Here is a 57,671-nt window from a genome sequence, read left to right on the forward strand (position 1 = left end):
GGTTATATTCAACAATACACCTTTAGCACCTTCTATAGTGGTCTCCAAAAGCGGGCTCTGTATAGCCTGGCGCGCAGCCTCCACGGCGCGATTCTCACCTGTACCGCGGCCTATGCCCATATGGGCCAGCCCCTTCTCTCGCATTATGGTCTTGACATCGGCAAAGTCCAGGTTGACCAAACCAGGCACCGCTATAAGGTCGGATATGCCTTGTACGCCTTGACGCAATATATCATCAGCTATCTTGAACGCATCCAGCATGGACGTTTTCTTTTCGGCTACCTGCAGTAATCGGTCGTTCGGTATAACTACGAGCGTATCGACATAGCCCTTGAGTTCTGCCAGGCCTTTTTCAGCATTTATCATACGCTGGCGACCTTCAAAGGCAAACGGCTTGGTAACAACGCCTACCGTCAATATTCCCATCTCTTTGGTTACCTGAGCCACTACCGGTGCGGCACCTGTGCCGGTACCGCCGCCCATACCGGCCGTTACGAATACCATATCGGCTCCTTTAACCGATTGGGCTATCTCATCTCGGCTCTCCTCGGCAGCTTTCTGGCCTATATCTGGATTAGCGCCAGCCCCAAGCCCTTTGGTAATTTTTTCGCCTATCTGAATCTTCTGATTGGCCTGAGACATATACAATGCCTGTTTGTCTGTATTGATAGATATAAATTCAACGCCTTTGACGCCGAATTCTATCATCCTGTTAACGGCATTATTCCCTCCGCCGCCTACGCCTATAACCTTTATCTGAGCCCCATGTTCTTCTTCAATATCGAATTCAAACATATCATATGTTCCCCCTAGTCATTTTTTATCTTCAAAAGAAATCGCTGAAAAACGTTTTTACTTTACCCCATACAGAGGATACATCAAAATGTTGCTCATGCTTGCGCACGGTGGAACCCGCCGTCTTAGAAGCATATTTCTTATTATTAGATGCATATTTTATTAAGCCTACACCCACTGAAAATGTCGGGCTGGATACACCTATAAAATCCGGTGCGCCGATCCTTATCGGCATGTCCAATATTTGGCGGCCTAATTCCTTTGCGCCTTTAAGCAACGATAATCCTCCTCCGGTCAAGACTATGCCCGCAGGTATCTTATCAATATAACCTGAGCGTTCTAATTCATTTTTGATCAGATTAAACATTTCCTGCACCCTAGCTTCCACTATGTACGCTATTTCCTTTTGACTTATATTGGCGGGCACCCCGTCGCCCATCTTATTTATCGTAATAGCACTGTCTTCTTCAATCCACGATACCATCGCCTGACCATATTTCTTTTTTATATTTTCAGCTTCAGAAAATGGCAATCTAAAGCCTATGGAGAGATCATTGGTTATATGCGCCCCTCCAACAGGTATCATAGCGGTGTAAGCGAGATTATCGTCTATAAATATAGAAATATCGGTTACCCCGGCGCCTACATCTATCAACGCTACTCCAAGTTCTTTCTCATCATCGGACAATACCACCGATGCTGACGCCAATGGTTCCAGAATCACCGCCGAAATATTCAATCCAGCTCTTTCTATACATTTTATCAGATTTTGAATCGATGTGGTAGTACCCAATGCAATATTAGCTTCTACCTCCAATCTTACGCCTACCATTCCGACGGGATCTTTTATCATATCGTATCCATCAACGACATATTGCATAGGCAGTATATCCATTATTTCCTTACCGGGCGGCACCGCCATAACCTTAGTGGCTTGAAGCACCCTCTCCACATCAGCCTGCCTTATCTCACGGTCGGCGTTGGAAACAGCTATAATGCCCTTATTTTTTATAAGCGAAACATGTCCGCCCGGTATCGCTGCGAATACCGAATTTATATTTATATCGGCCATATTCTCAGCTTGGTTTATAGCCGATATTATCGATCGAGCCGTATCGTCTATATCCACCACCACGCCTTTTTTTAAGCCGCTGCACGGGCTTTCGCCTACCCCTATTATCTCCAGATTCTTGTCTTTTACGTTTATTTCTCCTATTATTGCTGCTACCTTAGACGAGCCTATGTCTAAAGCAGCTATAACCTCTCCCATTTATAGCTAACCCCCTCAATCCTCTATTTTGTCTTTACCACTGATGCTCTTAAGTATATAACGCCTTATGATTGCGAAATTCTGGAATAATCTGGTTCCAAACGCAAATATAGCAGCCAGATAAATAGGTATATCCAACCTATCTCCTATATATGCCAGCACCGCAGCCAATATAGCATTGCCGAAGAAACCAGAAACAAAAACCTCTATATCGAACTTTTTCTCCAGCCATGCCCTGACCCCACCGAACACCGAGTCTAAAGCGGCTAATACTGCTATAGACACATAAGGCGCATAAGCCGTAGGAATATTAACGGGCAATATATAGCCTAACGCTAATCCCAATATAAGCCCTAATATAGGCAGCCACATAATCTATCACCCTCTTTCACCGTTCAACCGGTTTTGCATATCTAAAGTTTACCGGACCGTAATAACCCGGCACGGTTATCTTATCCATCTTCTTCACGTTTATCTGTATACCCCAATATTTCAGTATATCATATATGCCTCCAGGTTGTATAAGTATAGCCTCCAATGTCGCCGGATCCCCTATCGCGTCTATAATAAACGGCGGTACGAAACGCTCAGTAGCGGTTATTATAGTAGGCCCTCCACATTTTATCTGCGTATTGGCTAAAAGCCTCTGTCCGTTCAGTGCCACAGCCTCTGCTCCAGCAGCCTTAAGATCATTGACTATATCAAGCAGATCCTGTTCATGCACAAGATAAGCGTTTACATTGCTGCCTTCTATCATCTCTCTGTCACTGTCATTTAATACAACCTGTACACCCGGGCCCTCCAACTCGGTAAGCCCTGCTAATATACGCGCGTCATTCAATTGCTGTGTCAAATGCTTTACATAGGCACTATCCTCACCACCCTGTTTTTCCAGCTCGGCCATACGCGCCTGGTAACCCTTTAATTCTTCCACCAATTCTTGTTTTCGCTGTTCCAATTGGGTTACCTGCTGTTGCAAATTCGCTATCCTCTCCAGCGATGATGAAATAGACGAATTGTTTACGTCGCTCGCAGATTTAAACTGCAGCATAGCCAGAAACGCCGCTATAGCCAGAAAAAATGCCATGAGCAGTTGTTGCATCGTTTTTTGCATACCTACATCACCATTATTCCTTAGGTGGTACAGGCTTAGCATATTTGAATTTTATAGCACCGGCATACTTAGGTACCATGACCTTATCGGTTTTCTGTATTCTTACAGTTATATTATAGGTACTCAGCATATCTACAACACCGCCGCGCAATGTAAGAGCCTTTTCAAGATTTTCCGCATCGCCTATAACCTTAAACACATACGGAGGGGAGTAAGGCGTGGTATTTATATTTATATGATTGCCCGCATTACGTATCTCAGTGGTAGCTATGATTCTTTCCTCATTTATAGCTATCGCTTCAGCTCCCGCAGCATTTAATTCGTTCACTATTGTAAGCAAATTATCGTATTGTATAGCCATTGGAATATCCTCATCTACGGTTATGATAAGACCAGGTCCTTCCACATCGGTCAAACCGGCTAGCATACGCGTCTGCTGCAATTCATTTTCCACCGTCTGAGCCAATTGGCCGGTATTCTGAGCCGATTGCTCATATTCTCGTATGCGTTGCTGAAATTGCCGTATTTGTTCCTGTAAGTCCTCATTTTCCTGAGTCAGCTTCTGCACGCGCGCGGTCAATTCTTCCGCTCGCTGTATCGATGTACTGCCGCCTACCCTCTGCACATTTTTAAACTGCGCTGCCAGCATTATGCCTAATATCATACTTACAAACATTATCGCCAACTGGCCGCTTTTTCTATTCAATAGTCCTTCACCTTTCATACAGTTTATTTATAGTAAGGCGTATATATAGCCTGACTGGCATATGCCACATCCAGAACACCTTCCGGTTTGGTTTGGCCTTTATCCGCCAGGTCCTTTAACGCCGCTTGTATCCATGCCATTTTAGTATCCAGATCTTGGCTGTCACCCATCCTTATCTGCATACCCCAATCGGTCATAACTATTATATCATATTCGCTCTGGATATCTATATGGGTAATATTGGATAACATGCCCCATTCTTTTAAGGCAGCATATAGTTTAACCAGCGCTTTACCCTTATTGGAGCCACTGCTTATATTATCTCCTATATCGAATACCATATCACCCATACCGATAACTATAGGAAGCATCCACTGTCCCTTTCTCTCCACATGTTGCAGGTATACGCCCTCCTGATCTACTAACGCATACCCATCTGCAACCTCGATCATTAAAGCCTCCTGCCGTTCGGTTATATTTATTACCAATTCGGCCGGTAATCGACGCTTTATACTATCGACTACTATGTACGGATTGGCTTCCAAGCTTCTCTCTACCTGCCGCTTGTCCACTTCAAATATATTCTGCCCAATTATAACGCCGCTTAAATCAACAATATTATTATACGACAATTTCTCATTCCCGGAAACAGTTATTTCCCTTATATCAAAAATATCGGTGGTGAGGATAAGAAGGAACAGTATTGCTAATAAAAAAAGCATCAATATAGATAAAAAAATATTCCTTCTTCTTTTTATTATATCTAACGACTTATCGGCAATCCGTTTATTAAAATCGTAATTTATCATACGTTTAACCACACCTCTATGAAACAATAGACACATCAGCGCCTAAATTATTTAAAACATCGCACATGCCCTCATAGCCGCGATTCACAAAATATATGTCGTCTATCAAAGTAACACCACGTGCCGCCAAAGCAGCTATTATAAGGGCCGCTCCACCGCGCAGATCTTTGGCCTTAACTTCAGCACCTTTTAGCTCCTGCACCCCTTTTATAATAGCGGTTTTATCGCATAGCATTATATCAGCTCCCATGGCTATCAGATCATTTACATGCCTGAACCTGTTCTCGAATACCGTCTCCACTATTCTGCTTATACCGTCTGCCTTAGTCAGCACTGCCATGGTTATAGCCTGCATATCTGTCGGAAAACCGGGATACGGCAACGTGGTTATGTCTACCGGGCATATGCGGTGAGGACCTTTTACACGCAATGAATCGCCATCCGATAATATATCACATCCCATATCCTTATATTTGTCTATTATAGCTACCATATGTCCGGCATTTATATTATCGAGCACTACATCCCCGCCTGTAATGGCGGATGCGGCCATATATGTCCCGGCTACTATTCTATCGGGTATTATGCTGTGATGCACTGCATGCAACCTATCCACGCCTTCTATAGTGATAATGCTGGTGCCTGCACCCGACACTTTGCCGCCCATTTTGTTTATGAAACATTGCAAGTCCCATATTTCAGGTTCACGTGCGGCGTTGGTTATAATGGTTTTGCCCTGTGCCATAACCGCCGCCAGCATTATATTCTCGGTAGCCCCTACGCTCGGATACCCAAGTATTATATGGTTGCCGACCAATTTATCGGCCGAGCATATAAGATGTCCATCCCTCTCATCTATATGAGCCCCTAACATTTTCAATCCTTTTAGATGGAGATCTATAGGGCGTTTGCCTATATCGCATCCCCCGGGGTATGTAAACCTAGCTTTTCCCATACGCGCCAGCATCGGACCGAGCAAGACTATAGATGATCTGAGCTCCTTGAATAACTTGTCCGGAAGTATCCAGTCATTTAAACCGCCGGAATCAATTATCGCGCAATGATCATCGTATTCTACTTTACATCCTATATATTGCAATATTTCAATCATGGCTACCACATCGGCCAGATACGGGCAATTCTCTATTACGCTTACACCGCCGTTTAACAACGCTGCCGCCAGTATAGGAAGTGCGGCATTTTTTGAACCGCCTACTTTAACTTTACCCTTTAGGCAACTGCCGCCTGCTATCCTCATCATAGACACAGCCAACACCTCCGCAAAAGATGCTTATAGTTTACATATCCATAATATGCAGCACTCGCTGAGGTGTTACAATAGCAGTTACGGTAAATGCTTGGATGACACGAGGCGGTTGACCATGTCGTATATCCTCTCATCGGCATCGGTTATGCCTAGAGCCCTGCTGTTATCGGCCATATTTTTTAATCTCTCTTTATCCTCAAGCAATTGTCCTACAGTCCTTATAAAAGCCTCCGGAGTAACGTCTTGCTCCAGCATAACCAGTGCCGCTCCTTCTTTCTCCAACATCCTGGCGTTATACTCTTGATGGTTGTTGACTACATTGGGCGATGGTATCAATATAGAAGGCAATCCCCTGGCGGTTATCTCAGCCAGAGCTATGGCACCTGCTCGCGATACTACAAGGTCGGCAGCAGCCAGGGCTTCTCCCATATCGTATATATACGGCAATACCTTTATATGGCGGTTTGCCGCCAAATCAATGTTTTTGCTTTTTATACCATTCAGCACCGCTTCATATTGCGCATTACCTGTAGATAGCAGTACTTGATACGGCTTTCGCCGCTTTATCACCCAGTCTATTAAGCCAACGGCCATCTGATTTATACGCTCTGCCCCGCGGCTTCCGCCTATAATAGCTATCACAGGCTTATCGGCAGAAAACCCCAGTGATTTGCGTGAAGGCTGAGGCTTAGCATCTATTATCTCACGCCGCACGGGATTGCCGGTAATCTCTACTTTGCCTGTGGGCACGTTGAAGTATTGGGCCGACTGATCGAAACTTATAGCTATTTTATCTACAAAATGGCTTAGTATGCGGTTAGTGGCGCCGGGCATAACGTTTTGTTCGTGTATAATAGTAGGTATATGTTTCAACGACGCTATAAATAATACTGGCCCGCATACATAACCGCCTGTGCCTACAACAACATCAGGCTCAAATCGGTCTATTATACCGCGAGACTCTTTTAAACCCCGTTGAAGATCAGCCAGTGTTTTAAATATGCCAAATGATAGTTTCCTATTAAATCCACTTACCGTTATGGTTTCCAGTTTAAAGCCTTCTTTAGGCACGAGCTGGCTTTCTAAACCCTTCTTTGTGCCTATGAATAATATTTCGGTTTCTGGCTTATGCCGTATTATAGCTTTGGCGATGGCAATCGCCGGATATATATGCCCGCCGGTGCCTCCGCCGGCAATTAAAACCCTCAATCTATCAAACCTCCGTCACTCGATCTCGCAATGTTTGGATATATTAAGCAATATTCCCATGCTGGCCATAGATATGCTAAGCGATGAACCGCCGGCGCTTATAAACGGCATAGGCACACCGGTCGGTGGCATAGACGACGTGACCACCGCCACATTCATGATAACCTGCACCGCCACTATCGATATTATACCTGTGGCCAGCAGACGCCCAAAACTATCTTTTGCCGTTATAGCCACGCGCAAACCGCGCCATATCAAAAACATAAAGATAAAAAGTATCGCCACACCGCCTATAAAGCCTAATTCTTCACATATTATGGCAAATATGAAGTCATTCTGGGGCATAGGCAAATAAAATTGTTTCTGTCTACTGTTGCCCAAACCTACACCCCATAGGCCACCCGAGCCCAGAGCGTAAAGCGATTGCACCAATTGGAATCCGGTATCGCTGGTATCCTGAAATGGATCCCTGAAAATCATTATGCGTTTATACCAATACGTATCCGCTATAACACCGGATGAAATTATGTAGGCCGCCGCACCGGCACCGATGCCAAGCAGCGACGTGAGGTGACCTATCCTGGCCCCGGCTGCGAACATCATAACAAAGCACAGCATTACCATAGTCAGAGCTGTACTAAGATTAGGCTGCATTACTATTATAATAAAAAATATACCCGCTATGATTAGATATGGAATAACGCCTTTGCTGAAAGTTTTCATAGCATCATTTTTTTTAGACATGCTTCGCGCCATATATATAACCATAGCGATTTTGGCTATCTCAGCGGGCTGTATAGTTATAGGCCCTAATTTTATCCATCGTGTGGCCTCATTTATGGTAGCACCTACCCCCGGTATGAAAACCGCGAGCAGCAGCAATATACTCAACACAAGCAAAGCATTGGCCCAACGCTCTAGCTTATGATAATCATAATTCATCATAAATACCATGGCCGCAAAACCCAGGACCGCCCACATTAACTGGCGTTTGAAAAAATAATATCCGTCGTTGTAAGTATCGACAGCGTAGTTATAACTGGCGCTGAATACCATTACTATGCCTATACTTACAAGCAATAATACCGAAAATAATATAGGATAATCACAAGCTTTTTTAGGCAATGCGCCTACCTCCTCAATTTTCTGACTGCCTCTTTGAATACCATCCCGCGTTGTTCGAAATTATCAAACATATCCCAACTGGCGCAAGCCGGCGATAGTAAAATGCAATCACCTGCTGATGATAAATGCCATGCCTGCTCTACAGCCTCTTGCAAAGAGTGTACTTTGTATATGTTGTCAAATCCCATACGTCGGGCCGCAGAAGCTATTTGATCGGCCGTCTCGCCCAGCAACACCAACGCCTTGACTTTACTGTCAAATGCCTCTATAAAGCCGGTGAAATCGGCATGTTTATCCATACCACCAGCTATTAGTATTATAGGACCGTCTACCGCTTCTATGGCTTTAACGGCAGCATCGGGATTGGTGCCTTTAGAATCATTTATAAACCGCACGCCGTCTATTTCATCGACAAACTCTATGCGGTGCTCCACACCTTCAAATGTACGCAAACCTTGCGCTATAACATCAGGCCCTATCCCCATAGCATAAGCAATGGCAGCCGATGCCAAAGCATTCTCCAAATTGTGCTTGCCCGGTATTTTTATGTCATTGACCCGGCATATTTTATCCTCTCTGCTATTAAGCCTGCATATTATATAATTATCTTTTACCATAGCGCCTTCGTCCAGCTCCTGCTTGCGGCTGAAAGGCAGGACATGAGCATTTGGTAATTCTATCAGTTGCCGACACGGTTCATTGTCCATATTGAGCACTACGTAATCGTCCGGTCCCTGATTCATGAAAATCCGACTTTTGATCGCGATATAGTTATCAAATGTGCCGTGACGGTTTAAATGATCCTCCGTTATATTCAATATAGCGCTTACATGTGGCTTGAAATACCTTATGCTTTCCAGCTGAAAGCTGCTTATCTCGGCTACAACCACGTCACCCGGCCCATACTGCTCTATGGCCGATATCATGGGCATACCGATATTTCCGCATACAAATGTATTCACACCTGCCAGTTTGAATATATGGCCGGTCAATGCAGTGGTAGTAGTCTTCCCATTAGTACCGGTAATAGCCGCTATAGGCACGTTGGATAACCTGTAAGCCAGTTCCACTTCACCAATCAATTCTATACCCAATGAGCGGGCTTTTTTTACAAATGGTTTATCAAATGGCACGCCCGGACTGACTATTGCCATATCACATCTTTCCAGCAGTTCATCCGGTTCTGCTCCGAAAGCGTATTCGGCCTTTATGCCTTCCAGTTGGTTCAAAGCATCGCCGAGTTCACATTGTTCTTTTATGTCATTTAATATTATATGAGCACCATGGCGGTATAATACTTTAGCAGCCGCTATACCACTCAAAGCCATACCTATTATCAATATACGTTTATCCTTCAACTCCATTATCCACTACTCCTATATAAACATCGGGTGACGGTTTAAAATGCCAATATGGCTATGAGGTTCAGCACGATAGCCGCCATAGTGAAAAACGCCACCACCCTGCCCTCCGGCATGCCTGACAGCTCAAAATGGTGGTGTATCGGTGTCATTTTGAATATGCGTTTACCACCAGTCAGCTTAAAATATACCACCTGCAATATTACAGACACGGCCTCGGCAACGTATATGCCACCCATTATAATCAGAAAAAGCGGTGACCTGGATATTACCGCCATAGCAGCCACAGCCCCTCCTAATGCCATGGAGCCTGTATCACCCATAAACACTTTGGCCGGATGAGTATTGAAAAGTAAAAATCCCAGGCAGCCACCGGCTACAGCCCCCGCATATACGGCCATATTGTGCATATTCACTGCTACATACGCCTGACCCTGTGCGCTCTCTATGGTACCAAATGCGTTATATATCAGGGCGAAAGTCGCAGCTACTACCAGGGTAACGCTGGCAGCGAGGCCATCAATGCCATCTGTAAGGTTTACGCTGTTGGTTGTTCCCACCACCACAAATACCGTAATTGGTATAAACAACCAGCCGAGGTTCCATTGAGTTTCAGAAAATGGTATACGCCACGCCGTGCCTATGTCTGGGTTGTTAGCAGCGTATATAGCAAATATCAGTGCTATACCTATCTGGCCTATCAGCTTTTGATATGCGCGTAAACCGAGCGAACGCCTCATCGCCACCTTTATGAAATCGTCTATAAATCCTATAAGGCCATAGCCCAGTGTAATCAGCACAGCCACCAGCATCATCTCATAATTACCCTGAGCCGCCAAAAAGGCCGCTATAATAATGGCAGGCACCATAAATACTCCGCCCATGGTAGGCGTGCCTGTTTTAGCAAGATGGGTTTTTGGGCCTTCTTCCCTTACAACCTGCCCAAATCTCCAACGTCTCAGCATAGGTATTATTATCGGCCCGCTTATCAGGCATATAATAAAAGCTATTATCACAGCATATATTATATCGCTATGCATTCTTTGCTCCTTCGTCATGCTCTTGCAAGTATTTCACTATTTCATCCATGTGCATGCCATGCGACCCCTTTATCAATATCGCGTCGCCATGCGTTATATGTTCATCCAGCCATGATATGGCATCATCATTAGAATTAAACCGATAGATATTATGTGCGTCCATGCCGGACGCCTCAGCCCCATCGGCTATAAAATGCGCCAGGCGGCCCACTGTTACCAATACGTCTATCCTTTTTTGTGCCACTATGCGTCCCAATTCGGTATGCGCCGTCTCGGCTATCCCTCCCAATTCCAGCATATCTCCCAATACCGCTATTTTTCTGGCGCTGTCTAAATCGCATAGCACTTCTATAGCTGCTCTCATCGAGTCAGGGTTGGCATTATATGTATCGTCTATAAGCTGTATATCCGGGTATATCTGAAACATCCTCAAACGTTGAGGCGTATCGTAAAGGCTCTCTATGCCTGCCTTTATCTGTTTTAACGGTACATTTGCCTCCATTCCAACCAACACCGCAGCCAAGCTGTTATACACATTATGAAAACCGGCTATATTGAGATATATATCCTCTCTTTGGCCATCGGGCAGTACCGCCGTATAACAGTAATAGCCGTTTTTATAAAGCCGTATATTCAAAACCTTGATATCACCTTTACCTCGTGTGCTAAAGTAGAGTACACGACATGGTAAGACGCTATGCAATGTACACAGCAGCGGATCATCACCGTTTAATACAGCAACGTCATTGTCGCCGAAGAAATCAAACAATTCGAGCTTAGCGCGCAATATATTTTGTTGATTGCCCAATTTCTCTATATGTGAAAGGCCTATATTGGTTATGACTCCTATGTGCGGCCGCGCTATGTCTGCAAGGTCGTGTATCTCGCCTAATGCGCTCATGCCCATCTCCAATACGGCATATTGATGATGCGGATTTATATCGAATACAGTAAGCGGCAATCCTATCTGATTATTCAGGTTGCCGCGATTTTTCAATACGTTGTATTTTTGGCTGAGCACGGCATATATAAACTCCTTAGTAGTCGTCTTGCCACTGCTACCGGTTATGGCAACTACCGTAAGGTAAAACATGCGCCTGTAATAAGCCGCCAGGCGTTTGAGCGCCTCAAGCGTATCCTCTACCTTTATTATCGGTATATCCCAATCCGCTGTATCCTTGCTAAGCATCACTGCCGACGCTCCATTTGTCACAGCGTTGTCTATAAAGTCATGGCCGTCATACCGTTCTCCTATCAGGGCAATGAACAATTGACCAGGCTTCACCGTCCTACTGTCGGTGGATACACCGTTTATAATACGCCATTTATCACCGGCAATCAGTTGGCCGCCGGTCGCTTCTATTACCTCGGAAACAGTAAGCTTCACTGCTTTTCGTCCTCCAATAGCTCACGAACTACCTCGCGCTCATCAAAATGTATGGTTTTATCCTTCAATATCTGATACGTCTCATGGCCTTTACCGGCCAACAATAGTATATCATCTTTTCGCGCCGTTTGCAGCCCATATTTTATGGCTTGGCGGCGATTTTCTATAACAATATAAGGGCAGTGAGTTTTGCGTATGCCTTCCTCAATCTGCCTTATAATAGCCATAGGATCCTCGCTTCTTGGATTATCGGATGTCAGTATACAAAAGTCGGCGTACCTGCCGCCTATTTCACCCATTATCGGCCTCTTAGCGGCATCCCTGTCTCCTCCGCAGCCGAATAGCGCTATCACGCGGCCCTTGGCTATATCTTTGACCGATTTCAGTATATTTTCTAAACCATCGGGCGTATGAGCATAATCGATGATAACTGTAAAATCAGTGTCGGTGCCCAGCACTTCAAATCGACCAGGTACGCTCTTGAGTGCTTGCAGGCCCTTCGATATATCATCCGCAGATACGCCCATGGCATAGCATGCTGCTGCTGCCGCCAACGCATTATATACGCTGAAACGGCCGGGTATATTTATTATAACCGGCCTTCTATCGCCGCATATATCAATATCAAAAGTAGAACCTTTAGCATCGCTGAGTATGTTAGAGGCTGTCACATGCGCTTCACGCTCTATTCCATACGTATATACGGTTTTGGAAACAAACATGTCCTTTAGTTTGACACCATAGGAATCGTCTACATTAGTCGCTATAAGCCCGCTATTTTGAAATAATTTTAGCTTAGCAGCAAAATAATCATCCATATTGCTATGGAAGTCCAAATGATCCTCGGTTAAATTGGTAAATATTCCTATATCAAATCGACAACCGGCTACCCTGTTCAATGCCAGCGAATGCGATGAAACCTCCATAACCACGTCCTGTATGCCACCATCGGCCATTTGCCTGAATAAGGCATATAAATCGGACGATTCAGGCGTAGTGCGTTCGGTATGCAGTACCACATCGCCTATCATATTCTGTATGGTACCTATAAGGCCTACCTTTCGCCCGCTTTGCTCCAATATGGATTTGACCATATATGTCACGCTGGTCTTGCCGTTCGTACCAGTCACCCCTATAAGATGCAGCTGCTTATCCGGATAGTCATAAAAGGCACGCGACAAGGCAGCCAACGACAAACGGCTGTCCTCAACCTTTACTACCGATACACCATCGGGCAGTGGAACATCACGGGTTACCACTACAGCTACGGCACCGTTGTCTATAGCTTGGCGTATAAACCGATGTCCATCGGTTTTAAAACCTTCTATTGCTACAAATAAAGACCCCGGCGTGACCTTGCGCGAATCATAGCATATATTTTTTATATCTAAATGAACATCTCCGTTTACAGTATAATACTCTATATCATTTAATAACTTTATCAATTCCATAAAATATTAATCCCCTTCGGTCATGTTTACTATCACCTCAGCGCCCTCTTTGACCTTGGTACCCGCTCTAGGACGCTGATCTATAATCAAGCCATTGCCTTTACCCTGCTCTAATTTTAACCCTATTTTCTCCAGTTCCTCTTCAGCCTCCCTTATAGACAATCCAAATAAATCCGGTACCTCTATATTTCCCCGAGTTTCGCTAAGAGCCTGCTGTGATTCGGTATATAGTATGATTACTGTATTTGACGGCACTTTAGCGCCGGGTTTGGGCATCATATCCACTACTATCGTTCCCTCTCCCGCTATCTCATGAGTAAGACCCGCCTCATCCAGTTTTTTGCTCGCCGCTTCTAATGTCATATTCCTAACATCGGGAACGGTTATAGTTTCAATGGGCTGTTGGCCGTCTATATTTGGTTTTATACCCCAGTAATCGAACGTATCGGATATAATACTCTTAACAGCAGGTGCGGCCACCGTGCTGCCAAAATATGTACCGGCGTTCGGTTCCTGTACCACAACTAGCACCACTATCTTAGGATCATCAGCCGGAGCAAATGCCACAAAGGAGGATATATACTTGCCGGCTTGGTAAGTCTCAGCCGTACCGGTTTTACCGCCTATCCTGTAACCTTCTATATAGGCTGCTTTACCAGTTCCTTCAGATACCACACTCTCCAATATAGGGCGTAGCGTTTCAGATGTCTGCTCGGATATCACTCGTCTTACTATCTGCGGTTTATTATCTATCACTATATTCCCATCATTATCCTTTACTTGCTTCATCACATGCGGGGTTATAAGCTGCCCGCCATTTACCGCTGCCGATATGGCGGTAACCAATTGTACGGGTGTTACCGATATACCCTGGCCAAAGGATATGGTAGCCAGCTCTACAGGCCCTACGTTATCTTGTTTCTGGAGCAAACCTCGGCCTTCACCGGGCAGATCCAGGCCGGTTTTTTGTCCAAAGCCAAATCGGTTTATATAATCGTAAAAAGTGTTGACACCCATCCTTTCTCCCACTTCCATGAACACAGGGTTACAAGAATTTTGCACACCCTCTACAAACGTCTCGTGGCCGTGCGGATTATATGAGCGCCAGCATTTTATCTTTTGCCCAGCCACTATCTTATAGCCTGGGTCGTAAAATGTATCATCCGGTTTGACTGCTCCCGAATCCAGGCCCGCCGCCGATGTGATTATCTTAAACGTTGAGCCTGGCTCATATATATCTTTGACAGCGGCATTTCGCGTTGCTTCCTCTATATCCTTAGCTGTTTTAAGCTCAGGAGAGGGAAAACCATTGGGGTTAAAATCAGGCTTATTTGTCAAAGCCAAGATTTCACCTGTCTTAGGATCCATAACGACGCCTATGGCCTTTTTAGCCTTGTTATCCGACAATGCCTGCTCGACAGCTTTTTCAGCAAAATGCTGTATTACAGCATCTATAGTCAAATATACATTATCCCCATCTTGCGGTTTGATATACTGCTCAGGACTCATAGGCAGCTCACGGGCCTTGCCGTCTGTCTGAGTAACTATTTTCCCCTCTTTGCCTTTCAAGTATTTATCATATTGGAGCTCCACGCCATCCAATCCCTGGCCGTCTCTGCCTACAAAGCCCAGTATATGCGATGCCAGATTTTCATTTGGATAATATCGTTTGGCTTCCTCTGTAAATTTTATACCTTTAAGCCCAAGCTGACGCACAGCGTTGGCCTCTTCCTTGCTCACCTGACGCTTAAGCCACTTTTCAGATTTGGTTTTATCGGTTATTATCTTCAATATCTCATCGCGATCCATGTCGATTATCGGAGCCAATTTATCAGCCGTCCCTTCGGGATCGACTATATCTAGCGGCCTTACTATTATAGTTTCCGCGCTTGCACTCTGTGCCAATATCCTGCCATTTCTATCATATATAATGCCGCGCTTTGGAGACACGCTTATCTCTCTGGCCCACTGGTCGTACGCCTTTTGCTGTAATATCGGCCCTTGCTTTATCTGAAGCCAGCCTAAACGTATTATAAGTGCAATAAATAATATAAATATTATTATTAACAGCCAAAGAAGTCGCTTCCTCGCCGTTACCGATATGCTGCCCAATAATCTCAGCTCCCTAACATTATATCAATCTAATAGTCCGTATATTATGGCCCACAGGCTTTTATGCTGGCGTGAATCGGCTACAGCTTGTTCTTCTGTTGGTTTATCATCTTTGGGTGAAATATGTACATATACCGTTTGAGACGGCTCCGGATAATGCATGTGCAGCTTTGTACGCGCTATCCTCTCTATGTTATCGATATTATTGGCCATGGTCATCTGAAGTGTCAGATCATCGTTGACCCTTTGCACCTGCGCCAATTCCTTTTTCATGTCCAACAGCTCATAATTTGCATTGATGATTTGGACATGACGTGAAACCAAGGCACTAAATGTTATAAACATGAGCATCACAATCAAAATAGGTTTGATCCTATTTCGCTTTTTGACCTTGGGCCGTGGCTCAAGTTGCCGCTTCGGCATTTGTTCTTCATAAAATTCCCGCTGTGCTACTACCATATTTATTCACCCTCTCCATCGTTTATAACTTACAATTTTTCGCACACTCTTAGTTTAGCACTTCTCGCCCTCGGGTTTGACTCTACCTCATCAGGCGTTGCTATAACAGGTTTTTTAGTCACTATAGCAGCTACAGGCTTGTTGCCGCATACACACAGTGGTGTATCGGGCGGACAGGTGCATGGATTTTGCCACCGTCTAAATGTATCTTTCACCAGCCTGTCCTCCAACGAGTGAAAGGAAATGACACATAACCTGCCGCCCGGCTTAAGGCAATCCATCGCCTGTATCAGTCCCTCTTTTATAGAATTCAATTCGTCATTTACCTCAATGCGTATGGCCTGGAAAGTACGCCGAGCCGGATGCGGACCTTCTCGCCTTGCTGCCGCAGGTATAGCCCGTTTTATCACCTCTACCAATTGCCCTGTGGTTTCAATAGGGTAACGTTGCCGTTCTTTTACTATAAAAGAAGCTATCCGCTTGGCCCATCGCTCTTCGCCATAATCCTTTATTATCTCATAAAGCCTTTTTTCGTCATATGTATTTACAACATCTTTAGCCGTAAGCAACTGCTGTTTATCCATGCGCATATCCAGCACAGCTTCCGCATTATAGCTAAAACCCCTTCCGGCATCATCCAATTGATGTGACGATACGCCGAGATCCAGCAATACGCCGTCCACTTCGTTGACCTCTATACCATTTACCAGAGCCTTCATATACCGGAAATCGCCTTTTATTAACCTAACACAACTGCTATACTCTTTTAGCGTTTCCGCTGCATGAGCCAGCGCTTCGTCGTCTTTATCTATACCTATGAGCAAACCATCGCCGTCTATCCTACGGCATATTTCCAATGCATGTCCACCACCACCTATCGTTCCATCTATATATATGCCGCCCTTTCGGCAGCTCATATATTGCATTACTTCCTCCACCAACACCGGTTTATGATAATCGTTCATCATATACCCAAATCGGCCATCCTTTCAGCTATAGACTCATGATCAAGATTTGCCTGCTCATTGTATTCGTCCCAGATATCCTTGCTCCATATCTCAACGCGCGTCAGTACCCCCACCAACACGACGTCCTTAACCAATGAAGCATATTCCCTTAAATTAGCAGGCAAAAGTATCCTTCCTTGCTTATCTATCTCACATTCGGTAGCGCCGGCGAAGAAGAAACGTACAAAAGCCCTGGCATCCTTGTTGGTCAAAGGTAAGGCTTTGAGACGCTGCTCGAGATTAGACCATTCATCGGGAGAATAGACAAAAAGGCATCTGTCCAGGCCCTTGGTCGCCACAAACTTATCGCCCAAGTCATCCCGGAATTTAGAGGGTATTATCAAACGCCCTTTTTGATCGATTGTGTGCCGGTATTCTCCCATAAACATGATCATTTACCTCACTACATTACTCGCCACTTTAAACCACTACGCACCACTCTGTGTACTATTTTACATCTTCCACTGGAATTTTACCAGCACTTTTCGAAAAATTTTTTTAAATAGGTCTTAAGTCCTATACGATAGCAATAAAAAAACCGACTCGCGTCGGTTTTATCCATGTATAATCTTTATGTTTTCCCTTTAATGCTTGCTATCCGAATGAACGGCAACATCTCCTCCACCACTTCATCAACGGTCTTATCCGTGCTGTCTATGAGAATAGCATCATCGGCCTTCCGAAGAGGAGCAAATTCCCTCTCGGAATCGTTTTTATCCCTGGCTCTAATATCGTCTTTGACATCATCCAGCGAATGCTCATAACCCTTAGCGCGCATCTCCTCCAGGCGCCTTTTGGCACGCTCTTCTATAGATGCTGTAAGATAAAACTTTACATCGGCATTTGGCAACACAAATGTACCTATATCCCTTCCATCCATCACAACATCGTGCATGCGTGCTATGCGGCGCTGGAGCTCAACTAACTTAAGGCGCACCGCAGGTATCGCGGCCACTTTAGATGCACCATCCGATATTTGCGGCGTCCGTATAATATCGGTTACATCGCGCCCATCCAACAACACATGCTGCTGCTCGTCCACATAGCTTATATCTATATCGGTGTCCTCCAATAAAACGCTCAGTGCGTCGGTATCCGACACATCCACCCCTTGTTCTATTGCCTTTAGAGCTATAGCCCTATACATGGCACCTGTATCGAGATATATGATATTAAGCTGTTTTGCCAGCAGCTTGGCCACCGTGCTCTTACCTGCTCCGGCAGGTCCATCTATAGCTATATTCAGCATATGCTAATTCTCCCCGCTTAAATCCGGGCGCAACTGTTTAGCATCGCGAAGATAAATATGTACTATATCTTTTTGCGCTTTATCGGTCTCTATCAAAAGCATTACTCTTATACAACTCGGCAAACCACCCCATACGTCCATCTCCTGCAGACACATTATACCGCAGTGTACAAATCCCATATCTCGTGCAGGCGCACCCGGGTATATGGAGGAAATGTCCGGCGTGCAACTGAATAACATGCTTACCACGTCATCCACAGCTATACCGTTGGCCTCTACGATAGCGGTCAAAAGCTCATGTACGGCATCGCGTACATCATCGGGGCCGTCGGCATCTATGGTAATAGCACCTCTAACAGATCTTATAGCCATTATATACACCTCCAACAATACTATTGTATCATTTATCAAAATATAATACAATTACATTTGTAATAAGGCTTTATGATAAATATAAGAAAATGAGGATTGTACCATGGAACAATGGGGAAGTAAAGATGTGGCAAAAGCAGCTATACGGATAAGTCTAACTAAAGACAGAAATGAAGAGGCAGAGTTTAAGAACAAATGCAAGCAAATTGGTATTGACGCTGCAGCAGTGGACTACGGTGGCGAATTTACATCATCAATACCTAAGATAATAGAGCGCGCCGTAGTGGCAGCCAAGCGCGAGGGCATAATAGGCGAATCTCATCTGGAGGAGGGAGCCGTAGCCGGAGCTACCCACGAGGCTTTGAGCCAGCTTATGCCTAAGGCTATGGGCTTGAATGTGGGCGGAAAACTAGGCATAGCAAGATATGCCGATCACATAAGCGTGGCGATATTCTTCGGCATAGGGCTGCTGAACCTCAATGAGGTGTCTATAGGTTTAGGCCATAGGGCTGTATAAAAAAGGCAGGGTATAAATCCCCTGCCTTTTCCCAAAGTTGTATTATACTGCCCGATATTGATTGTCTTGTCTTGGATCATGTATTATCCTAAAATGATCAAAAAAACTTTCTTTGCAGAGCAATTGAACACCCGTATTTTACATACGCCGTTCGTAGCATCAAATGTAATTTTCTGCAAAGGAGCTATTCCGGTAGTAGATACCGGCACATCAAACAATAGCTGTATACAGTCGCTGGAAACCGGAATCTGAGAGATGTCTGTTTTATCATAAGTCCTCCCAAATTACGTGTTCTTGCTTGTACTCACCTAATAATCATCTATCTCCTACCCGATTTTTCAATAAGATAGTATTATCTTTTTGCAATTCCGACATACATATGCCTTTGGCCAAGTAGGCGGTTTTGTAGAAAAAGCATCCGGCGGTAACATAATTGCTCCTTTTTCTTCAAAGGAACTTTGCGAGTATGCGAGGGGGGCTTTTTGGCCGATCGGCAAGAAATAATTTCCTCCTCGACTTCTGAATGTCCCTTCTTCCATTCTACAACCGCAATATGGACACAGATATTCAATCAAATCGTCTTTCATCATGAATAGCTTTTCACCCCCGGGTAAGCATATCCCCAAAAATCACAAAACATCCAATAGGCAACGGCGTTTGTATTCCAAGGAAGATACCCTTCATAATAATATTCTGACGAATATCCTCCTCCGCTCAATGCTACCGATATTTTTCTGCATCGTAAATTCGCTCAATAATGAAAATTGGTCGAGTAGACAGGTCACCGCTTGACACCACCTCCCGGTGTCTGCCCCTCACAGAACCGTACGTACCCTATTGAGGCATACGGCTCTTGCTCATTGCATACCAAAAAGCAATTGTTCCCATTCTTGTATCAAACTAATCAACCACTCGTTAGCACTACCCCCCATCAACATTCTTCCCTTTGCCAAGTGAACTGCTTAAACAAACCCGTCGCACTATCCATCCAAGGAAATCCTGTGGATTTATTCTAACCGTTTGCTTACAGTAATATAATACTACTCGATCTATTATTTGTCTACTACCCGATCGGGTAGTCTTTTGTTAATAATTTTCCCAATATTTGATCATCGCTTATAATTCCATATTCAATGGCAACGGCTACAGCTTCACAAACACTGTGCACACCGAGCATCTGTCTGTCGTCTGACAACTTTACCTCACTTTCACGCATAACTCATATCTCCAATCTGCTCTTCTATATATAAGAGGGTTAAAAGGGTGAAATAGTTTTATAATCAGCCATGAAAATTTTTATCTAGATGAAGTGTTTCATAATATGCCAAATTCACCTACTACAGGCTCATCAATTACCAAGCCTGTGAGATACCTACTACGAAAACAGCTTACGCCATTTTTATCCATGGTTGTGATGGTAAGATCAAAAGACGCTGAATAGTCACGAATCATTCATGCTCCTATATGCATAGCATAAGAAAAGGCAGGGTATCATACCCTGCCTATATCATTCCTATAGTGCATATCCTTGAATTTTATCTTTTGATATATGCGCTATTCTTTTTAGCTTTGATCCCCCGCCAATTCTTTCAACGTCCGCTCGATATCCTTGCCGACCACGCCTTCTCCGCCAAAGATAGTTATCTTAGCCAGTTTCATTGACTTGACGTAATCCGCTATCCGCTCGGAGAGATTGCGGCCTGTCAGAATAATCGGAGCCTTGTGTTTGGCCGCATAAACGCTGCCGGCCAATGCGTCCGGAAAATCGTTCCCGGTGGCTATACATACGGCCTGGCTCCCCAAATTGAAGTATTCCGCTATAGCAAGCGAGGTGGCATATCGGTCGGCGCCGCCGATCCTTATGATATCCTTCGCCCCCAAACCGCTGATTTCGGCGGCCTGACTCTCCACCGCTTCACTGATCGCTCCTTCAAGACCGATGATATAGACTTTGCTCGGCTTGATTGCGGCGATCTTCTGATTCACAGCGTCGCCGATCCCGTCTTTTTGAACCAAGAGAATGGGGAACTGGTTCTGGGCCGCGATACTGCTCACGGCTAAAGCATCTGGATAATTCTCTCCGCTGGCCAGTACAATTGGGGTCCCTGTCTTTACATTTAATTGCTTAACTATTTCGGCAGCGGTTTCATAGCGAGTCTCTCCGGCTATTCTGGTGATATGATTGAAACCGCTATCCTGTATCTTATCTTCTATACCGCTGCCGACAACGTCAGTGCCTCCGAGGATATAGACCGTCCCTTCTGGTTTCAGATTGGATTTCAGGTAATCTATGACCTTTTCCTGATCTGCTTCTGGTCTGCCTACCAGGAGAATAGGCGCGTCGAGCTGATAGGCCAGGACGCTTCCTGCCAGAGCGTCCGGATAATCATCGGCTCTGGTTAAAACAGCATTGGTCACTTTATCCGGATAAGTTGCTTTGGCAATGGACAGCGCCGTGTCGATCCTGGTTTGCCCCGCAAGTCTTGAAAGTGTGGAAGCTTCATTGATGAGGATGTTCAATGTCTGCGTATCGCTACCTTCATTGTTTGTCGCTTTGATCGTAAAATTGAACGTTCCCGCTGTCGTCGGCGTGCCGGAAATGATGCCGCCGCTTGAAAGCGTCAGGCCGTCCGGCAAGCTGCCGCTATATACCGTCCATGTAATGGGTGCGTCACCTCCGGCCACAAGCGTCTGGTTGTAAGCCGTACCCACCGCGCCTACCGACAGTGAGGTCGTGGCGATTGTCGGCGCCGTACCTATTGGCGTCGGGCCCGGCTGGGTCCTTGGCGTAAAGCTTATTGAATAATAGGTTTTTTGCGTTCCGTCCTCCGACGTTACCTCCAGCTTGATTTTAGAGCTCCCTATGGGAAGGCCTACTTTTATGCTGCCGCTCGCGACTTCTCCGTTTACCTTTACGATTGCGCCGGGGGCCTCCGTCATGAAGCTGACAAGCGTTGAGTTGGGTGCCGTATAGGAAGTAGCACAGACATAATTGCCATCTTTGTCAATGATGAAGTCCGAAAGCCGCACGGCCAAGCCCTCAAAGCTGAGCGCCGAGAGCTTCGCGTTATCGCTCGCCAGCACTAAATCCCCGTAAGTCGCCACGACGCGGTTTCCACTTCGGTCGAATGTGAAATCATGGCTTTCGGTTTCCTCGCCGTCAAGCCCGATAAGGCTGCCGCTGTCACCCGTGTATGTCTGCTGCCGCTCTAGCACGTTTCCGCCGGCGTCGAGCAGGGCTACGATGAGGTTGCCCGAGGTTCTGCTCCCGAGGGAATTGTTGCGCAGTAAGATGTTTGCCGTGGTTTTGTTATCTCCCGACAGACCCTGCTCCGTTGTAATGCTGACAAGCCTGCCGCTGCGGGCCAAGGCGCTCTCGAACAGCACGGAGCCGCTGTTGTTGCTGCTGAAATATTCCGGCAGAACGGCGGTATCGCTTCCGCTCTTCTCTTCCGCCCACGCGTTGGCATAGAGCCGGATCCCCGAATCAGGGATTTCCCGAAGGCCCGCGTCCGTCACATACTGGCCTATGTCAAAGCTCGCCTCGAGCGTGAAAGCGCCCTCGTCGATCAGCTTCAGCGCGTCCTCGCCGGAGACGGACAAGGTTTTGTCCGCGTTCACGGTGACGCCGGGCGAGCCGCAGGCCACGCTCTGAATGTTCTTAAACAGCACGTCGTCGTAGAAGCCAAGCCGCACGCTGCGGTCTTTACCGCCTGCCAGTGTGGCGGCGGAGCCATTATAAAGGGTAAGCCGCAGCGTGCGGATCCCCTTATCCTCCGAGGTCACCCTGAGCTGAGAGATCCCCACGTCTGGATAGTCCAGATATACCGTTCCGGTCGTCGTATCGGTATCCCCTCCGAAATGCGCCATGAGGGTATAATCGAGATTTCCGATCACGCCGCCCACAGAATACCAGCAGGTCAGCGTTTTGCTTTCATTGGGATAGAGATCAAGGTTGTCGAATGTCGTCGTGTCGGCCTTGATTTTGACGTCCATGCTGTCGATCGGATCCATGCCCGCGTTGAATACGGTGAACTGAATGGGCGTCAGCGTATTCAGACTCAGGTTCGCGTAGTCCGCCGTCAGGGCGTCCAGCCGCACCCGGTTTTCATAGGTCGCCGTGGCGGTAAAGAGTTTGACCTCATCGTTTGCCACATAAACATCGTTTCCGTCAGGATCTTTGTAAACGGTGTATGTGTTAGGGTCATTCAGATAGATATCCTTGTATTCCGAGCCCTGAATCACGGATTTGACGGTTTTCCCGTCGCCGCTCGCCACATAGGCGTCGAAATGATCCAGAAGCGTGCGCTCCGGAAGCTCAGCCACGTCCAGCGCAGCTGAAATCCTGATATCGGCGCCATCTTTAATGAATTTCACCGCGCGGAGTATCCCGTGGTCGGTTTCTCCCGCGTCGTTCTTTTTGCTCTCCGGCCAGAGGATGGAGAGGTTAGCGATATCGTTCATGGCGCCGCTCATTTTAACGAAGTGGAAGTTCCCGTCTATATTGACCGCGTTCCCGCTCGCCGCCCGCGCGATGGATTCGATAAAGCTGTTGGACAGCGCGCCCGCGCCGTCGACGGCTGCCAGACGGATATCGCTCAGGCCGTTCCGCACACTGTGCCAGCCGAGGACGAAGCGCTCGTCGCCCGACGCAAATTTCACTGCGGCAATCTGCGGATTTTCGTCCAGCCATTCGTCCTGTGTGACGATGGAGCTGAAGGAGGGTTCTCCCGCGGCGTTCACGATGGCGTAGCCTATCTCATAGTCAGCGGCGCTATTATCCGCGCTGTCGGTGTCCAGCGTATAGGCCACCGCCGCGGTGCCGTCGGACAGCATGGCTGCCTCGATGCCCTTGACCGCGCCGGAGGTGCCGTTGTAGAGCTGCTTTGGTGTGCTCCAGCCGCTGCCGTTATAAATGCTGTAGAGGATGTAATCCTGTTGGGAGAAATTCAGAAGGTTTTGCGCATTTCCGGAGTACACGCCGCGCCATGCAGCGATGGCCTTGCCGCCGCTCGTCGCCACGACAGGGGCGAGATCCGGACTCGCGTTATCCGTCAGGCGCGTAGCCGTCCAATTGGTACCGTCATAGACGGCGGCCACGATCTCCGTACCGTTCATCAGCAGCGCCTGCTCCGCGTCGCTCAGCGTTTGCCCGGCGGTTTTGCCGGGAAGGCTCGCGTTCTGCCGGATCCAGGCGGCCGCCGCAAAGCTTCCATCTCCCGCGAGGCTGAGGCCGCTGTCACCGTAGCCGTCGAAGCCGGACGGGGCCGCGATCTCGCTACCCTGAAGATAGCTGCCGCCGCTGAGGCGCGTGGCGTAGATCCTGGTATCGGCGACATCCGGGCTGTTGTTGTCGAAAGCGTACAGCAATAGCTGTCCGTCGTCGGATACCAAAGGCAGTGCATACGGATAGGCGTTTGTCTGGAGCGGCTCCAGCGCGTTGGGAGAGTCGAGCGATAAGAACGACATGCGCCGTTTCCCCGTGCCCCAGCTCCGCGCAAACCGCTCGAGATATTCGCGGCTTTGTAGAGTAGCGGTGGAGCTTATCGGTGCAAGGCCGCTTCCTCCGGCACTTGCCGCCAGCACCGACATTTTCAGTCCGCTGCCGGTGTTTTCCCAATAATTGTCGATGTTATCCCAATCGTTAAATTTAAAGGTGGTGCTGAGGGAACCAGACGCCAGCACAAGCTCATATGAGATGAAAAGTAATTGCGCCACGAATTTGATGCCCACCTCGCCCGAAAGTTGAAGGGCCTGCCCGTTGATCTGGCGCTTTACCCCGTCGGCCAGATAGGTTCGCGACAGAAACTTGTTCTGGTTGTCGAAGGCGAGCTTTCCGAACAGCCCGATCTTCAGCGCCACCACCGAATAATCGAAGCCGAGGCCGCCGAAGGCGTTCACATAGGCGTTGATCCGCAGCGTGGTCAGGTAATCGTTGACGGAATCCCCGGTTACGGTAGTCGCCCATTCCAGACCGGTCGTTTCGTCGTAGCGGACGGCTGCCTTGAAATCGATCTGCAAGGCCCCCCCGACGCCAAAGGTGGCCGTTAAAGGAACCGGGCCCGCCTGCGCGTTGATACTGTAGGTATAGCTCATGCCGAAGCCGGCGGTGAAGCCGCCGCCCAGCACATAGATTTCCCATTTTCCCTTCTCGAAGTTATACTGAATCTGCGCCTCGAAATAACCCTCCAATTGCCCGCCGAAATCGGTTGAACTGTTGCCTTTTCCTTTTTGTTGATTGGCCTCGGCATCGTCGTATGTCTTACCGGGATCGTAAGAACCCCTAGCCATATCCGTAAGGTCGTTGAGGCTGGGCGCCGTGCTCAGATTGGACTCGGCAAGTTTATAGTCAAAAGCCAGCCCGTTTTGATCATAATCCACCTCGTCCAGGCCCAGGCTATTGTAGCCTGCCCAGATAAAGGCGTTGAACACTGCGTTATCCTCGCCGGGGGTGATAAGCATCTTGAAGCTGGAACCGCCAACGGGACCGCTCAGCTTGCCCATCAGTTCCATCAAGCCGTTTACAATCTTGTTCGAATTGCTCATTTCGGCGCCTTTTACCACGCCGCTTTTGCTTTGCAGGTCCACCATCATCCCGGTAATGTCCTCCGACTCGGTCAGCTTGGGCACCCGGGTCAGGTCCACCGCCCGCGGTGACACGGGCAGCTCCATCAGCATGGTCCCGCCCCGCGAAAGCCTGGTTTTCAGCCCCGCGTCTTTGCCCGCCGCGATCCAACCGGAGTCTGTTATCGTGGCCTCGGATAGAATCAGCGTATTGCGCACGACAGGGGCGCTGGAAAATGGATATTTTATCAACTGGCTGCTTTGCGCCGTCGGGACATAGCTGTACTCGTCGCACAGTTCAAGCCTGTAACCTGAGGTCGAGGGGTCCTGCCCCCAGAGCATAACGGTGGTAAGAAGCTTAACCTCCAGATAAGTCTCGTTGGGCCCGATATGCCCTGTGCTGTGGCGCACGTCGATGACCCTGTCGCCGGAAAGACCGTAATCCACCGTCTGATTTGAAATGAAAGGACGCGGCGAGCCGGTATAGCTCTCCAGTGATACGACGCTTTCAGCGCTGCGCACCAGGTCGTTCGGTGTGAGGTTACCGTTTGAATAGACCAGCAAGGGATAGTATCCACCCATACCGGTCAACTCTAAGATATACTGGAGATCGTCCGTGGGCTTCAGGCTCGTGCCCGCGGTGCTATTCTCGCCCCTTTCCTCCGACCAGAACTGCGTGGAGTCCATATAGACCGTCAGCTTGCCATCGGCGCCGACCGTGACGGTTTGGTCCGCTTTACCGTCCTTCAGAGGATGAGCGGAATCGGGGACGGTATTTCCCAGTATTCCGGCCGTCTGGCAGTAATCGCCGTTTTTATATACGCCGCCGCGGAGGGTCAGGCTGCCCGCGTAGGGGCTGCCGTCCGGCTTTTCGATGTAAATTTCCGTCCTGGCCGCTTGGCGTAGCTTAAAGGTGTTCAGCGGATAAAGCTGCAGGCGTGTCGCGTCCCGCTCGCCGGAGAGCAGGCTATTCCGATAGATCGTTCCCAGCCAGACGGAACCATCGCCGCCCGTCGCCTTGAGACGGACGTCCGAGGCAATTCCGTCCGGCTCATATAATGCTAAAACGCCGTCCGCGTTGGTATTCACTGTTTTTTCGATGCCCTTGCCGTCGGTGTAGCTGAGCTCGGTCTTTTGCATGGGCGTGAGTTGGAAGAGATAGAATTTCCCCCGCAGGGTACGGACATCGACGGCGACCGAGGCGCTCATACCGGTATTAGCATGCGTGGCCGTGATGGTGGCTGTGCCGTCGGTCACACTGGAAAGCGCCATCTTGGTTTCCGGAAGATAGGTGTCCATGGAAAACTTCGAGATGTCCTCGTAAAGCCCTCCCTGCCGATAATTGACGCTGACCGTGTTCGTATCGCTGGTCGCCCAACGGATTCCGTCTTTGAGCTGGCTCCAACTGTAATCGTTATAGTTGATGCCGACGTATTCGATGAGCGCCAGCTCTTCGCGCAGCGCCAATATGTCGGCGGTGCCCGTGGGCAGCGCGCCGCTGATCGCGCTCTCATTGTCCATGGCGAGTTCTGTTACCTTCTGCCCGTTTACCTCAAGTTTAAGGGCATCGGCGCTGTAGACATATATGGGGAAAGAGTCGCTGGAGTATCCCTCGTCCCCAGAGTTTTTGGCACGCAGCGTCACCATGTAGGTGTCTTTAAGGCCGCTGACCGCGGCGGGCGTCAGGGTGTAGCTACCGGTTTGCGCAGAAACGGGCTGTTCGGTTACCGTGTTTGTTACGTCCTCGCCGTTCTGCGTGCTTATGCGCTCGACGCGCAGATCGCCGGCCGTGACGCCGGCCGTGTAATTATCGATAGACCAGTCGATTTTCACCGTCTCGCTGTCCAGCAGGTAAAGCCCGCCGGTGGGACGCTCCAGATGTATGACAATTGCCGCAGGCTTCACCACGATGTAGCAGACCGCCGATAGTTTCTCAGTGGCAATCAACGGATGCGGCATGGAAACGCGTACGGTATAGGCGGGAGCGCCGAGCAGCGTCAGTTCCTCGTCGGGAATGGTCGCGCTGTTCGCGGTATTTGCCGCCGTGACGGTGTATACGGGCGTCTTGCCGGCCAGTTCAGCCCCTGTGAAGTTGCCCTCGAAGAGGTCGATAGTGAATTCAAAATCGTCCGCTACGAAAAAGGCGGCGTTGCTGCTCCAGCGCACCTCGGCCGGGTCGCCCTTACGCACCACGATGGAATTAGCCTCGGCCGGTATCACCAGCGCCGGGGAATCGCCGGCGACGACCGTGTATTCCTTTGAGACGCCGAATTTGACATGATCGCCGCCCGGGTCGGTCAGGCCGCCGTCGTCGGCGGTGAAGGTAAAGGATACCTTGCCGACGGCGGTGCCGGTAAGGGCAATCTGTCCGTCCGCGTCAATGGTGGCGATGTTTGTATCGCTGCTCGACCAGGTTCCGGTCTTGTAGGTTGGGACGCCGGTAAAGGAGACACCAAGTTTCGGGCGGTAGGTATCCGTTAGGGAGAGCTCCGTTTTGTCGTCAGTGGGATAGATCACGGTCACGCCATCTACGAAGGCGATGCCCTTCACCGTAAAAGAGGCCGATTTCCCTTTGACAAGGATGCCCGTCGTATCAGAGGAACCCTCATAGGCGACGACCTCCGCCAGATAGGACGTATCCGCGGCAGCAAGCTTTAAATCCGTGATCTTGGCCACCGCGGAGATCGTGCCCCCGGATTCGGACAGATATGCCTGTGACATGCTGGAAGTCCCCGTGCTTTGGTTGGTAAGCTTGATCCTGAAGGGGGCTTTTTTGTTTTCACCGCCGCCTGCGTCATAAGCCGCGTATTTGGCGCGGTAGCCTGCGGCCTGATCAAGCTCCAGCGTCACCGTGGCACCGGAGGAAAGGCTGTCAGGCTCGACGGTAGCTGGCGATACTGAGATGGCCGTCACCGCGTTTTTCATAAACGCGCTCTCAAGCGTCACGCCGGGGAAGCTCCAGCCGCTGCCGCCGTTGTTCGCCACCGCGGTTTTGTGCTCCGTCAGGTTCTCGAGGTTCGTGACCTCGGAAATCTGTATGGTAGTATCGTCCACATCCTTGACCTGATACATCGCCGCGGCCTTGCGGCCGGTAGCGTCCATCAGTAGCTCGGACGCAGTCATAACGCTCCCGTTGATGTTCATGGAAAGCCCGGGCGCCTTCACCGGCTCGGAGAAGGTAAGTATGATGGGCACATACTGCCCGGTGCTATAAGTTCCCGCTGGAATATCGACGGAGGCGAGCGTCGGGGGAGTATCGTCATAGACAGAGAGATTGGAGGAGATGGTCCTCTGCTTTCCCGTAGCGGTAAAATTGAAGGTGTTGTCCCAACCACTAATATCTTCGGTGTAAAAAGGATCTGTTGGCCAGACAGTATCTAGTGTGTACGGCGCGCTTCCGCTAGGAGAGGCCATCACGATGGAAACATACTGGATCGGCCCTTGCTCGAGTGATGCAAGGCTGGGGAAGGTAGAAATATAGGGATACATGACATAAGGTCCTTTACACTTAAGCGGATTGGAATACAGGTCAAGTTCACGAAGGTCGGTTTGGACGGCCGCCCTGGTATAGGCCCAGTAATAACGGATGGTTTCGAGCCCCTGTGAAGGGGACTGCCCGTCGTACCCTATCGGCATGGCGCCTTTCATCTGTCCAAAAGGCACATTAGAGTCGTAGAGGCCAAGATAAGCATCCACCTTGTAGACAGCCGCTTCGCTGCCGTATATTTCCTTAGCGGTCTTCTCAAGTGCCTCATAATTCAGGACCATAGCATTGTCGCTTAACTCGATCAGATCCCATCGGGGATTCTTTTTCTCATCATAGCCTGAGACGTCGACGGTCATAGGCCTGTCGTGATTGCTCACACCCATCATGGAGGTTAGCCAGGTGTTCCCGTCCTCAAAGGCGTTGGGCTTGGTAATCGTGATAGGAAAGGTTAGCAGATCGCCTTGGGTGCTGCCGTCGGAGAGTGTCAGGCCGTCGGCGTTATAGAACTCGATAAAGCTCCGCAGCATACCGCTGACATTGCAGCCCAGCGTGCCTGCCAGATCTCCATTGAGCTTGATCTCCAGCACCCCGGAAAACTCAGAAACGTCGTCGACGATATACATCTCATTGGCAGCGCCGGGGCCGAAAGTAACGTCGCCTTCCGACGGAAATACCAAATAATTTTTGGTACGCAGTTCCAGCTTTGTCTGGCAATATCCGTCGGGCAGCAGCCCGCGCACACGCTTCCACGAAAAGCCGACCACCCCGCTTTCCGGCATTGCGCCGGAGAGGCTAAGATTGTATTTCAAAGTGACATTGTAGCACGGGTACGTAATGCTCGTAGGGTTGCCCTGGTCCGGCGCGATGGTGAGGACCAGTCCGGAATCCTGGGCACCCATGAGCCTCGCGCTGATACCATCGCTTTTGATCTGGCCCATCAGATCCCCCAGCATGGCGAGCTGCCCGGAGGTGAACGCCTTGCCCGAGAAATACGTCTCCTTGATGCGCGCCAGTTCTTTTTCGATCTGTATCATGGTTTTCAGGTCCCCAAGGGCGACGGGGGTGCCGTCCACATCCGCGACGCGGCTCAAATCCGTGCCAGGGTCGTCAAGCATCACCATTACCTCGTCCAGCGTCATGCTCTTGCCATCCAATATGATGCTCTGACTCACGTTCAGATTGCCTCGCTCGTCCAGAAGCCCGAGGCTCTTCAGCAGGGCGTACGCCTCGTCGCTGTCGCCTCCGGCCATACCGGACAACCTGGCGAGGATCGCCTCGTTTTCAGCACCCGTATTGCCCGCTAAATCCTTCACCGCCGCCATGGCCGTGACAGACCAGATATTGAGCATCATAACAAGCACGAGTAAAATGCCGATAAGCCGCTTTGCTTTACTTTTCATTCTCTTTTCTCCCTTTCCGACTTGGTTTTACGCCGCAGCGCGTCGCACATACATATGCCGATCGGATCATAAGGCGTTTGCTCCCGACAAAACCAGCCGCATCCGCCGCAGTCACCGGGCGGTGGCTGTTCAGGAGCGTTTGGCTTTCGACAGGAACAGCTTTCCTGCTCCGCCGTGGCAAAAGGCCTGCCTTCGTCGGTATACTCTGGGTGTTCCTCAAAGTCCGGATATGCCGGATAACTCTCCTTCAGCTGTTCGTCATATTCGAGATAAATAGGAAAACTCCGACCCCCCACCCGCCAGACCTTATAGGGCTGCCTCCGCTCAAATCGCATTCCTTCACGCTCCTTAACGGTACGGGAATAAAAAACCCTACGATAATTATTCCATTATTATCATAGGGGTAAATTCGTTTTTTGGGAAGTGACTTTTCACCATCAAAAAGTCACGTTTTTTTGCGTCAAAGAATATATTTAGCAAGCTCGTCCCGGCTGGATATATACAGCTTGCCGTAAATCTCAAGCACGATATTCTTAAGCCTGCCGACGGAAATGCCATACTGCTTCGCAATTTTCGCGTAAGGGACATGATGTGCTACGAGTAACGCCAGATGATATTCGCGCATGGACAGTATTAGTGTGATATTATCCTTTGTGAATTGATTGTGAAATGTCATCCAGTTCTTCCATGTGCGCTTCCATTGCCCGATTACAGCGCTGTAATAACCGGGATATTCCCGCTCCAGGCATTGCTCCACCAAGCCGCCCAGCGCGGTAACACTCTCCGCAAAAGGGGTGACAAAACCGTGGGGCAGAGCGATGCTCATAGCCTTCAAAAGCCATCGCTTGGCCTCGTCCACGCGCTCGAGAGAATAACACGCGACGGCGCACATCATCAGCAGGTATATGTCAGGCAGCGTGACCCCATGCTCCGACACGCAAAGGGTCAGCGCGGTCTGCGCCACAGCCAGCATGGCTTCATACCTACCCATACACTGAAAATACTTCGCGCGCAAATAGAGCGCGTCCAACTTGGCCTGCGCCGGAAGGACGCTAAAATCCCCATCCTTCAGCCAGTCGGGAGCCATATCCGGGGCGATCATGCTAACGGCTGCGGTGGCGATAGCTATCTCGGCGATGGCGGATATAATGCCGCCTTTGTCGGCTTTAACACATCCCCTGAGATAAACGTCTATCTCCGTGTAAGCGCGGTAATCCCCCATGCTGATGGCAGCCGCTATCGCCACCGGACAGGCACGCAGCCTAGCCGCCTCGTCCCCCTCGGTTTTGGCAAAGCAGCGCATTGTCCGTTGAAAGTCGCTCCGCAGATATGCGAGCTCGGCTTCGTATTCAAGCCGCAGCCTTTCCTCGCCCATGGTATCCAAAATCTCATCGGGATTATCGCCGGGCATAGGAATAGTGGTAGACGCGAGTACATATAAAAGATCGGACGACAGCGATTTTTGTGGCAGCTTCTTCTCCCTGCGCAAATCGATGGGCTTTTCCGCATACTCCGGAATCATCCATGACCTGCCATATTTCCTAGCGTGAGGTATTCGGTTGTCAGCCAAAAGCCGCTGTACTTGTCTGGGCGAAACCCCCCATTTTTCGGAAGCCTCCATAGCCGATATGTATTCCATCCCAAAGCCCTCCCTTTCTTTGCTAAATGACAACTTTATTATAGTCGTTTGAGCGATGCTTTTCAATTATTGAGAAAAATTATGCTTCAACGTTGAATTTCGTGAAACTTAGCGGATTTTATAAAGTACCTTGGTAAATAACTGATAAAAAGATGCAAAAAAACCCTTTCACTGTTTGTTATATATGGGATTCAAAAACCAAAAAATCAACAAACAGTAAAGGGGTGTAACTTAATTGAATCCTATATATAATTTTATCGAAAATCACCTTGGTTTGCAAGGAATAAAGGTACTGTCTACCAATGTAAATGATGGTACAATATATATATATAGCAGCTATATCTGCGCATAATTGTGCAGTTTGCCCTAAATGCGGGCGCATCACGGTGGTTATTTTAGCTCATAAACATACAATACACAATGCAGCCAACGTTATGGGTATCAGTGAGCATATATGCTAAAGAATATATAACTATTATGTTAACCTATTATGGGGAACAGAAAACCAGAACAGTTAAGGTTTCTTGGCATCGATAACATTGCCCGTAAAAAGGCCATAACTATGGTACCGTAATTTATAACCAGGAAACAAGCAATGTTATTGCCGTAATCACAGGCAGGACAAAGGATGATGTAATAAACTATCTGTTTCCCCAATGCCAAACCTGTGGTAGACCGTTTCCATATATCGCAGCCACCGCACAAGTGCGTAGATGATGAGCGAAAGCATATTCAAAACCGCATTAAGAAGGACGGCAAAAAATAAGAGGGTTAAAAGGGTGAAATAGTTTCATAATCAGCCATGAAAATTTTTATCGAGATAAAGTATTTCATAGTATACCGAATTCACCTGATACAGGCTCATCAGTTACCAAGCCTGTGAGATACATGAACCGTCACGAATAATTCATGCTCCCATATGCATACATAGAAAAAGCAGGGTATCATACCCTGCCTATATCCTTCCTATAGTGCATATCCTTGAATTTTATCTTTTGTACGCTTTCATACGCCTTGCTCAAAGCCGTATTAAGGTCATTGGCCACGGCCGTAACGTCAAGCACCCTCCATCCTGTCGTATAATATACATCGCCTTCCTTTTTTGTGCCGGCGTGGAACACTACTATGACGTCCGGGTCGTCTATATCATCCAATCATCCAGCCGCTCGTCTATTATGGCCTCCATTATACCGACCAGATCACTTCTCAGAAGCGGTAGTACCGCCTACCTATAAATGGGCACTGTAACGCCTTTGCTCAAGGCCAGACCATCGGTCTTCATAACTATGTCAGGCGAATATATTTACGGGACGATTAACTTCCTTTTTATCATATACCCCGTAAAAGTAAAATTGACAAAAATCATAAATATACTCCAAACAGCGCTGTTTACGACTATCGTAAAGTTGTCAGCTATCATCATGTTGCCTGGTGCCGAATTCACTGTAATACCCTCCATACTAATCCTTATCGTATAAGGTATCAGCCCTTCCGTAGTGTTTTGCAATAAGCTGAATATACTGTATAATACGATGAAAAACAAAACAGTCATTCCCAAATAGTCTTTCTGAATAAACGGATGATGCGCAAGTGAAATAGCTGTATACAGGAACGACAAAATCATCAAACCCGTTATAATTATACTGGAAAGCGTAATATAGTTTAACATTAATTTACCTAACGGGTTGCCTTGCCACATAAATGTCATACCCATTACAACAAAAGAAACAAGTAACCACAGTAATGAATTGATCGCTTTACTTGCCATCAATTGGGCTGTATTGGCAGGTACGGTTAAAAGAAAATTTGCTTCTTGACCATATATAGATTGCCAAAAACGGTTCGTCAGAATGCCAATTGTCAGAAATAGGTCGATGAACATAAGATGTACATAAAAGAAATCAGGCAAACTTATTAATTTTGCTTTAACCAATGCCGCAATCAATAATAACACGGCATATATCAAGAAAAAAACACGCCACGAATTTTGGATCTCATAGGCGATAAGCTTTTTTATCATTTAAATGCCTCCTTATAAAAGCCTTCGATGGATTGCGCATTGCCGGATCGTATGCTGTCAGAGGATTTTGCCAGCAATATTTCACCGTTTTTTATAAAGACCACATAATTTAACAGACTCTCCATATCGTGAATTTCATGCGTTACTATCAGGAACGTGCTATTATTAGGATAATTCGTAACAATCATGTCGTTTATCTTATCTCTGGTAGAAACATCTATTCCGCCAAACGGCTCATCCAGAAGATACAGCTTAGAATTTTTTGATAACGCAAGGCTTAATGCCACCTGTTCCTGCAAACCTTTAGATAAATGACTGAACATAGTGTTTTTTGCAAGATGAAGATAATCAAAAAAATAATTTGCCTTTTCGCGTGAAAAATTAGGGAAAAAAGAAGCATATGTGTTTATGAGCTGCTCCAATGTTAATCGCGGATTTACATATGGACTGCTCGGCAAATAAGATACTATCGACTTTGTATAGGTGGAAACTGGTTGACCGTCAATATGGACTTCTCCCGTATAGTATGTTATAAGGCCGGCTAATATTTTAAGCAACGTGGTTTTACCGCTCCCATTTGGACCTAATAAACCGATAAAGTTATCGTCCGGCAATTCTAAATTGATATTTTTAAGCGCTGCAGTCTTCCCATATGACATGTTTAGGTTGTTAATTTTAACTATATTTCCCATTAAATAAAATCAGGCGTAAAACCTTCTCTCTTTATTAAATGAGGAAGAATACGCCATCGCCTCCCCTCATATTCATATCAGCCCTTCCTTTTTGCTCGTTTTAGCTTCTCTTTTATAACTACCGTTTCCCCTGCAACGAATCCTCAGGAGAAATAGTTGCAGATTGGCCAAGCCTAATCTCCGTTATTGGCATACCATTCTTATATACGCTATTATCTGCTTTATATACATCAGCGACAGACGCATCATAACGTACAGCAATTACACAATCTTTCCCATCTTTTTCACATTTAACTTCTTTGATATAAGAACTTTCAGGAACAAATATACTGGATTTAGGTATGGCAGAGCAATTGAACACCCTTATTTCACATAGCCCGTTCGTAGCATCAAATGTAATTTTCTGCAAAGGAGCTATTCCGGTAGCAGATACCGGCACATCAAACAATATCTGTATACAGTCGCTGGAAACCGGAATCTGAGAGATGTCTATTTTCTGATAAGTCGTTCCAAATTGCGTGTCTTTGCTTGTACTCACCCAATAATTACCTACAACTCTGTAAAAGCCTTCGTAAAAATCGTATTTGTCCTTATCGAGTTTAAAGCAGGTAAGTTTGTATGGGAATTTAGCCGTGGTTTCTTCTTTACTGTAACCTTCCACTTAACCGCAAAAGTGTTCCCCAACATGTAGCTGTGCGAATCATCTTACGCTATTACAAAGATGTAGTGATAGGTTTCAGATGACACAATAGCAGAATAAGCATTATTCTCCGGTGTTATAATTGAGCGATTAACTTTTACACCCGCATCTGAATCAAACGTAGGGAATCAATTATCTGTTTTATCTCATCCTCATTTGACATCTCTATACTAACGTCCGCCTCGTATTGCTTAACACTAATATCAACCTCATTGTAAGGCGGAAATTGTAATCCAGTTGTAAAGTCACGAAAAGCGAGAGCATTAACCATTAGGGCCACAACGGCTATCGCAACTATACTACATATGCAGACAATGACCACCTTTCTCCTCTTCATAACGCAATTTCCACCTCACTATTCTTATAGCTTGCGGCCAATCACTGGGCCAAGTAAAATCAGGGAATAAGAAACATATTGCTCCCTTGGAAGGTATCCGATAAAGCGCATCAACCCTTTTGAAGATTCACAACTGCCTCATAATATTCCCCGTATCTTATTAGGTCCAATTCACAATCTTTATTGATTACCCACCCGTCTTCATTCATCACTCCATCCGATATCAACCACGTTGTGTTACCTTTTTTCGCAGTGAGCACGGAAAACTTGATATTGTACCGAATATTATTGTTATCATCAGTAGTGCTCTTTTTTACTGAATCGACCTTATATTGATAAACACGATCTTGAATCGGTTGTGTGGAAAACATATACGGCCTAATGATAGTATCGGCAAACATTTCTCCGATTTTTTCGGTGTCCGGTGCTTTATTTGGCAAATAGATAACGGCATTATTCCCTATAATGTTCAAAACGCAATATCCGTCTTGCTTTACATATGAAGCATAAAGAGTATGCGTATCCCACAAATAGCGAGAAGATTCACCATTATGTTCTCCCAAAGCGATGACTGCTTCAAATAAGGCACCACCATCGGTTTCATGAACTATATTTATATCCTCAATCAATGCGATATCTGTTTGATATGTTGTCGAGTGTGTCATCCGATCAAGCAATGAACGCAGCAACCTATCTGCGTTGGCTATCGAAGTCATCTTATTATCTTGTACAACAACTAAGTCTTGATAAAGCATTTCTTTGCTCTGGGGGTTTATTTTGTCTGCTGACTTAAATATAAGCGGCTTAGCTGAGGGAGTTAAGCGCGGCCACTCTATCGTCTCATTGATTGCTTCGTCGTAATAATGTATAGACTCGCCATTGAAAAATAACACGTCGAACTCATAATCGTTGCTAGTTTCCATATTTGAATTATATGGTATTAGCGTATCAAATGTTATTACTGAATTAAGGACCCCATTATCACTCATTATAGGGTAGCTAATAGTACAATTACCCCTGTCATTGAATATGGAAAATACCCCGGAGAGCATTTGATTCAGATGGCTTTTCTCAGGACTGCCGCTTTCAAAGGATGAATCCTCTGGATATACCGTTTCATTCCCCAATGAATAACTGGTATCATCCTTTAGCACCTGTTCTATATGAATTTTCTTCAAGCCAGGTATATCAGAAAATAAGTGATTATTTGCCTGAGCATCTTCGGCTACATTATGGACATACGAATAAAATGCTCTCAATGCCACTGGTAAACTTGCAATCGTTTCTGCAGGAGATGAGCTTTGTAATGTTTGAGAGTTATTTATAGGTGTTCCAATTGCTTTAGAAGATGAGGGATCTGCTACCTCATTATTATCACATGCCACGATAATAATGGAGAAAAAAGATACCAGCATGATTAAAATCCAAACATTTTGTTTCCTTACCATGATAAACATTACCTTTCTTTATTCGTACTATTTATTATTCCAGTATATAGCGTTTTATATTCCATATACTGGAATATCTCGTATCATTTGAAGGATTATTATAGTAGTAAGTAACCCGAACTATTCTTCCCTTGCTTGCAGGTATGCCCAAACTACTAAGCAAAGTGTCGAATTTATCTGCTGTATGGGCACTTATATATATTCTGTCAGCATCATCCTTATAGCTTGTTGCATACCAACAAGCAATTATTCCAATCCTCGTATCCAACGAATCAACCTCTCATTAGCGCTACCCCCAATCAACATTCTTCCCTTTGCCAAGTGAACTGCTTAAACAAACCCGTCGCACTATCCATCTAAGGAATCCTGTAGATTTATACCAACCGTTTGTTTACAGGTAATATAATACTACTCGATCTATTATTTGTCTACTACCCGATCGGGTAGTCTTTTGTTAATAATTTTCCCAATATTTGATCATCGCTTATAATTCCATATTCAATGGCAACGGCTACAGCTTCACAAACACTGTGCACACCGAGCATCTGTCTGTCGTCTGACAACTTTACCTCACTTTCACGCATAACTCATATCTCCAATTTGCTCTTCTATATATAAGAGGGTTAAAAGGATGAAATAGTTTCATAATCAGCCATAAAAATTTTTATCTCGAAACCATCGCAAGCTTTTTTGTTAGAAATATAACACTATTATAAAACATACGTATATATAATGAATATATTTCTCCGATATGCCGTCCGTTACGGTGGTATCCCTTTTGATATTCGTATTGAAAACCCCAATGCCGAAACATTGGCGGCAATTAGTAATGTCAACAACAACCGCAATATGAGTAAAGCTTTTAATAGCATTAATGAACTTATGGAAGATTTAAATGCTTAGGATTATGGTTGGTATATTATCCCTCGCTCCACCTTCTGTTTTACATTTGGCGTATAATAAGGGCTTAGAGCTATAGCGCCCATACCTCCGGTATTAGGCCCCTTATTGCCGTCATAGGCGCGTTTATGGTCCTGCGCGCTTATCATCTAATCTTTTATCTCCATATATTGCTTAAGTTCGATAGATTCACTATAGTTGCTTTTATCGTTTTTATTGTATGTGCTTATAATGACTAAAACTTTTTCTTTCGGCTTCCCAAGTATAGGATAAAGAAAATTATCTTGAAATTCTACAAAAAATGTTCCTTTATTACCCGTACCATGTTCAGGCATCGAACCTATAGTACCCATTGCCGTTCCATAGCTAAAGCTTATATCTTTACCATTTAAATCTTCAATGTTACTCATATAGGCGGCTGTCATTGAGGCTTTCTCGCCGCTGTTTGCCCCATTACACTTTATAGTTACGACCCAGTGCTGTCCTTCGCCATAGAACAGGTACTGTTTATCATTTTCCGTTTTGCTCTGGTCACTGCATGCTGATAAAATCAATACCATGCTTAACATAATTATAAATACAATTCTTCTCATAAAAGCTTATACCGCCTCTCGTAATTATTTGATTTATTTGTGAATTACACGGTACATCCCAAGCGTGTCCAACGCCACTACTACTGAATTAGCTTTGCCAACCCTATACAGATACTTTCTCAGTATATTATACGCCCCAACACAATCAGCGTTATAAGCTTTATTGTCTGTGACATATAATCCTAGATGTTTACGATTATTCTTTTGAGCGCCCGCCTCTGATACTTCTGCTACATGCTGTATACAAGAACGATAAAATCATCAAACCCGTTATAATCATAAAAGATGTAGTAATAGGTTTCAAATGACACAATAACAGAATAAGCATTATTCTCCGATGTTATAATTGAGCGATTAACCTTTACACCCGCATCTGAATCAAACGTAGGGAATCAATTATCTGTTTTATCTCATCCTCATTTGACATCTCTATACTAACGCCCGTCTTGTATTGCTTAACACTAATATCAACCTCATTGTAAGGCGGAAATTGTAATCCAGTTGTAAAGTCACGAAAAGCGAGAGCATTAACCATTAGAACCACAATGGCTATCGCAACTATACTACATATGCAGACAATAACTACCTTTCTCCTTTTCATAACGCAATTTCCACCTCACTATTCTTACAGCTTACGACCAATTACTCGGCCAAGTAAAATCAGGGAATGAGAAACGTATAAAGCGCATCAACCCTTTTGAAGATTCACAACTGCCTCATAATATTCCCCGTGTCTTATTAGATCCAATTCACAATCTTTATTGATTACCCAGCCGTCTTCATTCATCACTCCATCCGATATCAACCACGTCGTGTTACTTTTTTCGCAGTAAGTACAAAAAAATTGATATTGCATCGAAAGGTAAAAGAGTTTTGCCAGGCACCGCTGAGAAGCAGGAATCGGAGGTATTATGATAATTGCTTATATTTCTTCTCGCTTCTTATGCTCGGCGATCGGTATAGGGTCTATATATGATGAATGAGGTAATTGCTTTAGGGGTAAAGAACAAAAAACTCACAACAAGCATTTTATGGCCCTATGTACATGTATTATTCAATCTTGTACATCTTATATAATTTTTAAAGTTATCTATACTGAACCAATAACGATAACTCTAGTTTATATTTATAAAGTCGTCTCTCCACAGTACTTTTTGATATAAAAACGTTCTTTAGCTTTGGTAGAAACTAAAGAGACGTCAATTTAGACAGATTCATTTTAGTTGTTATTATTAAAAAATGTACTTATGATATCTTGTATATACTGCTCGTTCAACTGTGAAAGGCTGGATTCATCTATGATTTTTTGCACGAGTTGCTCATGTTCATCAAAGCTTCTAACAATATCTTCTTTCCATTTTTCACCGTTTTTTTGCAAGGCATTAATAAATCCCTCATACTTAGCACTGTCATCGAAAATTTCTTTAAGATTTGTATATCCGTATTTCTCCGCAAACGCGCTTCCACAAATATAATTCTCAGGTGCCGTTGGTAGTGTATACTCCTTAAAGGGCTTCATATCGGAATTATCAAAGACCACATATCCCTTTTCACGCAAAACATCATTTTCAGCATATTCATTAATTACTGATAAGAAATCCTTTGCTTCATCAACGTTATCGAAATAATTTCGTGCGATCTCCTCCGCCAGTCTTAACGCAGTCTTTCTATTAACGGCACGTTCGTCAATCGTAGCATTTGGATTACTGACTGTCCCTCTTATATTTTCGGCAATTTCACTTGCAAGTAATGAAGGATTTTCTGCTTTGCCTTCAAGCTTTTCAGAAATAAATTGTTCAAGAGATCCGGGTTTAAAGACATAGCTCACTCCAAGAATTTGAAACTCATTTTCCAAAGGAGCAATGTCCTGCCGTTCTGAGAGGCTCTTAGCGAATTCCAACTTCCTTTGTTCATAATAATCTCGCTGTAAAAACTGCTTATCAAGCTTTAAGGGACCGTCAAACTCATATTCTTTGAGAACTTGAAATAATTTCCTTGACTCATCGCTGATGAACACTTCATCGTGATAACCACTGTTTAAAACATCTTCATTGCCCTTTCTTCTTGTATCTATTGGATTAGCTGATATTTGATTAGTAGATACATTGGCATTAAAAATTATTCCGCTCATTTATATTTCTCCTCTTCTATGCAGTATTTTTTTATCTTAAAAATACATAGAATAACGCCTGTAGAATTTTTATTTTTCAAGGTGTTATTCTACATTTTCATTATCCTAAATATATACTATATGCAAATATATAAATAGGTACCACACCGGTGATCGCATTACCACTCTCAGCATATACACCGCCAATATCATAATAATGCATAAAAGATATTGCTCCACTTATCAAGCATGACATACTTGCCGTAGAAGGTGATGTATTTACAGTAGCAGTGAAAATGCCTTGACCATCAGTAGTAACGGTCGCAGTTCTGTATATTAAATCTGTGGGATCCCAATTCGGATTGAAGACAGTTACAGTAATCGTAGCATTAGGAAGTACATATCCATTAACGCCTGCTACACCCTTAACAGTTATTGTACTACTACCATTCACTCTGTAAAGAGTCGTTCCATAATATGTAGCGTATCCGCCACCGCCAAATTCAGTGATATAAATTTCATCTGCAAGATATTCAGGAGAAACCGTTAACGTATAATTTGTTCCTGTAATTGCATTCCCATCTGTCGAAGCAACTCTCACATAATAGCGTCCTGGACTTAAAGAAACTTTATTGTCAGTCATAATTTCTTTCACCATTGAACCATCAGATAAATTGGTGTATACTTCAACTTTATGCCTCATCACAGTTGAGGATTCATCTAATGTAAATGCAACTCTGCTGTAGTCCGGATCACTGGGAACGGTAAATGTAAACCAGTCATTGTCACACATGGTATTTAATGACCGTACATTAATCGCAGTACTGCCAGATTGATTTAAAGTAAAATTTATTGCTTTTGCTACATTTTCGTCGGCTTCATAAGGGTCGGTGTTCGTATTAATACCAATGTGAAGTTTGAAAGGTTGGCTTATGCTAGATCCTATATAAGACTGAACAAAAACTGCATTTGTCTTATCGGCTTCATTTGTATTATATATACCAACAGCTTCAGACAAGGTTCCGGAGATTCCATTAATATATGTTGGATATTCTGAAGCATCTACTAAAGTCATATTGCCTTCACCGTCAACTTCAAACAAGTACAAATCGTAGTCCAATTCAGATGAATTTGGTAAATCCAGTTGTGCATGAAGGACTTGTCCGTTAGAGATTGATCGGATATACATACTTGCTTTCCCCTTCAGTAGTTAAATAATCAGTAAAGGTAGTATAAAAGCTACTATCAACTACTGTGGTTGCTCTTAATTGTTCTGATCTTTTAATTCCTTTTTTTGGATCGAGTGAAGTATCTGCAATTATTCTGGTAGCTATTCGTTTACCTATTCTTGGTGTCAATTCATCTTTGCTGACATAATGCGTAGTGGGCTTTTTGAGATTTATATTACCCCTATTTCCAATTGTAACAGATGAATTTGGATCAACATTCAACGTATCACTATCTGCCAAACAGCTTTGATAATCATCATTTCCCTTTGCTTGTGCGGTTGGCATAAGGATAAAAGTCATGACTAATACAGATAGAAATAGACTACAAAGCTTTCTTAAATTTTTCTTTTTCACCAAACTCATCTGCCTTTTATTAAATGTTTATCAATTTATACATATTATATATCGGTTATATTAGGAAAAAAATTAGACTAATTTTATATTTCCTTCCTTTTCTTGCTTTCTTCACCTTCAAATATGTAAATTTCGAATGCCCAGCCACACCTGCACGGAGGTTTAGTTAGCCACACCTTTACGGTAAAACTGCCGCGCCGTCGCGGTACTCAGCCAAATTGACAAAAGCCTCCTTGTACGGTATCATTTACTTGCATTTATTCATGCACAGGATAGGACAATGCTGGGGAGCGACTTGAGCAGTGTATGAGGAGTACCGTTGTGATACCGATCTTTTTGCGTTTACACGAGATACAGCTGGCATTAGCATAACTCATACCTCCAATTTGCTCTTCTATATATAAGAGGGCTAGAAGAGTGAAATAGTTTCATAACCAGCCATGAAAATTTTTACCGAAATGAAGTGTTTCATAATATGCCGAATTCACCTACTACAGGCTAATCATATATGAGGGGTATTGTGCTATTGAGAAATCATTCATGCTCCTATATGCCCTATATGCATAGCATAAGAAAAGACAGGGTATCATACCCTGCCTATATCCTTCCTATAGTGCATATCCTTGAATTTTATCTTCTGTACGCTTTCATACGCCTTGCCCAAAACCGCATCCAGGTTATCAGCCACAGCCGTAACGCCAAGCACTCGACCGCCTGCCGTATAATAAGTATTGCCTTCTTTTTTTTGTTCCGGCGTGGAACACTGAAACAATATAGAACCCCCAATTAGTTTTCGAGAATCTTCTTAGCGTCTTCACTATATTTGACATCATAGTTCTTTTTAATTTCTTCTTTTTGCTTATTGAAGTACTCTTCAGCTTTTTGAGGGTTATCCCTTATATCAATGGAAGCAGATTGTAAAATTGACTGCTGTAATTTGGCTATTGATAATTCTTTTTGAACTGTAGGCGCGAGGTACTCCATATATTCTTCTACACTCATTCCCATTCCCTTAGCGAAGTCTTCCATATTTGTATATGCTTCAACTGCTGCATTTTTATCAACAACTGTTAGCTTACCGCTTAATATATCGTCATAAGTTTTTTTATTATCCTCAAGATATTTTTTGGCTTCATTTAGAGAAACGTCACAATTTCTTTTTACAGCTTCTTGGTATAAAATTTCTTTTTCTATCAATGAATTAAGCACCTTTTCTTTGGTTGGTTGTTCTGGCATCACGTTTTGCAATTCCTCCTTAATAGAAGGATCCTTTAATATTGACTCTTTAATTTCCTTGCTTTGAAGTTCATATGTCTTCTCGCGCATTAACATAGCTAAATCTAAATCCTTTTGTGTTATACGAGTATTGCCTACAGTTGCGATTGTTACATCGCTTTTTTGCCCTCTAATAGAGGCTGCTTGTTTCCCAATATAGGACCAAATATCTTCAGCAAAACCTGTATTTATTGCTAAAAAAGCAATAAATATCACAACAACTATAGTTATAACAATAATTGAACTTCTTTTTTTCAACATGATCGTCACCTTCCTATTTAATAATTTATAACAGTTTTAGAAAAAGAAGCTGGTATACACTCAGGCATATACATCCACACATTGCCTTCTTCATACATATTCTGGTCAGTTCCATAGAATAATAAATCCGTTCCATTTTCTCCACTAACAACTAAGTCGTCAGGATCAATAATACTTGGAGGATGCGTAAAGCTAATAAAGTGTCCGATTAAGCCACCATTTTTATACCAATCTATATACATTAAGTGTAAATTAATTGGAAAAGGCCTTATTGTTCCGTCCTGAGCAATACCAGTTAAAGAACTAGACGTTACCGTTTTACTTACAACATTACCACCACTATAGTTATAGTGATAGCGATATCCCACTCTAACAGTTAAGGCTTGCGCAGTAAAAATTACCCCTACGTCATTAACCCACGTATATGCATAAACGGATCTCGATTCAGCATAATCGAGAGTATCCGCAGCTTTTCCGTTATCAATTGGTAAATATAAAAATATAGAAATTCCATTTTATCACTCCTCAAATCGCATAATAGTATTTGTAAAGACAAACCAATATAATTCCCAGCAGTTCTTCTCAGTGAGCCCTGTATCCAAATGCCCACAAGCCTGCCACCTTATTTCTCTCGCTTGTTGCATATCAACGAGTAAGCAATCACATTTTCGTATTCAACTAATCAACCACTTATTAGCACTACCCCTATCAACATTATTCTTTTGCCCGGTGAACTGCTTAAACAAACCCGTCACACTATCCATTCAAGGAAATCCTGTGGATTTATACCAACCGTTTGCTTACAGTAATATAATACTACCCGATCTATTATTTGTCTACTACCCGATCGGGTAGTCTTTTGTTAATAATTTTCCAATGTTTGTTCATGGCTTATAATTCCATGTTCAATGGCAATGGCTACAGCTTCAGAAACACTGTGTACACCGAGCATTTCCGTCTGCTCGCCTGACAACTCCATCTTGCTTTCACGCATAACTCATACCTCCAATTCGCTCTTCTATATATAAGAGGGTTAAAAGGGTGAAATAGTTTCACAATCAGACATGAAAATTTTTATCGAAATGAAGTATTTCATAATATGCCGAATTTACCTACTACAGGCTAATCATATATGAGGGGTATTGTGCTATTGAGAAATCATTCATGCTCCTATATGCCCTATATGCATAGCATAAGAAAAGACAGGGTATCATACCCTGCCTATATCCTTCCTATAGTGCATATCCTTGAATTTTATCTTCTGTACGCTTTCATACGCCTTGCCCAAAGCCGTATCCAGATTATCGGCCACAGCCGTAACGCCAAGCACTCGACCGCCAGCCGTATAATAAATATTGCCTTCCTTCTTCGTTCCGGCGTGGAACACTATGACGTCCGGGTCGTCTATATCATCCAATCCCATTATAGGATAACCCGTGGTATAGTGCGCGGGGTAGCCGCCCGAGGCTAAGACAATACACGCCGCCGCTTTGTCATACCATGCGACCTTTATTTCATCCAGCCGCCCGTCTATTATGGCCTCCATTATACCGACCAGATCACTTTTTAGAAGCGGCAATACCGCCTGAGCCTCCGGGTCCCCGAAGCGCGCGTTGTATTCCAGCACCTTAGGTCCATCATCGGTCAGCATCAGGCCAAAGTACAGCACACCCTTGAATAGTCGGCCTTCTGCAGCCATCGCCGCTATGGTCGGGTATATTATCTCTCGCTCCACCCTCTGTTTTACATCTGGCGTATAATAAGGGCTTGGAGCTATAGCACCCATACCGCCGGTATTAGGCCCTTTATTGCCGTCATAGGCGCGTTTATGGTCCTGCGCGCTTATCATCGGTACAACCGTTTTGCCGTCGCTGAATGCCAACACCGATACCTCATGCCCGGTTAGGTATTGTTCTATGACCACTCGGCTGCCTGCTTCTTTGAATACTTTGTCCAGCATGATGGATTTCAAGGCTGCCAGCGCATCCTGCCTGTCCATGGCCACTGTAACGCCTTTACCCAAGGCCAAACCGTCGGCCTTTATAACGATGGGAACGGGACATTTTTCTACATATGCCGCGGCTTTTTCATAATCGTCGAATACCTCATATTTGGCCGTGGGTATATTGTACTTATGCATCAACTGCTTGGCAAACGCCTTACTGGCCTCTATGGCCGCGGCATCGCGGCGTGGGCCGAATGCCCGGCATCCGACGGCCTCCAGCGCATCCACCATACCCATGGCCAGCGGGTCATCTGGCGCCACAACGGTCAGATCAATGGCGTTTTGTTTAGCAAAATTCACTACGCCATCTATATCGGTGGCCTTTATATCTATACATCGGGCGATGTCGGATATGCCGCCATTGCCTGGCGCACAGTATATCTCATCGACTTCATGGCTTTGGGCTATTTTCCATGCCAACGCATGTTCGCGCCCGCCGCTTCCTATTATTAACACCTTCAAAGCCTTCACCCCATCAATGTCTGAAATGGCGCATGCCGGTGAATACCATGGCTATGCCGTATTTATCGGCCATATCTATAGACTCCTGATCCCTTATGGAACCGCCGGGCTGTATGATGGCCGCTATGCCTGCCTTACCTGCGGCTTCAACGCAGTCGGAGAATGGGAAGAACGCATCGGAGGCCAGTACCGCTCCTCTTACCTTATCGCCACTCCTGGTTATGGCATGTTCCACCGCCCATATGCGGTTTACCTGACCCGGGCCTATGCCCAGCGATTGTTTATCCTTGGCTATGGCTATACCGTTGGACTTAGTATATTTCACGACTTTCCACGCAAATATCAAATCTTCCATCTGCTGCGCTGTGGGCTTGGCCTTGGTAACAACCTTGAGGTCCTCATCGTTAAGCAGTTGATCATCTATGGTCTGCACCAGCAGACCGCCTGCCACCTTCTTCATATCCAGGGCATCGGCCGGCAACGGCTTCGATATGTCATCTATGGCCAATATGCGTATGTTCTTTTTGCTTTCCAGCACCTTCAATGCCCCTGGCGTATATGATGGCGCCATGACGATCTCTATAAAGGTCTTGTTTATTTCCTGCGCCGTCGCCTCATCGATCTCGCGGTTGGCCGCCACTATGCCGCCGAATATGGAAACTGGATCGGCTTCATATGCCTTAACATAGGCTTCATGTATCGTATTGGCTGTGGCTACGCCGCATGGATTGGCATGCTTGGCCGCGACGACGGTCGGCTCGGTGAATTCCTTGAGCAGCATGAGCGCACCGTTGGCATCGTTTATATTATTGAAAGAAAGCTCTTTGCCGTGAAGCTGCTTTGCAGCCGCCAGCGTACCCGTATTGTCGCCGATTTCCCTATAGAATACGGCGCTCTGGTGCGGATTCTCACCATAACGCATATCCTGGGCTTTCTCAAACGTCATGGTGAATACGGGCTCAAATGATGCGTCGCCGCGCTGTTGTTTTAGATATTGGGCTATCATGGCGTCGTAATGCGCCGTCAATTGGAATACCTTGGCGGCCAGTCGGAATTTGGTCTCGCGGCTGACATCGCCGGTCTGCTCTATCTCTGCCAATACGCTTTCGTAATCGGCGGGATCGGTCAATACTGCCACATCCTGATAGTTTTTAGCGGCCGCGCGCAGCATTGTCGGCCCGCCTATGTCTATATTCTCTATGGCCTCGGCCAAGGTAACGTCGGGTTTGGCTATAGTCCGCCTGAATGGATACAGGTTTATGACCACCATATCTATGGGCTTTATACCCAGCTTATTCAACTGCTCCATATGCTGCGGGTTATCGCGCATAGCCAGTATGCCAGCGTGTATGTGAGGGTCCAGCGTTTTTACTCGGCCATCCAGGCACTCCGGAAATCCCGTAACATCCGATACGTTCGTGACCGATATGCCCGCTTTCTCCAATGCTTTGGCGGTGCCGCCGGTCGATATAATCTCAACGCCCATATCGTGCAAGCGTCCGGCCAAGGCTTCTACACCGGTCTTATCCGATACGCTTATAAGCGCTCGCTTTATCATGTCTATCATCCTTTCTCTTTCTACTGTTCGTATTCGCATTTCAATTTATAAAATGAAACAAAATTATGCAATGCAAATGATATAAAACCAGAAGACACCTTGAAATATTGCGTAGGCATACTCAATGAGTACAGCGCAGAGCAAGCGTAGGCCGGGCATGGACGCCCGGCCAGCCGGCACTGAGCATGGACGTGAATTGCCGGCGCTAGCTTGCTCAAGCGGAACAAATTTTTAGTATGCCAGCAATATTTCACGAGCGGCTGGAGGTTTTATATCATTGCAGTGGCATTTGTTATTTTATAAATACAGATGTACGTGGCGGCCGCTCACCGATAAGCGGCCTTCGAGAAATAATTTTACGGCTTTTGGCAAAAGCTCATGCTCCACCTCGAGCACCCGGGCGGCCAATGTGTCCGCGGTATCGTCGTCTTTCACTTCTACAGCCTTTTGCAGTATGATAGGGCCGGCATCTATGCCCTCATCGACAAAATGGACGGTGGCTCCGCTCACTTTGACGCCATAGTCCAGCACCGCCTGATGCACGTGGTGCCCATAGAAGCCCTTGCCGCAAAAAGCCGGTATCAGCGAGGGATGAACGTTTATGATGCGCAAGCGGTACGCGTCTATGAACGGTTTGCTCAATATGCCGAGGTATCCCGCCAGCACCACAAGGTCTACGGCATGATCCTCCAGTATCCGCATCATAGCATAATCGCGCTGCTCATCGCTCTCATAATCCTTACGCACCACATATCGGGCGTCTATGCCGGCGGCTTTGGCCCGTTCGAGGGCATACGCATCCTTTCTGTTGGATATGACCACCGCTATTTCAGCATCTATATATCCCTCGTCTATTTTGTCCATGATGGCCTGCAGGTTGGTACCGCCGCCCGATACCAGTACGCCTATACGCTTTTTCATAGCCTTATACCTTTCGGACCCTCTTCTATGCTGCCTATTATATGCGTCTGACAGCCTACATTTTCGAAGAACGCCACAGCACCATCGGCCTGATTGGGCGGCAGCGCCATTACCAAGCCTATGCCCATGTTAAACGTATTGAACATCGAGGTATCGTCCAGTCCGGATAGGCGCTGCAATATTTGAAATATGGGCGGCCTGTGCCATGCGCCGCGGTCTATAACAGCCGTCAGCCCTTTGTTCAGCATACGAGGTATATTCTCTATGAATCCCCCTCCGGTTATATGAGCCATGCCCTTTATATCAAATGCTTTCAGCGCCTCTAGTACCGGCTTTACATATATGCGCGTCGGCTTTATGAGCTCCTCGCCAAATGTACAGTCGAGTTCATCGCTGTATTCATCCAGTTTATCCATGAGCAATCGGCGCACCAATGAAAATCCATTGCTGTGTACGCCCGAAGAGGCGAGGCCGATTAGAGCATCTCCTTTTTGTATACGCTGCCCGGTGATTACGTTATCTCTGTCAACTATCCCCACTGCGAAGCCCGCCAGATCATATTCACCTGCGGCATACATATCCGGCATCTCAGCGGTTTCCCCGCCTATAAGGGCACAACCTGCCTCCATGCAACCGTCAGCCACGCCCTTTACCACTTTGGCGGCTTTCGCCGGCTCGAGCTTGCCGGTAGCCAGGTAATCAAGGAAGAATAGCGGTTTAGCACCCTGGCACAGTATATCATTGACGCACATAGCCACGCAGTCTATACCTACCGTATCATGCCTGTCCAGCGCAAAGGCGATCTTGAGCTTAGTACCTACGCCGTCCGCTCCCGATACCAGCACAGGTTCTTTGTACGCATCCTTATCTATGGCGAACAGGCCACTGAAACTGCCTATATCGCCTATAACCCCGGGTATAAAGGTACGGGCGACGTGCTGCTTTATAAGGCGCACAGCTTCATAACCGGCGTTTACATCCACGCCGGCATCTTTATAATCCATCTACTTTCTCCCCCCAGCATTTTCAAAAAGGTATTTCTGACCTTGTTCGGGCACATCGACCGGATAGTGGCCGTCAAAGCATGCCAAGCAATACGGGCAGTCCGATGCACTGAATTCATATCGGCCCACCGCTTCGGCCACCGACCTCACCAGCCCATCCACACTCAGATAGCCCAGGCTGTCGACGCCTATCATATCGCCTATCTCCTTTACGGTATGCATGGCGCCTATCAAATTATCGCGCGACGGCGTATCTATGCCGAAATAGCAAGGGTACTGCACCGGCGGCGAACTGACGCGCATATGCACCTCCACCGCGCCGGCCTCCCTTAGCATCTCCACTATCTGGCTGCTGGTAGTGCCGCGCACTATGGAATCATCGACCATCACTATGCGCTTGCCTTTCACGGTCTCCCTCAACGCGTTTAGCTTGACCTTCACGCCTTCCTCGCGCATTTTCTGCTCGGGCTGTATAAAGGTGCGGCCCACATACCGGTTTTTTATAAGGCCTTCCCCAAACGGTATACCAGATTGCTGGGCATATCCTATGGCTGCTGTGGTACCTGAGTCGGGCACACCTATGACCATATCGGCCTGTACCGGGTGTTCCATAGCCAGCATGCGGCCAGCGTTTATCCTGGCCCTATACACGCCGGCTCCGTCTATAACGCTGTCGGTGCGGGCAAGATATACGAATTCAAATGAACACAGAGCCATCTTAGGACTATCCATTATTTTGAAGGATTCCACTCCATTCTTGCTTACAGCTATCCCTTCACCCGGTTTTATATCGCGTACAAATTCCGCACCTATGGCATCTAGAGCACAGCTTTCCGACGCCAATACGTAGCCATCGCCGAGTTTGCCAAGGCACAAAGGGCGTATGCCGTACGGGTCGCGCACACCTATAATGGCATCATTGGTCAATATGACAACAGCATATGAACCGTTTATTTGGCGCATAGCCTGACTTATAACATCTTTTATATCATCACCCTCAGCGCGTGATATAAGGTTGGCTATAACCTCGGTATCCGAAGTAGTCTGAAATACGGCACCTTGAGCTTCTAACTCACCGCGCAAGGAAACCGCGTTTACAAGATTTCCATTGTGGGCTAGAGCCATATCGCCACCTTTATAGCGCACTACCAAGGGCTGAGCGTTAGCCACATAACTCGAACCAGTGGTAGAATATCTTACGTGACCTATGCCGGAATAACCTTTAAGCTGGTTCAAAATTTTCGGATCAAATACCTCCGAAACAAGACCCATATCCTTAAAATAGCGAAGCCTTAATCCATCAGTCACAGCTATGCCGGCGCTTTCCTGCCCTCTATGCTGCAAGGCATACAAGCCGTAATATATCATAGGCGATACGTCTGCTTCGCAATCAGACAAATATACACCGAAAACCCCGCATTCCTCACGTAAGCCAGTTATCTGCCATTCATGTAAGCCGGTATAGTGCCCTCCCATTTATCTTTCATCTCCTCTATAGGCAATTGTACAACCTTGTTGCCGTTTACATCTACGTTAAGCCTATCGCCACAAACCGTGCCTATCACTTGGCAAGGCACTCCAAAGCTCTCGCATATGACGAAAAGTTTATCCAGGTATTCTGGCTTTAATGATATTAATATTCTAGACTGGCTCTCGCCAAACAGCAAAGCATCTGTACGGATATCAAATTTAAGGTTTACATAAGCACCTTTTCTACCGCTTATGCAGCTCTCAGCCAGAGCTATAGCAAGTCCACCGTCGCTGCAGTCATGGGCTGATGATATGATGCCCTCCTGAATAGCTTTAAGTGCGGCTTTTTGCACCGAGCTTTCTTTTTCGAGGTTTATATCGGGCACTTTACCTTTTTGCATCCCATATATAATATTGAGGAACTGACTGGCTCCAAGTTCTTCCTTTGTTTCGCCCAACAGCACTATAGCATCACCATCTTTTTTGAAAGCCTGAGTGGTTATATGCTTTACGTCCTCCATTACCCCCGCCATACCCACCGTAGGCGTAGGATATATGGCACCGCGATCGGTTTCATTATAAAAGCTCACGTTGCCGCTTATAACTGGCGTATCCAGTGCACGGCATGCCTCGGCCATGCCTACTATGGACTCTCTGAACTGCCAGTATATATCCGGCTTTTCCGGCGTGCCGAAATTAAGGCAATCGGTTATGGCTATGGGCAGAGCGCCCGTGCACACGATATTGCGTGCGGCCTCGGCCACTGCTATCATACCGCCTTTATACGGGTCAAGGTAACTGTAGCGGCCATTGCTGTCTATGGTAAGGGCTATGGCTTTGGATGTGCCCTTTATGCGTACGACAGCAGCATCGCCTGAACCCGGCGGCACGGCTGTATCGGTGCGCACCATATAATCATATTGCCTGTATACCCAGCGCTTGCTGCATATATCGGGCGAGGCCAAAAGCTTCAACAGCACATCGTTCATATCGTCGGGCAGCGTCAGCGTCAGCGGATTAAAAGCCGCCAGTTCATCTATATAATCGGGCTTGGCATAATCCGGGTGATACACCGGTGCTTCGGCCAATGATTTGGCCGGCACCTCGCCCACTTTAATGCCATTATCGAGAACGCGCAACATGCCGTCATCGGTTACATGGCCTATGACAACCGCATGCAACCCCCATTTGTCGAATATATCATATACTTCTTGCTCCCTGCCTTTTTCCACTATGACCAGCATGCGCTCCTGCGACTCGGATATCATAACCTGGGTAGGCGTCATGCCGGTCTCACGCTTGGGCACCAATGCCACGTCCAGCTCTATACCGGTACCTGCCCTGGCCGCCGTCTCACACGTCGATGATATTATGCCGGCGGCGCCCATGTCCTGTATGCCTACAACGCATCCTGTTTTAAACAGCTCCAGGCAGGCCTCGAGCAGTAGTTTCTCCATAAAAGGATCTCCAACTTGTACGGCCGATCGGCGTTCTTCTGATTCGGCAGTGATCTCCACCGACGCAAAACTAGCACCGCCCATGCCATCGCGCCCGGTCGTATGGCCCACTATCATGACCGAGTTGCCCACGCCGGCGGCTGCGCCGCGCTGTATCTCATCGTGGCGTATAAGCCCGACGCACATAGCATTCACCAACGGATTGCCGGTATAACAGGGGTCAAACCCGACTTCACCTGCCACCGTAGGTATGCCTATGCAGTTGCCGTAACCGGCTATACCGCTCACCACACCGTCCATGAGATATCGCGAACGCGGGTTATCCAGCGGGCCGAATTTGAGCGAATCTAAAAGGGCTACAGGCCGCGATCCCATCGTAAATATATCGCGTATAATGCCGCCCATGCCGGTAGCCGCTCCCTGATACGGCTCCAAGGCGGATGGATGGTTATGGCTCTCCACCTTCATACATACAGCCAATCCATCGCCGATATCAACTATGCCGGCATTCTCTCCAGGTCCTTGCAATATTCGCGGTCCTGATGTCGGAAACATTTTGAGCATGGCCCGCGAATGCTTATAACCGCAGTGTTCCGACCACATCACACCGTAAAGGTTTAATTCCAGATCATTAGGTTCTCTACCCAATATATCGATTATCATCCTGTACTCATTTTCAGTAAGGCCTACCTCATCCCAACGCTGTTTACTTGGCATTTGCAATCCTCCTCTTCGTCCATTCTACTATGGAGCCAAATATAAGCCGGCCATCGGTGCCTCCCAGTATGGGATCGCACACGCGCTCGGGATGTGGCATCATACCCAGCACATTGCCCGCCTCATTTACTATACCGGCTATGTTATGCATGGATCCGTTAGGATTAGCCTCGTTTGTACATTCACCTTGCACATCGCAATAGCGGAAGATGACTTGGCCATTTGCTTCCAGCTTCTCCAATGTGGCTTGGTCGGCTACATAATTACCTTCACCATGAGCTATGGGTACATTGAGCACCTGCCCATCTTGGCACATATTTGTAAACATCGACCGACTATGCTCCACGCGTATATACTGTGGCTGACATATGAATTTAAGCCCACGGTTGCGTATCAACGCCCCTGGCAAAAGGCCTGCCTCTGTCAATATCTGAAAGCCGTTGCATATACCTATAATCGGCTTCCCTCTCTCAGCAAAGTCTTGTACCGACTGCATAACGGGCGAAAATCGCGCTATAGCGCCGCAGCGCAGATAGTCACCGTATGAGAATCCGCCTGGCAACACAATGCAGTCGACATCGGAGATATCGCTTTCTTTATGCCATACGTAGCGTACATCCTGGCCCATGACGTCCATCAGTGCATGATAGCAGTCGCTGTCGCAGTTAGAGCCAGGAAATACTATTACTCCGAATCTCATGGCTAATCCTCCGTTATCTCGAAAGAGAAGTTTTCCATAACCGGATTGGCTAATAATTTCTGGCACAACAGCTCTACCTGTTTCTCGGCTTCTTTTCTGGATATACCATCTTTTATTTTCACTTCTATGTGCTTGCCTATGCGCACATCGTCCACAGCATCGAATCCCATGGACAGGGCAGCGTCTTTTACTGCCGTGCCCTGTGGATCCATTATGCTTTTTTTCAAAGTAACGTTTATTTTAGCTGTCATTTATTCTCCTCCCATAAGACGCCTCAGTATTTCCTGATAGGCCTCTTCCACATGGTCTAAATCCCTTCTGAAGCGGTCTTTATCCAACTTTTCATTTGTGGTCATATCCCAGAAACGGCACGTATCAGGCGATATCTCATCGGCCAGTATTATCTGTCCATGGAAACGCCCAAATTCCAGTTTAAAATCGACCAGGCGTATGTTCATGTCCTTTAAGTAATCGCTCAGTATATCGTTGACCTTAAAGGCCATATCGTCTATAGTCTTCATTTCTTCTGGCGTAGCCAGGCCCATAGCATATACATGATAAGCGTTTATCATCGGATCGCCGAGCTCATCGTTCTTATACGAATACTCTAGCACCGTATGTTTCAATACAGTGCCTTCGGGTATACCCAGCCGCTGCGATATGCTGCCCGCAGCTATATTGCGCACTATGACCTCCACCGGCACTATATCTACTTTTTTGACCAGCGTCTCGCGATCGGATAATTCCTCTACGAAGTGCGTCGGTATGCCGTGGCCCTCCAGCATCTTGAACAAATGATTGGACACCTTGTTGTTGACCACACCCTTCCCCACTATGGTACCGCGCTTTACGCCGTTGAACGCAGTGGCATCGTCCTTATATTCCACTATAACGTAATCGGGATCATCCGTGGCATAGACTTTTTTGGCTTTACCTTCATATAGTTGTTCCAACTTCTTCATAAATTACTTACCTCCTGTTTTACTTTGGCATCTTTGGCCATAACTCCTTTGGCCATATTTCCCTTATACTCCTTAAGTTTATCAGCCAACTCATCGTACTTGACAGCTAATATCTGCACCGCCAGTATGGCGGCATTTTCAGCGCCGTCTATTGCCACGGCAGCCACAGGCACGCCCGGTGGCATCTGTATGGTGGACAACAATGCATCCAAGCCCTCCAGCGCCGATGATTTCATCGGTATGCCTATAACCGGTAATGTGGTATAAGCCGCCATAACCCCGGCCAAATGCGCCGCCTTACCGGCAGCGGCTATTATCACCTCAAAGCCTTCATCGCGCGCCGAGGTAGCAAACGCTACAGCAACGTCGGGCGTGCGATGGGCCGATATAACGGCTACCTCAACCTCTACGCCGAAATCTTTCAGAAGCTTTATTCCTTTGGTCAACGCGGGCAGATCGGAATCGCTGCCCATAATCCATGCAACTTTTGGCATTTTATGAAAACTACCTCCTTAAAAGCGAAATCCGGATAGCACAATACTCTATCCGGATTGTCGTTCAATTTATTCATACCTGCAAGGCAAATTTCAGTATAAACAGCACGGTAAAGACATACATTATCGGATGTACTTCTTTAGCCTTGCCGGTAACTATCTTAATAAGCGTATAGAATATGAAACCGGCTGCTATGCCGTTGGCTATGCTGTAGGTAAACGGCATCATGACCAATGTGAAAAAGGCTGGGAGTGCTTCGGTGAAATCATCGAAGTTTATCTTCATAATGGCACCTATCATGAGCACACCTACTATTATGAGAGCTGGAGCAGTGGCCTGAGCCGACACGATGCCGACGACAGGTGAAAGAAACAAGGCCAGTATAAAGCATATAGCCGTCACCACCGATGTTAGGCCCGTTCTGCCACCCTCGCTTATGCCTGCAGCGCTCTCTACATATGTAGTGACATTGCTGGTACCCAAAAGCGCACCTATCGATGTGGCTATAGAATCGGCGAACAACGCTTTGTCCAGTTTCCTCGGGAAACGCCCTTTGCCGGGTTTATCGTTTTTCTCATCAAATATACCGGTTTTACGGCCGGTGCCTATAAACGTACCGATGGTATCGAACGTGTCCACCAAACTGAAAGACATTATTATGGCCAGAGCCGACACAATACCGGCACCGACGCCCGTACCCGCCGTAAACAAACCCTTGAAATCCAGCTTAAAGAATGTGGGCGCTATGCTCGGCGGCAAAGAGAATATTTTGAAGCTCTCGGGCAGGAATATATCCATCTTGAGACCGAGTACCGTCTGCATGAAAACTCCGATAATGGTGGTAAGTATGATACCCAGCAGTATGGAGCCTTTGACCTTTCTTACCATAAGTATGCCGGTTATGATAAGACCTATGGCAGTTAATATGACTTTGGGATCCTTAAAACTGCCCATAGCCACAAGTGTATCCGGCGATGAAGCGACCAGGCCGCCTTCTTTGAAGCCTATAAGGGCTATAAAGAGGCCTATGCCAGCACCTATGGCGTTTTTGAGCGAATCGGGAATAGAGTCGACTATCATTATTCTGAGCTTTGTAACGGTGATAATTATATTGATGATACCACAAATAAAGACTATGGCCAATGCCTGCTGCCATGTGTAGCCGACAGTAAGCACGACATAAAAAGTGAAGAATGCGTTCATGCCCATACCGGCTGCCAAAGCAAAAGGCACATTGGCTACAAGGCCCATTATCATGGTGCCTATAACAGCCGATAGTATAGTAGCCACGAATACGGCGGCTATGACCGGATCGTTGGAAACATTGAGCCCTGCTTTGCCTACTTCGGCACCCAAAAGGCCTTGGGAATTCATACCGGACTGAGCCAGTATCATCGGGTTGACAAAGATTATGTAAGCCATCGTGATAAACGTTGTGACGCCGGCTATAATCTCTGTGCGCACATCTGTGCCATTCTCTTTTAGCTTAAAAAAACGATCCAAATTTTCCCCTCCTAGTACAATATAGTTTTATAGCCAATTAATATAAAAGCGCATGATCTCATCTTTTAGGTGAAATCATGCGCTTTTGGCCGAATATAAGTATAGATGTAGTATTGCGCTAATCATTCACCCATAGTCGGATAATTTACGGTCATCCG

The 57,671-nt window shown here is 46.3% G+C and carries 54 protein-coding genes, 1 pseudogene and 1 riboswitch (2 of these 56 cut by a window edge); of the genes and pseudogenes, 3 read left to right on the plus strand and 52 right to left on the minus strand.

The genetic code is table 11. The annotated features are described in order from the left end of the window. From ftsZ to aroH, 19 genes are all read right to left on the minus strand, one after another. Positions 1-795, minus strand: the 5' portion of a protein-coding gene (gene ftsZ, locus MAHAU_RS07910) for a cell division protein FtsZ (RefSeq protein ID WP_013781200.1). Its footprint begins 288 nt before the window's first position; the window shows 795 of its 1,083 coding nt (coding positions 1-795); the start codon lies at positions 793-795; the stop codon falls past the left edge of the window. 31 nt (positions 796-826) lie between these two features. Next, entirely contained in the window at positions 827-2,065 is a 1,239-nt protein-coding gene (ftsA, locus tag MAHAU_RS07915; protein ID WP_013781201.1) for a cell division protein FtsA, read from the minus strand. Between the two features lie 15 nt (positions 2,066-2,080). Further along, the gene (locus tag MAHAU_RS07920; RefSeq protein ID WP_013781202.1) at positions 2,081-2,437 is read right to left on the minus strand and encodes a small basic family protein; all 357 of its coding nucleotides are present in this window, start codon (positions 2,435-2,437) and stop codon (positions 2,081-2,083) included. Positions 2,438-2,453: 16 nt separating this feature from the next. Then, on the minus strand, positions 2,454-3,179 hold the full coding sequence (locus tag MAHAU_RS07925; protein WP_041643974.1) for a DUF881 domain-containing protein: 726 nt from the start codon (positions 3,177-3,179) through the stop codon (positions 2,454-2,456). A gap of 13 nt (positions 3,180-3,192) precedes the next feature. Then, entirely contained in the window at positions 3,193-3,885 is a 693-nt protein-coding gene (locus tag MAHAU_RS07930) for a DUF881 domain-containing protein (RefSeq protein WP_013781204.1), read from the minus strand. 23 nt (positions 3,886-3,908) lie between these two features. Continuing rightward, complete coding sequence (locus MAHAU_RS07935; protein WP_041643978.1) at positions 3,909-4,694, minus strand: cell division protein FtsQ/DivIB; 786 nt, start codon at positions 4,692-4,694, stop codon at positions 3,909-3,911. A 16-nt stretch (positions 4,695-4,710) separates the two neighbouring features. Further along, positions 4,711-5,961 carry a UDP-N-acetylglucosamine 1-carboxyvinyltransferase gene (gene murA, locus MAHAU_RS07940; protein WP_013781206.1) on the minus strand — a complete coding sequence of 417 codons (1,251 nt, stop codon included), beginning with the start codon at positions 5,959-5,961 and terminating at the stop codon, positions 4,711-4,713. Positions 5,962-6,039: 78 nt separating this feature from the next. Then, the gene (gene murG, locus MAHAU_RS07945; protein ID WP_013781207.1) at positions 6,040-7,170 is read right to left on the minus strand and encodes an undecaprenyldiphospho-muramoylpentapeptide beta-N-acetylglucosaminyltransferase; all 1,131 of its coding nucleotides are present in this window, start codon (positions 7,168-7,170) and stop codon (positions 6,040-6,042) included. A 15-nt stretch (positions 7,171-7,185) separates the two neighbouring features. Beyond that, the gene (gene spoVE / locus MAHAU_RS07950) at positions 7,186-8,295 is read right to left on the minus strand and encodes a stage V sporulation protein E (protein WP_013781208.1); all 1,110 of its coding nucleotides are present in this window, start codon (positions 8,293-8,295) and stop codon (positions 7,186-7,188) included. 5 nt (positions 8,296-8,300) lie between these two features. After that, on the minus strand, positions 8,301-9,659 hold the full coding sequence (gene murD / locus MAHAU_RS07955; protein ID WP_013781209.1) for a UDP-N-acetylmuramoyl-L-alanine--D-glutamate ligase: 1,359 nt from the start codon (positions 9,657-9,659) through the stop codon (positions 8,301-8,303). Between the two features lie 35 nt (positions 9,660-9,694). After that, the gene (mraY, locus tag MAHAU_RS07960; RefSeq protein WP_013781210.1) at positions 9,695-10,696 is read right to left on the minus strand and encodes a phospho-N-acetylmuramoyl-pentapeptide-transferase; all 1,002 of its coding nucleotides are present in this window, start codon (positions 10,694-10,696) and stop codon (positions 9,695-9,697) included. Beyond that, positions 10,689-12,083, minus strand: a complete 1,395-nt coding sequence (locus MAHAU_RS07965; RefSeq protein ID WP_013781211.1) for a UDP-N-acetylmuramoyl-tripeptide--D-alanyl-D-alanine ligase — start codon at positions 12,081-12,083, stop codon at positions 10,689-10,691. Before MAHAU_RS07965 ends, mraY begins: the two co-directional genes overlap by 8 nt. Next, positions 12,080-13,534, minus strand: a complete 1,455-nt coding sequence (locus MAHAU_RS07970) for a UDP-N-acetylmuramoyl-L-alanyl-D-glutamate--2,6-diaminopimelate ligase (RefSeq protein ID WP_013781212.1) — start codon at positions 13,532-13,534, stop codon at positions 12,080-12,082. Before MAHAU_RS07970 ends, MAHAU_RS07965 begins: the two co-directional genes overlap by 4 nt. Positions 13,535-13,540: 6 nt before the next feature. Continuing rightward, the gene (locus MAHAU_RS07975; protein WP_013781213.1) at positions 13,541-15,646 is read right to left on the minus strand and encodes a stage V sporulation protein D; all 2,106 of its coding nucleotides are present in this window, start codon (positions 15,644-15,646) and stop codon (positions 13,541-13,543) included. A 24-nt stretch (positions 15,647-15,670) separates the two neighbouring features. Beyond that, positions 15,671-16,105 carry an FtsB/FtsL family cell division protein gene (locus MAHAU_RS07980; protein WP_013781214.1) on the minus strand — a complete coding sequence of 145 codons (435 nt, stop codon included), beginning with the start codon at positions 16,103-16,105 and terminating at the stop codon, positions 15,671-15,673. A gap of 29 nt (positions 16,106-16,134) precedes the next feature. Further along, positions 16,135-17,070 carry a 16S rRNA (cytosine(1402)-N(4))-methyltransferase RsmH gene (gene rsmH / locus MAHAU_RS07985; RefSeq protein ID WP_041644481.1) on the minus strand — a complete coding sequence of 312 codons (936 nt, stop codon included), beginning with the start codon at positions 17,068-17,070 and terminating at the stop codon, positions 16,135-16,137. Then, a complete protein-coding gene (gene mraZ / locus MAHAU_RS07990; RefSeq protein ID WP_013781216.1) occupies positions 17,070-17,501 on the minus strand; it encodes a division/cell wall cluster transcriptional repressor MraZ in 432 nt (143 codons plus the stop codon). The genes rsmH and mraZ overlap by 1 nt, the downstream gene beginning before the upstream one ends. Before the next feature lie 182 nt (positions 17,502-17,683). Beyond that, complete coding sequence (cmk, locus tag MAHAU_RS15870) at positions 17,684-18,361, minus strand: (d)CMP kinase (protein ID WP_013781217.1); 678 nt, start codon at positions 18,359-18,361, stop codon at positions 17,684-17,686. A 3-nt stretch (positions 18,362-18,364) separates the two neighbouring features. Further along, positions 18,365-18,733, minus strand: a complete 369-nt coding sequence (gene aroH / locus MAHAU_RS15875) for a chorismate mutase (protein WP_013781218.1) — start codon at positions 18,731-18,733, stop codon at positions 18,365-18,367. A gap of 103 nt (positions 18,734-18,836) precedes the next feature. On the opposite strand from aroH, the gene MAHAU_RS08005 reads away from it, so the two are divergent. Beyond that, complete coding sequence (locus tag MAHAU_RS08005) at positions 18,837-19,250, plus strand: HutP family protein (protein ID WP_013781219.1); 414 nt, start codon at positions 18,837-18,839, stop codon at positions 19,248-19,250. Positions 19,251-19,588: 338 nt separating this feature from the next. Here MAHAU_RS08005 and MAHAU_RS16135 read toward each other — a convergent pair whose 3' ends face one another. The 5 genes from MAHAU_RS16135 to MAHAU_RS15970 form a co-directional block, all read right to left on the minus strand. Continuing rightward, positions 19,589-19,840: a PF20097 family protein gene (locus MAHAU_RS16135; RefSeq protein ID WP_013781220.1), complete on the minus strand. Its 252-nt coding sequence runs from the start codon at positions 19,838-19,840 to the stop codon at positions 19,589-19,591. Between the two features lie 473 nt (positions 19,841-20,313). Next, positions 20,314-20,466 carry a hypothetical protein gene (locus tag MAHAU_RS15755; RefSeq protein WP_013781221.1) on the minus strand — a complete coding sequence of 51 codons (153 nt, stop codon included), beginning with the start codon at positions 20,464-20,466 and terminating at the stop codon, positions 20,314-20,316. A gap of 347 nt (positions 20,467-20,813) precedes the next feature. Then, a complete protein-coding gene (locus tag MAHAU_RS08015; protein WP_013781223.1) occupies positions 20,814-30,701 on the minus strand; it encodes a cell wall-binding repeat-containing protein in 9,888 nt (3,295 codons plus the stop codon). Beyond that, positions 30,698-31,036 (minus strand): hypothetical protein, encoded by a 339-nt coding sequence (locus MAHAU_RS08020; protein WP_013781224.1) that lies wholly within the window; start codon positions 31,034-31,036, stop codon positions 30,698-30,700. Before MAHAU_RS08020 ends, MAHAU_RS08015 begins: the two co-directional genes overlap by 4 nt. Before the next feature lie 125 nt (positions 31,037-31,161). Continuing rightward, positions 31,162-32,340: a helix-turn-helix domain-containing protein gene (locus tag MAHAU_RS15970; RefSeq protein WP_013781225.1), complete on the minus strand. Its 1,179-nt coding sequence runs from the start codon at positions 32,338-32,340 to the stop codon at positions 31,162-31,164. Between the two features lie 643 nt (positions 32,341-32,983). On the opposite strand from MAHAU_RS15970, the gene MAHAU_RS16140 reads away from it, so the two are divergent. Further along, the gene (locus tag MAHAU_RS16140) at positions 32,984-33,106 is read left to right on the plus strand and encodes a transposase (protein ID WP_083809872.1); all 123 of its coding nucleotides are present in this window, start codon (positions 32,984-32,986) and stop codon (positions 33,104-33,106) included. 178 nt (positions 33,107-33,284) lie between these two features. Here MAHAU_RS16140 and MAHAU_RS08030 read toward each other — a convergent pair whose 3' ends face one another. The 8 genes from MAHAU_RS08030 to MAHAU_RS15760 form a co-directional block, all read right to left on the minus strand. Continuing rightward, a complete protein-coding gene (locus tag MAHAU_RS08030; RefSeq protein WP_041643981.1) occupies positions 33,285-33,494 on the minus strand; it encodes a phosphoribosylglycinamide synthetase C domain-containing protein in 210 nt (69 codons plus the stop codon). 149 nt (positions 33,495-33,643) lie between these two features. Next, a complete protein-coding gene (locus MAHAU_RS08035; RefSeq protein WP_013781226.1) occupies positions 33,644-34,360 on the minus strand; it encodes a hypothetical protein in 717 nt (238 codons plus the stop codon). Next, entirely contained in the window at positions 34,357-35,052 is a 696-nt protein-coding gene (locus MAHAU_RS08040; RefSeq protein WP_013781227.1) for an ATP-binding cassette domain-containing protein, read from the minus strand. The genes MAHAU_RS08035 and MAHAU_RS08040 overlap by 4 nt, the downstream gene beginning before the upstream one ends. A gap of 118 nt (positions 35,053-35,170) precedes the next feature. Then, positions 35,171-35,713, minus strand: coding sequence for a hypothetical protein (locus MAHAU_RS08045; protein ID WP_013781228.1), 543 nt, complete (start codon positions 35,711-35,713; stop codon positions 35,171-35,173). A 136-nt stretch (positions 35,714-35,849) separates the two neighbouring features. Further along, complete coding sequence (locus tag MAHAU_RS08050) at positions 35,850-36,089, minus strand: hypothetical protein (RefSeq protein ID WP_013781229.1); 240 nt, start codon at positions 36,087-36,089, stop codon at positions 35,850-35,852. A gap of 110 nt (positions 36,090-36,199) precedes the next feature. After that, positions 36,200-37,537, minus strand: a complete 1,338-nt coding sequence (locus MAHAU_RS08055; protein ID WP_013781230.1) for a hypothetical protein — start codon at positions 37,535-37,537, stop codon at positions 36,200-36,202. A 34-nt stretch (positions 37,538-37,571) separates the two neighbouring features. Then, complete coding sequence (locus MAHAU_RS08060) at positions 37,572-37,805, minus strand: hypothetical protein (RefSeq protein ID WP_041643984.1); 234 nt, start codon at positions 37,803-37,805, stop codon at positions 37,572-37,574. A gap of 163 nt (positions 37,806-37,968) precedes the next feature. Further along, on the minus strand, positions 37,969-38,121 hold the full coding sequence (locus MAHAU_RS15760; RefSeq protein WP_013781221.1) for a hypothetical protein: 153 nt from the start codon (positions 38,119-38,121) through the stop codon (positions 37,969-37,971). A 148-nt stretch (positions 38,122-38,269) separates the two neighbouring features. Here MAHAU_RS15760 and MAHAU_RS16145 point away from each other — a divergent pair, with 148 nt between their 5' ends. Continuing rightward, positions 38,270-38,440 (plus strand): type II toxin-antitoxin system RelB/DinJ family antitoxin, encoded by a 171-nt coding sequence (locus MAHAU_RS16145; protein ID WP_083809873.1) that lies wholly within the window; start codon positions 38,270-38,272, stop codon positions 38,438-38,440. Between the two features lie 2 nt (positions 38,441-38,442). Here MAHAU_RS16145 and MAHAU_RS15390 read toward each other — a convergent pair whose 3' ends face one another. From MAHAU_RS15390 to MAHAU_RS08150, 20 genes and pseudogenes are all read right to left on the minus strand, one after another. Further along, positions 38,443-38,586: a hypothetical protein gene (locus MAHAU_RS15390; RefSeq protein ID WP_083809874.1), complete on the minus strand. Its 144-nt coding sequence runs from the start codon at positions 38,584-38,586 to the stop codon at positions 38,443-38,445. Continuing rightward, entirely contained in the window at positions 38,587-39,030 is a 444-nt protein-coding gene (locus MAHAU_RS08065) for a hypothetical protein (protein WP_013781231.1), read from the minus strand. A 1,219-nt stretch (positions 39,031-40,249) separates the two neighbouring features. Further along, positions 40,250-41,161, minus strand: coding sequence for a hypothetical protein (locus tag MAHAU_RS08075; RefSeq protein ID WP_013781233.1), 912 nt, complete (start codon positions 41,159-41,161; stop codon positions 40,250-40,252). 100 nt (positions 41,162-41,261) lie between these two features. After that, positions 41,262-42,329, minus strand: coding sequence for a hypothetical protein (locus tag MAHAU_RS08080; RefSeq protein WP_013781234.1), 1,068 nt, complete (start codon positions 42,327-42,329; stop codon positions 41,262-41,264). Then, on the minus strand, positions 42,307-42,726 hold the full coding sequence (locus tag MAHAU_RS15040; protein ID WP_049783352.1) for a hypothetical protein: 420 nt from the start codon (positions 42,724-42,726) through the stop codon (positions 42,307-42,309). The genes MAHAU_RS08080 and MAHAU_RS15040 overlap by 23 nt, the downstream gene beginning before the upstream one ends. A gap of 583 nt (positions 42,727-43,309) precedes the next feature. Next, positions 43,310-43,487: pseudogene (locus tag MAHAU_RS08085) on the minus strand (phosphoribosylglycinamide synthetase C domain-containing protein); the annotation flags it as partial. A 22-nt stretch (positions 43,488-43,509) separates the two neighbouring features. Beyond that, positions 43,510-44,259 carry a SurA N-terminal domain-containing protein gene (locus MAHAU_RS08090; protein WP_013781236.1) on the minus strand — a complete coding sequence of 250 codons (750 nt, stop codon included), beginning with the start codon at positions 44,257-44,259 and terminating at the stop codon, positions 43,510-43,512. Between the two features lie 17 nt (positions 44,260-44,276). Next, positions 44,277-44,627, minus strand: coding sequence for a hypothetical protein (locus MAHAU_RS15595; protein ID WP_148258409.1), 351 nt, complete (start codon positions 44,625-44,627; stop codon positions 44,277-44,279). Between the two features lie 494 nt (positions 44,628-45,121). Further along, the gene (locus MAHAU_RS16040) at positions 45,122-45,253 is read right to left on the minus strand and encodes a hypothetical protein (RefSeq protein WP_013781238.1); all 132 of its coding nucleotides are present in this window, start codon (positions 45,251-45,253) and stop codon (positions 45,122-45,124) included. 216 nt (positions 45,254-45,469) lie between these two features. After that, positions 45,470-46,726, minus strand: coding sequence for a phosphoribosylamine--glycine ligase (gene purD / locus MAHAU_RS08100; protein ID WP_041643991.1), 1,257 nt, complete (start codon positions 46,724-46,726; stop codon positions 45,470-45,472). 13 nt (positions 46,727-46,739) lie between these two features. Then, entirely contained in the window at positions 46,740-48,284 is a 1,545-nt protein-coding gene (gene purH, locus MAHAU_RS08105) for a bifunctional phosphoribosylaminoimidazolecarboxamide formyltransferase/IMP cyclohydrolase (RefSeq protein WP_013781240.1), read from the minus strand. 297 nt (positions 48,285-48,581) lie between these two features. Continuing rightward, positions 48,582-49,205 (minus strand): phosphoribosylglycinamide formyltransferase, encoded by a 624-nt coding sequence (gene purN, locus MAHAU_RS08110; protein ID WP_013781241.1) that lies wholly within the window; start codon positions 49,203-49,205, stop codon positions 48,582-48,584. Beyond that, positions 49,202-50,209 carry a phosphoribosylformylglycinamidine cyclo-ligase gene (gene purM / locus MAHAU_RS08115; protein ID WP_013781242.1) on the minus strand — a complete coding sequence of 336 codons (1,008 nt, stop codon included), beginning with the start codon at positions 50,207-50,209 and terminating at the stop codon, positions 49,202-49,204. The genes purN and purM overlap by 4 nt, the downstream gene beginning before the upstream one ends. Beyond that, entirely contained in the window at positions 50,210-51,685 is a 1,476-nt protein-coding gene (gene purF, locus MAHAU_RS08120; RefSeq protein WP_013781243.1) for an amidophosphoribosyltransferase, read from the minus strand. It abuts the gene before it with no gap. Further along, a complete protein-coding gene (gene purL, locus MAHAU_RS08125) occupies positions 51,646-53,853 on the minus strand; it encodes a phosphoribosylformylglycinamidine synthase subunit PurL (protein ID WP_013781244.1) in 2,208 nt (735 codons plus the stop codon). Before purL ends, purF begins: the two co-directional genes overlap by 40 nt. Continuing rightward, positions 53,843-54,553: a phosphoribosylformylglycinamidine synthase subunit PurQ gene (gene purQ, locus MAHAU_RS08130; protein WP_013781245.1), complete on the minus strand. Its 711-nt coding sequence runs from the start codon at positions 54,551-54,553 to the stop codon at positions 53,843-53,845. The genes purL and purQ overlap by 11 nt, the downstream gene beginning before the upstream one ends. A gap of 2 nt (positions 54,554-54,555) precedes the next feature. Beyond that, a complete protein-coding gene (purS, locus tag MAHAU_RS08135; RefSeq protein ID WP_013781246.1) occupies positions 54,556-54,804 on the minus strand; it encodes a phosphoribosylformylglycinamidine synthase subunit PurS in 249 nt (82 codons plus the stop codon). Then, on the minus strand, positions 54,805-55,515 hold the full coding sequence (gene purC, locus MAHAU_RS08140; RefSeq protein ID WP_013781247.1) for a phosphoribosylaminoimidazolesuccinocarboxamide synthase: 711 nt from the start codon (positions 55,513-55,515) through the stop codon (positions 54,805-54,807). Beyond that, positions 55,512-56,009: a 5-(carboxyamino)imidazole ribonucleotide mutase gene (gene purE, locus MAHAU_RS08145; protein WP_013781248.1), complete on the minus strand. Its 498-nt coding sequence runs from the start codon at positions 56,007-56,009 to the stop codon at positions 55,512-55,514. Before purE ends, purC begins: the two co-directional genes overlap by 4 nt. Positions 56,010-56,082: 73 nt before the next feature. After that, positions 56,083-57,513 (minus strand): NCS2 family permease, encoded by a 1,431-nt coding sequence (locus MAHAU_RS08150; RefSeq protein ID WP_013781250.1) that lies wholly within the window; start codon positions 57,511-57,513, stop codon positions 56,083-56,085. A 113-nt stretch (positions 57,514-57,626) separates the two neighbouring features. Continuing rightward, positions 57,627-57,671, minus strand: a riboswitch (purine riboswitch); it runs 57 nt beyond the window's last position.

The sequence above is a fragment of the Mahella australiensis 50-1 BON genome (genome assembly GCF_000213255.1).
Taxonomy (GTDB): Bacteria; Bacillota; Clostridia; order Mahellales; family Mahellaceae; genus Mahella; species Mahella australiensis.

Bases quoted from the DNA above. Each gene is read 5' to 3' on its own strand.
- ftsA (WP_013781201.1), bottom strand. From the start codon at position 2,065: ATGGGAGAGGTTATAGCTGCTTTAGACATAGGCTCGTCTAAGGTAGCA.
- MAHAU_RS07920 (WP_013781202.1), bottom strand. From the start codon at position 2,437: ATGTGGCTGCCTATATTAGGGCTTATATTGGGATTAGCGTTAGGCTAT.
- MAHAU_RS07925 (WP_041643974.1), bottom strand. From the start codon at position 3,179: ATGCAAAAAACGATGCAACAACTGCTCATGGCATTTTTTCTGGCTATA.
- MAHAU_RS07935 (WP_041643978.1), bottom strand. From the start codon at position 4,694: ATGATAAATTACGATTTTAATAAACGGATTGCCGATAAGTCGTTAGAT.
- murD (WP_013781209.1), bottom strand. From the start codon at position 9,659: ATGGAGTTGAAGGATAAACGTATATTGATAATAGGTATGGCTTTGAGT.
- mraY (WP_013781210.1), bottom strand. From the start codon at position 10,696: ATGCATAGCGATATAATATATGCTGTGATAATAGCTTTTATTATATGC.
- MAHAU_RS07970 (WP_013781212.1), bottom strand. From the start codon at position 13,534: ATGGAATTGATAAAGTTATTAAATGATATAGAGTATTATACTGTAAAC.
- MAHAU_RS07980 (WP_013781214.1), bottom strand. From the start codon at position 16,105: ATGGTAGTAGCACAGCGGGAATTTTATGAAGAACAAATGCCGAAGCGG.
- rsmH (WP_041644481.1), bottom strand. From the start codon at position 17,070: ATGAACGATTATCATAAACCGGTGTTGGTGGAGGAAGTAATGCAATAT.
- mraZ (WP_013781216.1), bottom strand. From the start codon at position 17,501: ATGTTTATGGGAGAATACCGGCACACAATCGATCAAAAAGGGCGTTTG.
- cmk (WP_013781217.1), bottom strand. From the start codon at position 18,361: ATGCTGAATATAGCTATAGATGGACCTGCCGGAGCAGGTAAGAGCACG.
- aroH (WP_013781218.1), bottom strand. From the start codon at position 18,733: ATGGCTATAAGATCTGTTAGAGGTGCTATTACCATAGATGCCGACGGC.
- MAHAU_RS08005 (WP_013781219.1), top strand. From the start codon at position 18,837: ATGGAACAATGGGGAAGTAAAGATGTGGCAAAAGCAGCTATACGGATA.
- MAHAU_RS16135 (WP_013781220.1), bottom strand. From the start codon at position 19,840: ATGATGAAAGACGATTTGATTGAATATCTGTGTCCATATTGCGGTTGT.
- MAHAU_RS15755 (WP_013781221.1), bottom strand. From the start codon at position 20,466: ATGCGTGAAAGTGAGGTAAAGTTGTCAGACGACAGACAGATGCTCGGT.
- MAHAU_RS08015 (WP_013781223.1), bottom strand. From the start codon at position 30,701: ATGAAAAGTAAAGCAAAGCGGCTTATCGGCATTTTACTCGTGCTTGTT.
- MAHAU_RS08020 (WP_013781224.1), bottom strand. From the start codon at position 31,036: ATGCGATTTGAGCGGAGGCAGCCCTATAAGGTCTGGCGGGTGGGGGGT.
- MAHAU_RS15970 (WP_013781225.1), bottom strand. From the start codon at position 32,340: ATGGAATACATATCGGCTATGGAGGCTTCCGAAAAATGGGGGGTTTCG.
- MAHAU_RS08035 (WP_013781226.1), bottom strand. From the start codon at position 34,360: ATGATAAAAAAGCTTATCGCCTATGAGATCCAAAATTCGTGGCGTGTT.
- MAHAU_RS08040 (WP_013781227.1), bottom strand. From the start codon at position 35,052: ATGGGAAATATAGTTAAAATTAACAACCTAAACATGTCATATGGGAAG.
- MAHAU_RS08050 (WP_013781229.1), bottom strand. From the start codon at position 36,089: ATGAAGAGGAGAAAGGTGGTCATTGTCTGCATATGTAGTATAGTTGCG.
- MAHAU_RS08055 (WP_013781230.1), bottom strand. From the start codon at position 37,537: ATGGTAAGGAAACAAAATGTTTGGATTTTAATCATGCTGGTATCTTTT.
- MAHAU_RS15760 (WP_013781221.1), bottom strand. From the start codon at position 38,121: ATGCGTGAAAGTGAGGTAAAGTTGTCAGACGACAGACAGATGCTCGGT.
- MAHAU_RS16145 (WP_083809873.1), top strand. From the start codon at position 38,270: ATGAATATATTTCTCCGATATGCCGTCCGTTACGGTGGTATCCCTTTT.
- MAHAU_RS15390 (WP_083809874.1), bottom strand. From the start codon at position 38,586: ATGATAAGCGCGCAGGACCATAAACGCGCCTATGACGGCAATAAGGGG.
- MAHAU_RS08065 (WP_013781231.1), bottom strand. From the start codon at position 39,030: ATGAGAAGAATTGTATTTATAATTATGTTAAGCATGGTATTGATTTTA.
- MAHAU_RS08075 (WP_013781233.1), bottom strand. From the start codon at position 41,161: ATGAGCGGAATAATTTTTAATGCCAATGTATCTACTAATCAAATATCA.
- MAHAU_RS08080 (WP_013781234.1), bottom strand. From the start codon at position 42,329: ATGTATATCCGATCAATCTCTAACGGACAAGTCCTTCATGCACAACTG.
- MAHAU_RS08090 (WP_013781236.1), bottom strand. From the start codon at position 44,259: ATGTTGAAAAAAAGAAGTTCAATTATTGTTATAACTATAGTTGTTGTG.
- MAHAU_RS16040 (WP_013781238.1), bottom strand. From the start codon at position 45,253: ATGCGTGAAAGCAAGATGGAGTTGTCAGGCGAGCAGACGGAAATGCTC.
- purH (WP_013781240.1), bottom strand. From the start codon at position 48,284: ATGATAAAGCGAGCGCTTATAAGCGTATCGGATAAGACCGGTGTAGAA.
- purN (WP_013781241.1), bottom strand. From the start codon at position 49,205: ATGAAAAAGCGTATAGGCGTACTGGTATCGGGCGGCGGTACCAACCTG.
- purM (WP_013781242.1), bottom strand. From the start codon at position 50,209: ATGGATTATAAAGATGCCGGCGTGGATGTAAACGCCGGTTATGAAGCT.
- purF (WP_013781243.1), bottom strand. From the start codon at position 51,685: ATGGGAGGGCACTATACCGGCTTACATGAATGGCAGATAACTGGCTTA.
- purL (WP_013781244.1), bottom strand. From the start codon at position 53,853: ATGCCAAGTAAACAGCGTTGGGATGAGGTAGGCCTTACTGAAAATGAG.
- purQ (WP_013781245.1), bottom strand. From the start codon at position 54,553: ATGAGATTCGGAGTAATAGTATTTCCTGGCTCTAACTGCGACAGCGAC.
- purS (WP_013781246.1), bottom strand. From the start codon at position 54,804: ATGACAGCTAAAATAAACGTTACTTTGAAAAAAAGCATAATGGATCCA.
- purC (WP_013781247.1), bottom strand. From the start codon at position 55,515: ATGAAGAAGTTGGAACAACTATATGAAGGTAAAGCCAAAAAAGTCTAT.
- purE (WP_013781248.1), bottom strand. From the start codon at position 56,009: ATGCCAAAAGTTGCATGGATTATGGGCAGCGATTCCGATCTGCCCGCG.